The following is a 57,671-nucleotide window of genomic DNA, read 5'->3' as shown; positions in this document are numbered from 1 at the left end:
CTTTGGGTAGGCGGCCTCCAGGCCGTTGCGCTCGCCTTGTGGCAGGTTGAACTCGCCGTGTGGCAGGGGTGACTCGCCGCTTGTGCCTGGGTGCTGACGGACTGTGACCCGTGCGCCCACAGTCCCATCGTCGGGATTGACGGCTACGTCCAGCAGGCTGACTTGCCGCTGGGTCCACAGCTTGCCGTAAAGGCGGGTGCCGGCGTCGCCCACCAACGCGTCCTCAGAGGGGCTCTGCACGGAGGCGAGCCCCAATTCCGTCACTCCGTGGACAAGCTCCAACTCGGCCGACATGGAGGCCACCGAGCAACGCAGGAAGGATAGCCCCAGGCTGTCCGCATCAGGATTCGTGACGGTTTGAAGGGAAGCCGTGCACGGGAGGTCGGCCAGCGAGTCTTCCACCGGTTGGCTGCCACCCGAGATCGTGACGGAGCGTATGTAGGCCGCTGGCAGGACGTCGGGGGAATAGCGGCTGGCCAGAAGCGCTTCGGCCGCTCGCGCTGCGAGGACTAAAACATCCGTGGTTCCCAAATGGGGCGTTTGTGCGGACGTGCCCTTGACGGACCAGGATCCCTGGACCCCGAGACTGGCGGTTGCGGTGAGCGTGGATTCGGGCACCGTGTGCGACACTCTGAGGCCCCTCAGCATCGGGTTGGTGTTCTTGTAACCCTGGCTGAAGAAGCGGTGGCGGCCGTCGCCCAGGATGTCGTCGATGGAGTCGTAGGCCTCGATGGCAGGTCCACTGGCAAGAGACGTGGCCGCAATTGGCATGGCTGTTCCTCGGTTCGTCGTCGGCGGTGATCCTAGGATCCAACGGGTACCCGGGGGCTAAACAGTGTTGCCGGATGGTGGTGCTGGGAGCACCACCCTGGGGCCGCACGGCAGCGACGACGGGCAGCGACGGGCAGCGACGACGCGCAGCGACGGGACAGCGAGGACGGGCAGCGACGGGCAGCGACGGGCAGCGACGACGGGCAGCGACGAATTTTCCACATGTGACCACGCGAGGGTGGCCGTGGCAGCGGGTTAGCGGCGTGGGCTGGGGAGTTAGCGGTTGAGGGCAGCTTCCAGCATTTCCGGCAGGCGCAGGCCTACACCGCCGTCCTTGAGGCTGCTGATTTGATGCACGGCGAAACCATCCCACCAGTAGACATGTGGACTGAACGGAGCCGGATGGTTGTTGTACTGCACGCTGCTGGCGCCTAGGAGGAAGTCCAGGTCACCAGCGGTGGTGCCTTCGCCAATGATGTGGATATTGATGATGCTGGAGGCTGGTGCGGTGAGGAGTGCACCTTGGACCCCCACCGTAAATCCGAGCCGCTCGAACAACTCATCCGGAAAGGCCAACCACGTTGATTGGAACGAGTGGTCCGCTTCCACGCAGAAGAAGGCACCGTTCCTCCCCTCCAGCTGCTCCGGAACGCCGACACCCAGGTTAAAGAAGTTACCGATGGCAGCCGACCACACGGCGTCGTGGCCCAGCCGCTCCATGTCTTGGTCCGTGAGGTACAGGAGGCTGTGGCTGCCGTCCATCACGGCCAGTACCTTCAGTCCGGACTGGTCCAGGCCGTAGCTGAAGTTCCCAGCTGCTTCGCCGAAGGCAGCGGGCTCGCATACCTTGGCGCGAACGTAGCCCAGCACAGTGCTTGGCGGCAGGTCCTGGATGCGCGGTGCACGGAGGGCCAAGTCCACGGCAGCGAAGTGCGCCCGAACCAGCGGTTTCCATTGCCGCTCAGGCGCCAGGGCGACCATCCGTGAGAGGCTTTCGAGCTGGACCTCTTTGCCGTTGCCCACGTTGATGACGGCGTGGTCGGCGGTGGCGCTGTAACCGAGTCGTGATAGCGAAGCGATGGAGAGCTTGCGCAAAGTGGCGGCCTGCCCTGCTGACAATACGGGAAGAAAGGGGTCCGGTTCCTGGGACTCTGCGCTTCGGCGGCTGAAAAGGCGCATCATTGGTGTGCCCCGGATCGCGGCATGGAGCTTGGAGGCATGAGGGCACAAAAGGCCATGAGTCTTCCCTGCTGCTAGAGACCGACAACGTACCCTAGAGTAACGTGAATTGGGTCACACGTCTCCAATCTGGCCGCGACACACCGACACATACCCGTGTGAGACACGCTCTCCCGAGTACCAAAACGCGTAGGACGCTAGGAGATTGGCTGCCAAAACGGGTACCAATTACTCGGGTTTCGGCGCATCTCAGACGCCTACTCTTTCTGCAGCACGCGTGAAGTGCGCGGGCACAAAGTAGGGGTGGGGACAAGGGTGTGCCGAAACCACGGTCATCCGTCCGCGGCTTTCTTTTGGAGGCCAGGCCCGCCGTGACCTCTGGCTTGCCGCGGATCCCTTGCCTACACTGACAGCACAATCGTGCGGAGCTCCCGCAGATGGCGGCCCGCTCCGCCAGAAGCCCAACTCAGGGAGCATCATGCGTCACTCAAGCAACTCTTTTGCCAGCGTTCTGTCGCGTGCGCTCGTCGCCGTCGCGCTGGCCATGTTGGCTGGTCCGATTTCGACGGCGTCTGCCGCCCCGGCTGCCGACTACATCATTCCGCTGCCGGGCGCCGGAGGCGCAGAAGGCATCGCGGCGGGGGATGGCACAACGTTCTACGCTGGCGACCTCAGCAACGGAAACATCTACCGCGGCGACGTCCGGCAAGGAACGGCGTCGGTGTTTATCGAGGCCCCGGCCGGCCGGGTCGCCGTCGGCATGACGGCCGACGTCCGCAATGGACTCTTGTTCGTTGCCGGCGGCCCAACGGGCCAGGCGTATGTGTACAACACGGTCACCGGCGAACCAGTGGCTTCCTTCCAGCTGACCACAGGTCCGGCCTTTATCAACGACGTCACGCTGACCCGCGAAGGCGCCTGGTTCACCAACTCGGCAGTCGGCGAACTCTACCTGGTGCCCGTCGGCCAGCACGGCGAACTGGGCACGGTCCGGACACTCACGCTCCACGGACCCGCGGCGGACACATCGTCGCAGTTCAACCTCAACGGCATCGTATCCACCCCGTCCGGCGCTGGACTGATCGTGGCGCACACGGGTAATGCCGCCCTTTACACCGTTGACACGGTTACCGGGGACAGTGCGGTGATCGCGGGAGTCAACGTTCCCGCCGTCGACGGCATTGTGGTGCAGGGCAACCAGCTCTGGGCGGTGCAGAACATGCTCAACCAGGTCAGTAAGGTGACCCTGAGCGGAGGCCAGGCCTCCGGCTCCTTGACGGGAGTCATCACCAGCGAGCTCTTCAAAACCCCGACGACGGCGGCCCTGTTTGGTGACACCCTCGCCGTTGTGAATGCCAAGTTCTTCCAGCCTGGGTCCACCACGTTTGAAGTGGTGGTGGTCGGAGCCCGTTAGGGAGTCCATGCCCTGGTCACGGCACTGCCGAAATGTCACTCCAGGGGGAGGGTGACGGTAACGGCAGTGCCGTGGCCAGGGCTGGAATCTACAACCACAGTGCCGCCGGCACCCTGGACGGCTACGGCCATAAGACGCAGTCCGTATCCATGGTGTGGTTCCCCGGCGGGGATGGGGTTGGCGTTCGTGGCAAGCGCTTCTTTGTTGAAGCCGTCCCCATTGTCTAGGACAGCCATCCGGATGCCGTGGTACACGGCGGCGAGGCGGACCGTGACGTCCTTTGCGTGTGCATACTTGAAGGCGTTGCTGAGCGCTTCCCTTGCGGCCTCGTACAGGAGCGCCGCGCAGCCGGAGGAGACTTCCAATCCGTGGTGCGGGGTTTCCCAGTGCACCTCGGTCCCCTCCCGCCTCAGCGGAGCCGTCAGGCGGTCGATGCAGCCTGCGAGTCCCAGGGCGTGAAAGTCGACCGGCTTGCGATCCGTGATGACCCCACCGATGGCGGTGACTTCGTCCAACGCTGGTGCTTGGTACATGGCCCTTCCTGCTTCCTTGCAGTCCCTTGTTCTTTCTGTCGCCTAGGGAGGTCTGGGTCCGGCCTGGGTGCTTTTGATTAAGGGTGGACCTGCTCCATCAGGGTCCACTCATCTTTCCCTCAAGTTCCCATCAGTTTTGGCCAAGTTCTTAACGACAAAAGCCGGATTCCCCTGATTCGGGGGATCCGGCTTTTTGGGTATGGGTAGTCCTAGCTCGCTGGCCTGAGCGCTGTCCGCCATACCCCCACAGCCTTGGCTGAGCTGAAGGTCCACGTTGCGGTTCCGCTGGCACCCGCAGTCGCTTGAACTACGTCGGCGAGCTCAGCGATCTGGCCGCCTGTTGACTCCCAACGCTCGGTCCAGCCGCTGGGCGGAGTGGCTCCAGGCGTGGCGGCGTCGAAGCCTAGGCCGCCGATCAGCAGGGCTCCGTTGGTGACTGTGGTGATGCTACCGACTGTGATGCTGGTTGCTGAGTACGTTGTGTTGACCGCAGTCACCACACCTGTGTCCAGGGGCGAGGTGTTGTCGACGCCCCGGTAGGCCGTAATGCCGGCTCCCCATTTGGTATTCAAGCTAAGGGTCCAGCTGTAGCTGGCCGGATCGGCGGCGCCGACTACGTGGTAGTACGAGAAGACCCGTGCGCCGCCGCTTGCGGAGCTGTTGATGGACAGGGCATTCACGATCGGTACCCAATCAACGGGCACCGAGGCCATGCTCGGGTTGAGGTCCGTGGTGATCGAGGCGACCAGCACGTCACCGGCAGCTAATCCAGCGGGTGCCGGCACGGTCACCGTGCCCACGGCCGTGGAGGACGACGTCACGGAGGAAGCTACGACCACCACTTCCTGGTGAGGCGGCGGCGGGTTGACGGTAATCGTGCCTGAGCTTGCGCTGGAACCGCTGCTGTTTGTAGCCGTTAGCGTTACCAGGTAGCTGCCGGCGCTGGCATAGGTGTGGCTCGGGTTCTGGACGGTTGATGTGGCGCCGTCACCGAAGTTCCAAGACCACGACGTCGGTTGGCCGGCTGACGTATCAGCGAAGGTGACGGGCAGTGGCGCTGCGCCGGTATCGGGTGTAGCGGTGAATGAGGCAACAGGCACCGGAACGACCGGCGCGAGGCTGCGGTCGGAGAACCAGTAGCGCTTGGTCACGTGGTCCGTCGCGAGGACAACGACGCCGGTCGCGGCATTCACGGGCTGCTTAGTGGTAGTCACGTTATTGATGTTGGCCGACGAACCGTCCTGGATCACCGGCGTACCCCGTCCAGCATCAAAGACCGGGTTGTCCATGGACGCCGTCTTCTCGTAGATGCTCCCGGCCATGCCGGAGAAGGCGCAGCCGGTGACTGATGTAGAAGGGGCTGTGTGGAAGACACGGACCAGGTTGTTCTGGGTGTCCAGCAGAACCTGGGGCCGCGATACACAATCGCCCGTCGTGGCGATCGTTGACGACGTGAAGGAACCGGTGCCGGGGCGGAATATAAGGAGCAATTCCTGGGGAAGGTCCGGTTGACCGGTCGTTTCGTTCAGGCTGGTCTTAACTGCGGCGTACACCTTGCCGGACGGGTCGGACAAGAGGGTCTTGATATTCAAGTGGTCGTCCGCCTGCTTCTTGCCCTGGATTGCAGGTCGCACGTTCCATGAGGATGCAGCCGTGGGATCGGTGGTGTCCGTGTGCATGGCCCACCACACCGCGCCGGCCGCCTGGTCGCTCCACATGACACCGATCTTGTTGCTGCCAAAGGCTACGATCGCGGAAATATCGTCCGGCGTGGGATTTGGATTAGACACCGGAAGCACGAATGGCGTGGCCCAGTTGCTGCCCCCCGGTGCTGAGTAGTTCACGTAAACCGTAGTGGTGTAGTTCGTGGCTGAGCTTCCCACCTGCGTCCAGGTTGCCCAGATGGCTCCGGTGGAGTCTTCGTCGATCGTCAGGGATTCGGTCGTGTTATTCGAAATCGTGGCCGGAAAACCTGGATCCAATGTGTAGTTCCCGTTCGCGTAGCTATAGCGGAACAGCTTTGCCGGCTGGCCTGAGTACGAAGGAACGGGATTCTCTTTTGACGACGGAGCCACCACGTGCGTAGCGATGTAAAGGTGCGTCCCGTCCCACAAAGTGTCCGCCGAGGTGGTGTTCCGGGTGTCTATCAGCACCCCGGTGTCGATCCAGGCGGCCGATCCACGATCCAGGCGGTAAATGGTCCAGCCTCTTCCCTGGGTCCACATGTCTGCCCACCAGGAACCATCGTTGAACCACAGCTTGCTCTGCGGCTTATCCGCGGTGGGCGGCTGGTTGGGATTGTTTGGCCCTGCGTAACTGATGCTTTGAGTGCCGTAGTTGGGATCGGCGGTAGCCGCGGCGGGCATGCCTATGAGGGCCGCGGCAACAAGAATTCCAGCCTCAATTAAATGCACGGTCCGCCGGAGGGGTTTATTCATATAAATCGCCTGCTATTCGTCAGCCAGAAAGCAACGGCAGCCATTCCGGATGCGCGTGAGCATAGCCTTATTGGGCACTAGCGACAATGGGTTCCGGTAATGCGTGTGACTGGTGTTTTTGGTGTGGCGAAAGACGGGTACACAAGTAGAACCATGGTTCTCGTACCTGAGTACCGGGCGGCGGGAACTATGGAAAAACGCGTATGGGCTACTCGTGACACCCGTTTGCCACGCATCATACGCTCAACTGCAGGGACAGAGTAGAGACAGCAGAATGAGTGTTGCGGACGTGCAGCAGGAATTTGTCTCTCCAACTCTGCCCTTTTATTTATTCAGAGCGAAAAGCGGGTTTTCTGGGTGGGCCCGCAATGTCATGAAGTGGTGAGGCTTGTGACAATTGCCAATCAGGTTCCGCGGTCATTTCCGGAACAGGATGTTTCATCCATGGCTTCTGTGAGCGTGGTTATTCCCACGCTGAACGAAGAAATGAACCTGCCCTGGGTACTCCGCCGCATGCCGTCGTATGTGGATGAAGTAGTCATTGTTGATGGACGGTCAAAAGACCACACGGTAGACGTCGCCCGGCAGGTGCGTGTTGACGTCGTTGTTGTGGCTGAGCCGCGCAAAGGAAAGGGTGTAGCCCTGCGGGCCGGATTTGCCGCCGCCTCAGGCGACATCATCGTGATGCTGGACGCTGACGGAAGCATGGATCCGCGTGAAATCGGCTGGTTTGTTTCGCCCCTCCAGCATGACTATGACTTCGTCAAGGGCTCGCGCTATGTCACCGGCGGCGGATCAGAAGACCTGACTTTCCTGCGCAGTTTCGGCAATCGGGCACTGACCCAATTGGCCAATACCGTCCTGCACAGCAATTACTCCGATCTTTGCTATGGCTACATCGCCTTCCGCAGGGAGTGCCTGGAAGTCCTTGAACTCAAGTCCGATGGCTTTGAGATAGAAACGGAGCTCATTGTGCGGGCCGCCAGGGCCGGCCTTCGCATCGCCGAGGTTCCAAGCATAGAGCTGGGCCGTATTTCCGGCGCATCCAACCTCAGGACATTCCGCGATGGCTGGCGTGTCCTGCGGACCATGGCCCGCGAGTGCACATTCTGGGAAGCTCCAACGGCCGGGGCCAGGCCCGAAGCCCTGCGTCGGGTGAAATACACCTACCCCAACATCAATTTCCCGCGCACCCCCACCGACCCGCTCAGCCTCTTGGCGCAGACTGCACTCGGGCCCCAGCCCAGCCTGGTTCCCCAGCCGAGCTTGCTGCCCCGAGTCGAAGGAAATTAGCATGCACAATCAATCAGCTTATCCCTCGGTCTCCGTGGTCATCTGTTCGTACACGATGGCCCGGTGGGACCTAATGATGAGGGTTATTGAGTCCGTCCAGACGCAGCACTACCGTCCGCAGCAACTCTTGATTGTGGTGGACCATAACCCCGAGCTGTACAAGCGGCTTATCGACGTAGTCCGGGACGCGACCATTGTGGAAAGTGTGGAGCCCAAGGGATTGTCCGGCGCCCGGAACACGGGCGTAGGCCTGGTGACTTCCGAGGTTGTGGCCTTCCTTGACGATGACGCCGAGGCGGCTCCCGATTGGCTCGAGAAACTCGCCGTCCTTTATGACGATCCGGACGTATTGGCCGTGGGCGGGCGTGTTGTTCCGGTGTGGGAGGCCGGACGCCCGGCGTATTTTGGTGATGAGCTGGACTGGATTGTTGGTTGCAGCCACCGTGGAATGCCCAGGATCGCCTCCGAAGTGCGGAATCTCATTGGCGCCAACATGTCCTTCCGGCTTTCCGTCCTGCAACAGGTGGGTGGCTTTAACGTTTCCCTCGGACGCCAAGGCACTATCCCGCTTGGCTGTGAAGAAACTGAGATCTGCATCCGCTCCACGATCGGATCGCCAGGATCACGCGTTGTCTACGAACCAGCCGCCCTTGTTCACCACCATGTACCCGCCAGCAGGGGGACGGTGAAGTACATGATGTCGCGGTCCTGGTCCGAGGGAATCTCAAAGGCCTTGGTGAGCAACATCGTCGGGCAGAAGCGCGCCCTGGGCCCAGAACGACGCTACGTTCGCCGGGTGTTGCCCCGGGCCGTGATGTCCGGGCTGGGTGACTGCCTCCTGCATGGCAGGCCGGCAGGCCTCGGCCGGGCTGCCGCCGTCGTAGCCGTCCTCGCGGCCACTTCGGTTGGCTATGTTCGGGGGCGGCAACTCGCCCACGAACCGGCACCCCGCCAGTCAATCGTCGTCGAACCCGCCCGCTGGAGCGAGGTCTAACGTGGGCGAGCGCGCGGGCGATCTGCCTCCCACACCACGGGAGCGCCCACAGGACGAGGCACTTGTCCTGTACCCGGCCATGGATAGCACCGAACCGGCTGAGTGGCCCGGTGCCCGGTGGATCGGGACGATCGACCTGCGCGCGCTCGCCGGCCACACGCACCTGAGACTGCAGAATTCCGAAGGATATAGGCGTGCATGGCTGCTGGTCCGTGAGGATGGTTCCCTGCGCGGCTTCGTGGATGTCGACGCCGTGGACGGCGTGGTGGACCGACGGACCCTCGAAATCTCGGCAGCGTCGCTTCCGGCAGCGCTTCCGCAGTCCGTGATGCGGGACACCCCGTGGATCACGGTGGTGGTGTGCACACGGGACAGGTCGGACCAGCTTCGCGGTTCCCTCGCGGCCATACTCCGTCTTGACTATCCCGGATTTGATGTCCTTGTGGTGGACAATGCCGCCCGCACCAGCGAAACAAGGGACATGGTCCACCAGGAGTTTCAGGATTCGCGAGTGACCCTGGTGTCGGAACCCGTGCCTGGTCTGGCGCAGGCCCGGAACACGGGACTCAGCCACGCGCGGGGCGACATCGTGGCCTTCACCGACGACGACGTCATCGTGGACCGGGACTGGCTTCGCGAGATTGCTGCGGCCTTTCAGCGCGTACCGGCCGCGGCCTGCGTTACGGGGCTTGTGCCGGCCGGCGAGATGCGCTCGCCCGTCCAGCGCTACTTCGACGACCGCGTCAGCTGGTCCAAGAGCCTGGTTCCGAGGGTTTATTCCCTCGCAGAACCGCCGGAGAACCTGCCGCGTTTTCCTTTCTGCGTGGGTGAATACGGCACGGGGGCCAATTTCGCGCTTGACCGGCGGGCCGCGCTCGCCCTTGGCGGTTTCGATACTGCCCTCGGGGTGGGAACCCGCACAGGTGGCGGTGAAGACATAGACATGTTCACCCGTGTGGTCCTTTCCGGACGTTCACTGGTGATGCAGCCTTCCGCCATTGTGTGGCACCGCCACCGCGGCGATATTGACGAGTTGCGTTTGCAGGCACGCAGCTACGGGACGGGCCTGGGGGCTTGGCTCACCAAGATCCTCCTCAACCCCCGCACAGCGTGGATGGCACTGGCCAGGAGCCCGTACGCCGTCCGGCACTTTGTCAGCAATGCCCGACGCAAGCCGGGCAGGGTTCCCGAAGGTCAGGCCCCAGTGTCTGCCGATTGGGATCGGCAGTTAGCGAAAGTCCTCAGGCTGGAACTGATCTCGGTTGCCAGGGGACCGTTCAACTACCTGCTCCAACGTTCGATGGGGAAGAGCGTGGGCACATGAACGCAGCTCAGGGCCATCGACCCATCCACAGGTCCCGGCGTGCGACGCTCCACAGCTGACCGGAATCAGGAACAACGAGGTCTCACGGATATGGTTCTAACGGTTAGTAAGGAAGGCCCAACGAGGGAGCCACGCTTCCCGAAGCGGCTGCACGCCCTGCCACTGTACAAGAAACGGGAAATGGCGCTTGCCGCGGCCGGTGTTGTGGCTGCGGCCCTCATCTTCCTGGACATCAGCGCTCCAGGCCTGTCGATTTTCAAACTGGTTGTCTGCCTTGTCGTTCCGGGATGGGCAGTTATCCGAATGCTTCCTGAATCCGACCCGGCCGCCCGACTCGTCTGGACGGCTGTTACGAGTGCAGGAATCTACACTGTCCTTGCGCTGGCCATGGCCTGGACCGCTTTTTGGCAGCCGCGGCCGGCTGCGGCCGTCACGGTGCTGGCAGGCTCGGCGTGCACCGTTTTCATCCCGGTTAACCAACGACGCCGGGAGCCAGCCACCGCGGGCGGCTCCGCCATGCGCTTTGGCCCGCGCAACCTTCCCGGCGTGTTGTCCTGGGGGGTCCTGGCCGTTGCCGTTGGGCTGTGGGCTGGCGGGCTTTTCCTGACGGACGCTACCAACCTTGGCGAACTGGGTCTCTTGGAACGGTTCCCCCTTATTTGGTATGTGGGCGTATGCCTGACACTCATCCTGTGCATTTGGGGAGTGGCAGGAAAGAGGGTGGCCAGCAGGCCGCTATTGAGTGCCTCAGTGGGGTCGCTGGTAGTGATGCTCTACGGATCTGCGAGCATTCTGTCAGAGGTTCCCCGGCTGCCCTGGACTTACAAGCACATCGCGGTCACCGACTTCATTGGTGCGGCAGGCCACGTTGATCCATCAATCGACATCTACAACCGCTGGCCCGGGTTCTTCTCCCTGAGCGCCTTCCTTGGCGAAACAAGCGGGTACCGGGATGCCTTGGCCTATGCGCGGTGGGCAGAGATATCTTATGCGCTTGTCGACGTGGTGGTGGTACTGGCCATTGCGCGGGTCCTTTCCAAGAATCCGCGTGTGTATTGGACGGCTGCGCTGGTCTTCGCCCTGACCAACTGGGTGAACCAGAACTATTACTCGCCGCAGGCCTTCTCCTTCACCCTCTACCTCAGCATGTGCCTGATCGCCCTCACGTTCCTCCGCGGCACCCCCGTCAAGTGGGTGGTGGCAATCGAACGGCGGCTGCGAAGGCGCCGTCTGCACGTGGTGGACGACCTCACTGACCATCGTGAGCACAGTGTGCCCAGGATTCCGGCGATCGTTGTGATCCTGCTGCTCCAGGCAGTGGTTGCCACAAGCCACCAGCTGACGCCCTATCTGGCGGTGCTGGGATTGTTCCCGCTCTTTGTGTTGGGTTACTTCCGGCCCAAGTGGCTGGGGCCTGCCCTTTTTGTGATCGCGCTGGCCTATCTGTTGCCGAACTTCGACTACGTTGAATCCAAATATGGGCTCTTTAGCGGCTTCGATGTCCTGTCCAACGCCAGCATCAGCCCGCCGCAATCTTCGCAATTGACACAGGTCGATCTCCTGCAGGCCCGCGGAACCCAGGTGCTCTCCGTGCTTACGGCGCTGTTGGCGATATGTGGCTTTGCGCGCCGCATGGTTCGGGGCGAAATTCGCACCACGCTCCTGGTCGCGTGGATGGCGGTGGCTCCTGTGCTTGGCCTTATCGGTCAGTCCTATGGGGGCGAAGGTCGCTTCCGGGTCTACCTGTTTGCGCTGCCCTGGCTGTCAATCGGCGTCGCCTGGCTGTTCTGGTCGGGGCCGATTCGCAAGTGGAGGGCTGTGGTGGCTGCCAGCGTTTCCCTAGTGCTCATGGGGGCGCTGTTCGTGGCGATCTATTTCCAGCCGGAAGCCGGAAACCGCATTTCCGTAGAGGAGGCCACGGCCGGCGATTGGCTGGACAACCGGGTGAAGCCCGGTGACCTGATATTCGAGACGAATTACTTCTTCCCATTGCTGATTGGACCGAATTACCCGAACTATCTTGAGTTTGAATCAATCACATCATTGTCCGGTTCCCTCAAGAATTCCAACGGCAATCCCACCGTCAATGACGTCCTGCGGTTCGCCAGAAAGATACGCGGCACGGACACCATTTATGTGGTGATGTCGGACAGGCAGGCAAGAAATGCGGCCGAACGTAAATTGTTCCCGCCCGGAACCCTAACGAGCCTTGAAAATTCGTTGGCGGGCGGCAGCAATGTTGCCAAAGTCTTTGACAACAAAGCCGTCCGCATTTACCAGATCTCGACAGCCGGATAGAACAGTCGGAGGCTGAAAATGATCGGCACGGAAATGACCCCAGCATCACACGTGGAACCCGATCCGAAAAAAGAGCCACGGTCACTGGCCATCTTGAGATCCCGGACCGCGGGTATCGTCGCCATTGCCCTTCTCCTGGCGGGTATTGTGTCCTTCGCCGTCACGTCACGGGACTCCTCCTCGATGCCGCTCGGAGACCTTCCTGGTTGGCGCCAGACCGGAGCGGAGGACTTCAGCACCCCCGCCGCAAAAGGCCTGGTGGGCAGGATCTACGGGCGGGATATGCGCGGCTATTCAGACCTGCGAGACAGCAGCAATAAAGGCATCTACTCGCCGGACATGGTTCTTTCTGTTGAGGACGGGAAGCTCGACTATTTCCTGCACACGGAAGACGCTGTTCCCAGGGTGGCCAGCGTGATTCCGTTTGGCTACAGCGGACAGAAATTCGGGCGATATTCCGTCCGGTTCCGGGCCGATTCCATGCCCGGCTATAAAATCGCCTTCATGCTGTGGCCCACCAGCGATAGCTGGGGCGACGGTGAAGTCGACTGGCCCGAGGGTGGGCTGGATGGAAGCGCCTACGCTGCCTCGGCCATCAACGGATCCCTGGAGAACGGCGGGATGAGATTCGATCCGCCCAGCCGTATCTACGCGCCAACCGACATGACGGACTGGCATATTGCCACCACCGAATGGACACCCGGAAGCGTCAAGTTCTTCTGGGATGGACAGTTGGTTAGCCAAACGACGGACCGTACAGGAGTCCCCTTCCGGAAACTCAGGTGGACCCTACAGGCGGAAACCATGGACGGAACGGATCCTTCGCTTCCGGCTCCTGAGGTTTCCGGGCATTTACAAATCGATTGGGCAGTGCAGTATGCCTACGAACCCGTTGGATAATCCCGCGAAGTCGGAAGGCCAAGGATTCGCTATCCATCCCGCCCTCCTCACGGTGTTTGAGGCTCTGGACCGTGGTGGCGTGGAATGGGCCCTCCTGCGAGGTGAGGGCGATCTCCTTCGGCCCTCGGGGGACGTGGATCTTCTGGTGGCCGCGCGGCAGCTCACGGTGCTGGACGGCCTGCTCGACGGTGAAGGGTTTTGCCGAGTCCGGGCTGCTGGCCACGGCAGCCATCGCTTCTACTTCCACTACTCGACGCCTGACGACCTCTGGCTGAAGCTGGACATCGTCACCGAGATCGCCTTTGGTCCCTACCAGCAGTTGCGATCCACGTTGGCGCCCGGATGCCTCGACAGGCGGGTGCGAAGTGGTTCCTTGTGGCTTCCAGCCCTTCCGGACAAGGCCTGGCTGCAGCTCCTCCATCTCGTGCTGGACAAGGGGGAGATCCAGCCTCAACGCGAGGAGATCGCCCGGAGTGCCGCCGCCATGGCATCTGCCGACGATGTGATCGCGAAGGCCCTAGACGTGGCTGTCGGGTGCGAAACGGCGTCACAACTCCTGGACCTGATCCGCACCAGCAGCTTCGAAGCCATTCCCGGAATGGCGGCTCACATGCGGAGCGCGTGGGCCGGGGGACCCTCTAACGGAGCACCTTGGCGTGCCACAACTTCCGCGCTAACGAACAGGGCGCTCCGGCTCCTTGGCGCCCGGCTGGGCAGGGGGACAACGGTTGGCGTGATGGCCCCTGACGGAGCCGGAAAGACCACCCTTCTGCAGGGCCTTGGCGCCGAGTGCCCACTACCCAGCCGCTACGTCTACATGGGCCTGTGGGGCTCGGGTCGCTGGGATCCCGTGTTTGGCCGCCTCCCGGGTTGGCGCCTTGCAAAGAAGGTGTTCCGCATTCTCCGGGGCGGACTGGCTGTCCGCTACCACCGGGCGTTGGGACGCTTGGTCTTCCTGGACCGTGTGGCCTACGATGCACTGTTGCCCAGTGCACGTGGCTCCGGGCTTTCAGGAGCTGTTGCCAGGGCAACCGACGCGCTGGCCCTGGCCGTGGGACCGGCGCCCGATGTCCTGCTTGTCCTCGACGTCCCCGGGGACGTGATGTTCGCCCGGAAAGGCGAGCATTCGCCGGACGTCCTTGAGGGGTGGCGGCGCGGCTACCTCGAGCTCGCCGAACGGCTCCCCGGTGCTGCCGTGCTCGACGGCGACCAGCCCCTGGATGCGGTCCGTCGCCGCGCCATGGACACTGTCTGGCACAGTCTTGCTCGCCATGGCCTTCACACGCTTGAACATGCCCACCGGGAGCAGGTCCACCGGCAGGAGGGCCACCGCCTGGAGGGACCTAGCGCGCAAGGACGCGCCTTGGACACTGTCTGGCACAGTCTTGCTCGCCATGGCCTTCACACGCTTGAACATGCCCACCGGGAGGGCCCCGGCGCGCAACCCGAGTCTGTAGACCCAGACTTACTGCCGCTCCACCTGTGGCGACGCCTCGACTGGCGTTTCCTGTTGCCAACCCTCCAACCTGGTCGGGTGGGCTACGGCGGCATGCTCGGGAACGAGCAGGTATCTGCCCTTCGGCTGCTGGACCCGGATGCGTTCCCGGTTCGGCCGCCCACGTTCAGCGGGCTCCGGGGAGGTGGCAGTCCGGTTCCGCGCGGCGATGCGGTCCTTCGCGCCGATGTCGTTTTTCTTTCCAGCCCCGACCGTCGCGACGTCGACGCTGCCGTTGCAGCGCTACTGCCCGGTGGCTGGGTGTGCGCGCAGGTGCGACGCTCGCTGCTGGCCCGCACCGGACCCAGGACACTCGCAGGCTGGCAGCGCGAGCTCATGGGCAAGGGTTTCCGGGACGTAGCTGTGTACTGGAGTGCACCGAATCTCGAACGCACCGCGCGGCTGGTGCCGGTGACGTCGTCGACCGCTGTAAGGGACACCTTGGCGCTGCACGCGGACGTGCGCTTCGGACTGGCCAAGGCCGTCGCTGTCCGGTTGGTGATGGCTTGGGGGATGCTTGCGCTCGCCGTCCCCGAGGGCATGGTCACTGGCCGCTGGCCGGCGACGCCTGGCGAACCTTCAGGTGAAGGGACAGGCTATGAACTTCGTTGACGACGTCCTTCACGACCGCTACTGGGAGTTGGGCCTCTATCGCTATGACATCGGTGCGGACTGGGAAACCGTCCTGCTGACGCCGCGGTTTGTGACGTCCCGCCACCTCGTCGCCCTGATTTTTCCGCGGGGCTTCCGCGAGCCGCGCCTCGTGGTGAAGGTTCCTCGCCAGCCGGGCGACAATCTCAGCGTGCGGCACGAGGCCGCTGTGATGGCCGGGCTCAAGGCGTTGGGCCTGGGGGCTGAGCAGGGCATCCCCGAAGTGGTGTCGACTGTCGACGTCGGCGATCACACGGTCCTGATCGAAACGGCGGTGAGGGGAATCCCGCTGGACCCACGGCACGTTGCCGCGGACCTGAAACGTGCCGTGAAGGCAGGCAGCAACTTCGTTGACGCTTTGCCCTGCACGGCTGAAGCGGGAGCCAATTCGAACTGGTACCAGCGCACCGTGGTGGGGCCCCTCCGCCGCCTCGTCGAGCTCCTGCCCATGGAACCAGAGGTCGTCGGACTGGTGGAGCGAACGCACCACGCGCTGGAACCGCTGCAGGGCACCAGGCTTCCCGCCGTCGTCGAACACGGCGACCTGAGCCATCCAAACCTCTTCCTCCGTCCCAACGGCACATTGCAGGTGGTGGATTGGGAGCGGTCCCGCACCGACGGCGTCCCGGGCCATGATTTGGTGTTCTATCTCCAGTACTTGAGCGAATCGCACGAACAGGCCTACGAACGAATCCCGCAGTTGGTCGCCTTCGACAAGGCTTTTGGCCGTGGCGGCTGGGCCTTGCAACCCCTGCGCAGCCACTTGGAGCTTCGTGGCGTGGATCCCCAGCTGCTGCCGTTGCTGGTCCTTGCCACGTGGGCGCGTTCAACAGCCACTCTCGCGTATCGCTTGACGGGGGCGGCTACACTGCAGGGCAAGGCGCACACGCGGGATGCTGTGTTGGCCGACCGCGATTACTGGCTGTGGCGGCATGCCATGGACAGCTGGGAGTTGCGCTAACGTACGACGGCGGGCGCCTCGCCTGAGCGGCAGCGTCCCTCCAGCGCCTCGCCTGAGCGGCAGCGTCCCTCAGCGCCTCGCCTGAGCGGCAGCGGTGCTCAGCGCCTCACCGCAGCAACGGTGCGTTCAGCGCCGCCGTACGAGCTGCAGCAGCTCGTCGTGCAGGGCGGGGAAGCCAAGGCGCAGGATGGTGTAGACCACGGTGACGCCCAAGACCACGGTGACGATCGTCGTCGTAAGCATTCCCGGCAGCGGGAGGGCCAGAACGCAAATCCCCGTGGCCGCCACGGCAGCCCCGCACACCAGGGCCGGCCACACTGCCCGCAGCAGTTGGCGGGCCTTGAGCTCAATGACTTTGGCGGCCACTGTCTGCATGCCGAGGGCGAACAACACGGAGACAGCCAACTGTGCAACGGCAACTCCGACGATGCCCCAGCGAACGGCAATGAGCAGTGCAGGTACCAGAATCGCGAGCCGCGCCAGCGAGATTCCGATGGACAGCCCTGGCCGGCCAAGGGCTTTGTAGACGTCATTGGCGCCAGCGCCGAGGGATCGCGCCGCCGCGTACAAGGCCAGGAAGACCAGCGGCAGCACGGCGTCGGACCATTTAGCACCGAAAAGCAACGGCACCAGCGCCGGCGCCACCACCGCGAGGCCCACGCCGGCGGTGACGCCGTACAGGGACTGCAACTGCACACTCTTGACGTAGCCAACGCGGAGCCGCTCCGGCTCGCTGCGCACCTGTGCGTAGAGCGGGAACATCACCGTTGACAGCACAAAGAAGACGTTGATGATCACCATCTCCGGCAAGCGGAAGGCAAGCGTGTAATAGCCAAGGGCCTGGGTACCCAGCCAGAGGCCGATGATGAGGTAGTCGACGTCGAAGATCAGCCGGGCGAGCAGGGAACTGCCGGCCGTTGGCGCACCGAAGCTCAGGTTTGCCCGGAGTGCGTCCTTGCGAACCCGCCAGATCTGCCACGGTGGCGGCCCGGGCAGCAATAGCCAGCACGCGACGGCGTAGGCGACGGAACCGGCCGCGGTTCCGATGGCCAGCGACCAGGCGCCGTACCCGGCAAAGGCCAGGCTGAGAGCGACCGCTCCCGTGACTGCTGCCCGGATGACGGGTGCGGCCGTCAGACGCCGGAATAACAGGTCGCGGCGGAGGATGGCTTCCGGGACGGCTGCCAGGGAGGTGGCAAGTACCGAAATGGCCAGGACCCGCACCAGGGGAGCTACATCGGGCTGGTTGTAGAGGGCAGCGATCCACGGTGCGGCAAGGATTGCGCCCGAGGCCAGGAGCCCGCCAATGACCACAGAGATCAGCAGCGCGGACCGGGCTACCTCTGCGGTGCGCGGCAGGTAGACCAGCGCCTGGGCAACACCGGCGTCGGCCACAGTTTCCGCATAAGCCATAAGGACAATGGCGAGCGCCACCAAGCCGTATTCGTGCGGGGAAAGGAGCCTGGCCAGCACGATGATGGTGAGAAGGACGATCGCCTTCCCTGAGGCGAAGGCGAGGCCTTGCCACATCACGCCCCGGGCACCGGCCCGGGCAAGTTCCCCCGGTGCGTAGGTCATGCCGAGGACGTTCCACGAAGCGCCGGACTTCCGTCGGCGGCGATGGCTAGCTTGAGCTCTTCAACGTATTCCTGCGCGACGTCCTGCCAGGTTCGGACGGCTGTAACGGGTCGGACGGCTGTAACGGGTCGGACGGCTGTAACGGGTCGGACTGCTTCAGCGCCTGTTGGATCGCTTACCTGTCCCTGCAAGGCCGCGCGGCCAGTCAGCTGACCCACAATCAGTTCCACGAGCTTCCCGGTGTCTTCCTCGACGAACAACAGTGGATGCGGTTCCTGCTCCCTGGCGGCCACGGGAGTAGCCACCACTGGAGTGCCCGCGGCCAGCGCTTCGCGGACGGAGTTTCGGATGCCTACTCCGTGCTCGTCCGGGAAGACGGCCACATCGGCATTGTGAAAAATGTCCACCACTGAAGGAACGTTGGCGAGGACTTCCACCAACGGGCCCGCCAGCTCCAGCACTGCCGGCACGGGCTGGCGGCCTGCGATCACGAACTTCGCGTCTGGAACCCTGTCCCAGACGCGTGGCGCGATTTTGCCGATGAGGACATTGACGCTGTCGATGTTCGGCCCGTAGTTCAGGCTCCCAACGAAGCACACCACGGGACTGCCCTGCCTGGGGCCGCGGCGCGCGGCGTGGTGGGCGCCGTTGGGTATGCTCCGGACATCCCGCTTCAAGCGCCGGGACCATTCGACCGCGTCCTGGGCGCCCACCGTGAGCAGCCTGGCCCGTGCTGGGAGGCGTCGCTCGGCCCGTAGCGCCACGAGTTCGCGCAGGCGGTATGCCGGCCGCAGGGGAAGTGGAACCAAGGCACGGTCCATGCCTGCCCTGATGGACCAGGGATCCACGGTTTGCAGGACTAGGGGACCGCGTACCTTTCTCGCCAGGACGAGTGCATGCGGCCCGTGGATCAGGGTGGCGTCATGGCGTTCGGAGAGTTCTGCGGTGGCCGCCATTGCCTCCCGCGTGGCCCGCTGTTGCTTGCCAAGCCCGATCAGGCCGAAAAAGGAGCGGACAAAGGCCAGGTTTCGGGCCCGTGGCGGGAGAATCCGAACGGCTTCGCAGCATTCCCTGACATCGGCGCCGAGCTCTGCCGGTCCTGAGTACGTCAGGAGGGTCACGGCAACGTCTTCCGGCAGGTTGTGCAGGAGCTCAAAGGGAATCATGGAGCTGCCGTCGCCGTGCACCGGATCGCGTGTTGGCATGCTTTCTGTAATATACAGAAGCTTCATTGCATGAGTGTAAGGGCCGGGCTCCCCAAGGGGGAACCCGGTTGTGCCCAGCGTGTGCCCGGTGTGTGCCCGGCGGCGACCGGGACAGCATTCTGGTCAGCGTGGCGACGGTCTGCTGGTTGATCAGCAGGGTTCATGGCGCCCATGGAGCCACGTTGTCCGTAGGGTCGGCAGCCCTGCCTAGGATCCGCTGGGCCATGCTTAGGGGCTGTCTTCGGCACCCTTCCGCTTCTAGGGTGGAACGCAGACCCTAGCTATCAGAGGAGCCATCATGAGGATTGCAGTAACAGGCGGAAGCGGGAAGCTCGGCCGGAGCGTGGTCCGGCGCTTGTCCCAGGACGGGCATCAGGTGTTGAACCTGGACCGCGTTGGGCAGAAAGGCCGCGGTTTTGTCAGCGTGGACCTGCGCAGCTATGGCCAGGTGCTGGACGTGATCCTGGGCCTGGATGACCGCCACACCGGTTTTGATGCGATCGTCCACCTTGCGGCAATCCCTGCGCCGGGCTTGGCTCCGGACGCCGCCATTTTCGAGAACAACATGCTCTCCACTTACAACGTGTTCCAGGCGGCCCGACGCGCCGGCATCAAAAAGGTGGTGTACGCCTCCAGCGAGACGGTGCTGGGACTGCCGTTCGACGTCGACCCTCCCTACATCCCCGTGGACGAAGAGTACGCGGCGCGACCCGAGAGTACCTATTCCCTGGTCAAGCACCTCGAAGAGCAGATGGCCATCCAGTTGACGCGCTGGGACCCTGAGTTGAGCATCACCGCGCTGCGATTCTCCAACGTGATGGACTCGGAGGACTACGACGCCTTCCCTTCCTTCGACGCAGACGCCAGGGCCCGTAAGTGGAACCTGTGGGGCTACATCGACGGCCGGGACGGGGCGCAGGCCGTTGCCCGTGCGCTGGAGTACACCACGCCGGGTTTCGAGACGTTCATTATCGCGGCAGACGACACGGTGATGGGCCGTTCCAGTGCGTCATTGGCCGCCGAGGTCTTCCCCAACGTGAGCGTGGTCAAGGAACTGGGTGAGCACCAAACAATGCTCTCCATCGACAAGGCCAAGCGGCTCCTTGGCTACCAGCCCGAGCACAGCTGGCGGACCTACCACTCCAACCGGACGACGCCCACCGAAGACTAACCTTTGCCCGGAGCCTGGGATCCCTCGCCAGCCCCCTTCAAGGGGTCCCCGCCCGGGATGGTTGGGACCGCAGGCAGTTCCGTTGGCAGGACCGGCGGAACACCGCCGTGCGGGGGATCGGGAAGCTTGGGAAGCCTGTCGTGGCCGGGGACTTTCGTGACTGTCGAGTCAACCCCCGGGACCGGAGCGCTGGGGCTCGGGGTCGAAGACTCAGTCGGATGCCCTGACGGAGTGGACGGCCTGCTGTCGCCGGGATAGGTGTTGCCCGGCTGCTGGATTGGCTGCTCATGCGGTTTCGGAGCAGGCGGTGCAGGCCGGGTATTCGTCAGTGTTCCGACGATTACCGCGATGTTGTCAGCCGTCTTATTCAGGAAATCGCCGTCAGCGGCTGCCGCAGCACCGGCCGCGGCTCCGAGGGAAACCACGACGGCGGCCGCGGTCAGGGCAGCGCGGCCCGGCTTCCAGGCGCGGGCAGTCCTGGACTGATGTGCCAGCCTTCGGGCCGTAAAGTCCCGCGAGGCGAGGTCGACGACGGTCGCATCGTCGCGTGCCGTTCCCTCCATGTCGAGGGCAGCAGTGTCCAGGGCAGCAGTTTCCAGGGCAGCAGTTGGCGCGGGGCTGGAGGCGTGGATGCCCAAAACAGCTGTCGGCTCGCCGGCGGCTGCCTCGGCGTCGGGCAGTCCCGGCCAGGCGCCGTCGGGCAGTTCAAGTAGTGCGGCCAGATCCGGCGACGGGGCAGGAGGTTCTTCTGCGATCAGGCCGCGGAGCTCCAACAGGACGGGGCGGAGAGCGGCGGCATCCTCGTGGTCCAGGTCATTGCCGGCCAACAACGCTTCGATGGCGCGGCTGTCGTCAGCTGCACGGCTGTCGGCAGCAGCGGCTTCGCCAAATGCGTTTCTGGTGGTCATCGTTCTCCCTCGCCTTTCTTTGAGAGGCGGTTGCGCAGCCCGGTCAGTGCCCGGCGCTGCAATTGTTTGACGGCTCCTACGGTCTTGCCCGTGACTGCGGCGGTGTCCTCAAGGGACATGTCGGCCACCACACGCAGGGTGAGGATTTCTCGCTGGTCCTCGCTGAGGGACTCCAGCAGTTCCCGGGCGTAGCCTCCCACGCCACGGGCAATGGCTTGCTCCTCCGCGGATTCGGTGACGCGCGGGTCAGCGGCTGGGTCGTGTTGGACCGTGTTCGGTTGCCTGCCCTGCCTGCGGTGAAAATCGACGGATCGGGCGTGCGCAATGCTGAAGACCAGGGTTCGGAGCCCGGCGGACCCTCCTGTGACGGATGACATCCGAGGGTACAAGGCCATAAAAACATCCTGGGTGACGGCCTCGGGATCATCGACGCCGCGGGCCCGCAGGTAGCCCAAGACGGCAGGGGAGAGCTCGGTGTACGCCTGGGCAAATGCCGAGGATGGGACCGCGGTGTCTACCGCAGCCGTGGTCCGCTCCGTCAATGTCTCCACTCAACCGCCGTTCTTACCGCAGAGCGCTGCTGCGGGTTCTTTGGTAGCCCCCTCCGGCCCTGGCTCATCTTGTGCCTGGCCCGTCTGGTGCCCGGTCCACCTGGGCCGTTCCTTAAGGGCCAGCCGGCGCCCAGCGCGGGAGGGGGGATTCTCGCGCCGGACACCGGCCGGCCCTGTGGGGGCTAAACCCCCATCAAGGGGACTACTGGCGCGGAGCCGTAGTCGGCAGTTCGGACGCGGAGTCCTTGGCCTTGGAGGGGAGTTCGGAGACTGCCGGAACCTTGGGCTGCTCGGGAACCTGGACATCGGAGGGCAGCTTCGGAGCAGCCGGGACGTTGCCCTTCACGGCAGCGTCGACGTTGACATCGGCGTTCACGGAGACGTTGCCTGCAGCCTTATCGGCGGAAACACCCGGCACGCCAACGTTCTGGCAGAAGACGGTGATGTTTGCAGCACCCTTGGCGGCGACAACCAGGGACTTGTAGGAAGTGGAGTCGGCGCCCAGGCCGCCCTTGGCAGCGGCGTTGCACAGACCGACAGCAGCGGGGCCGGTCAGGTCCGGGCCGGTCGGCAGTGCCTTGGTGACGTCGTTGACGGCGCCTTCCACGGAGTCCTTTGCCTCGTTGGCCTTGTCCTGTGCGTCGGCCTTGGCCTGCTCAGCCTTCTCGACAGCCTCGGCTGCTGCCTTCTTGGCTGCGGAAGCGGCGGGGGCAGGAGCACCGATGACGTCGTGGGCGCTCTGCTGCAGGGCCTCGGGAAGGGAACCGGCGTAGGCGGCAGCAGTGGTGCCACCGACTGCGAGCGTGCCGGCGGCCAGTGCTCCGGCAGCTACTTTGCTGGTGACAAGCGCGGTGAAAAAGGACATTCGACCCTCCAGGGAATCGGTCTCTAAGAGCTTTGGACAACTTGGCCGCCGGTGCGGCCTACACTGTCGTAATCGATGCCTTCCCCGGAAAAGTCACGGGTCCGTAAATATTTTCTGAGAAACTTTCCTGGGGCCCGATGTAGTCGCCAACCTCCGGCGGCGCAGTTATGCTGTCGTCAGTCGGTCCTCTCAAGAGGCCTGGGTTGGACTTTGTATAGGCTGCGGGGGTGGGGTCCTGACGTGCGAGATACCTCAGTTTTCCTGCCGTTGGAGCGTTATTTCCAGCGTATTGGGCTGCGCTCCAGCGTAGTCCTGTGCCAACTGCCCCTGACCATCACCATGGTGATCATCGTGGCGGTCACGGAATGGTTCACTCCGGAAACGATGGACGACCCGACGTTCCGCCTCACCCTGGTTCCGCACATCCTGATCTTTGTGGCCACCCTGGCCGTCCCATGGCACAGGCTGCCGGAGGGCAGTTTCCTGGTGATTCCCCTCATGGACTGCCTAGCCCTGGGGGCGACGTACGAGCGCGGCGGTTCTGAACTGGCCGTGGTTGGCCTGCTCATCGTTTTCCCAGTGATCTGGCTCGCCGTGAGCACCAGCAGGGTCCGGGTGCTATTGGCTGTTGTGTCCTCCGTGGTGACTGCGCTTGTTCCACACTTCCTTTTCGAAGGAGGCTCCCTCTCTCCTCGTGAGCAGGTGCACGTCATCGTTTTGCCGACTGTCATCGGTGCAGTGGCACTCACAGCCCACGTCGTGGCGAAGAGCGTGGTCAGGCAGCGCGAGACGCTGGAAAGCAAGGACCGGGATTTGCAGCAGCTGTATCAGCAAAGCTGGGAGCGCCAGCGGCTCCTGGACACCGTCGTCGAGACTGTCAGCGTTGGCGTCTGGGTTGTGGACAGCGACGGCAATGACGTCCTGGTCAACAGGCGCCTGCTCGCTGAGCGGGCGCGAATAGGCGAGCGGGCCGCGGAGGAGGGCGCAGATTCCCAGGGTAAGGGTAGCCAGACAGAGGACAGAGGACGTGCCGGGAATAAGGGCCTGAGCAGCGTACGCACCAGCGCTAATGCAGGGCCCGACGGCGGCAACGCAGCTTCAGTGGTGTTCCTCGCGGACGGCCAAACACCCATTGACGTGCGCACTGACCCTGTCCGCCGGGCAGCCCGGGGCGAAGCCTTCTCGGACGAGTTGTATTGGATCGGGAACGGTCGTGACCGGCGCGCCTTTTCCGGGACGGCGCGGCCCCTCAAGGACGACGACGGCAGCGTCGCCGGATCGGTCATCGCCTTCACAGACGTGACCGCCTTGGTGAACGCCTTGGGCGCCAAGGACAATTTTGTTGCCACGATCTCGCACGAACTCCGAACCCCGCTCACGTCGATCCTGGGTTACCTGGAGTTGGCATTTGACGAGCCCGACCCCGACCAAGCCCGTGCCAGCCTTGAGGTCATCGAACGGAACGCCACACGCTTGCTGAACCTGGTGAACGACCTGCTCTCGGTGGCTTCCGGGGGCGTGGAACTGAACCTCAAAGACACCGACTTTGCGGACATCGTTGCCAGGTCGCTGAGCAGCGCCAAACCCCACGCGGCCGCCAACGGAGTGCACTTCGCCCTGGACGCCGACAGGCCGCTGCCAGCCAAACTCGACCCCAACCGGATAGGCCAGGTGTTGGACAACCTGCTGTCCAACGCGATCAAGTACTCCCCGGACGGCGGACTGGTAAGAGTATCCGCGCACGTTGAAGACGGTTTCCTGGAATGCACTGTGGCCGACTCCGGAATCGGCATGGACGCCCAGGAGCAGGAACAGGCCTTCACCAAGTTCTTCCGTGCCTCCAGGGCCATGGAAACGGCCATCCCCGGAGCGGGCCTGGGCCTTCCCATCAGCAAAACAATCGTCGAAGGCCACGGTGGCACCATCGAGCTGACGAGCACCCCGGGCAAAGGCACAAAGGTAACCTTCACGATTCCCACCGCTCCCGCTAACCAGGAAGTAATGGCCGAATAGCGCAGGGCAGATGGGCTACTCCTCGTAGTGCGTCTTTGCCGGGCCGTGGCCCAGCGCCTCTACGATGGCGGACGCAACGTCCTGCAGCTTGATGTTCCGGGAATTGGAAGCCGACTTGAGGATGGTGAACGCCTCGTCCTGGCTGCACCGGTTCTGCGCCATGATGATGCCTACGGCGACGTCGATGGCCGTCCGGGACTCCAGGGCCGCGCGCAGGTTTGCTGCCGCCTCGTTGTGATGGGCAAAACGAACGGCAAGCTTCAGCGCCGTGGATGTTTGCATAACGAAGTCCTGGGCCAGTTCCCGGGCCTTTTCATCAAAGCGTCCAGGCCTGTGCGAGTAGAAGTTCAGGGCTGCGCGGGTTTCGCCTTCCAAGGCGAATGGAACGGCGAGGATGGAACGCACCCCGTGGTCCAGGATGGTTTTTGCGTATCGGGGCCAGCGGTCGTGTTGCTCCAGGTCCGGGATGTGGACCATAACCTGCTCACGCGACGCCGTCATGCACGGGCCGTCGCCCACCGCGTACTGGATTTCGTCCATGGCCTGCGCCTCCGCGGAACTGCTGGCCACGGTGGCGGCCTTCCGGTGCCTGAGGAGGGTGATGCCGCACAGCACAACGTCATCCGGCTCCGAGAGATTGCGTGAAGACATGCGCGCGAGCTCGTGGAGGAAATCCTCCACATCGGTGCTTTGGAGTACCAGTTCCTGTAGATGATCGTTGTTGGGCGAATCGTTTGCGTGCGTGAGGCTGGCCACGGTTGCTTGCCGTTTCATTTCGGTCTGATCGTGCCGGCAAAAGGAGCCCACGCTGCCGCAGGGACAAGCGAGGAGCCGGAAGGATGAGATGTCCAACGGCCCTCTGCTAAACCGTACCGGAAAATCATATGACACTTGCGGGTATCGAAAAGCCACGGCACCAGAGCATGCTTCCCCGGCGGGTTGCGGGAGCGGCTTGGGCCGAGCCCGCTAGGGCATTCGACGCACGGGTTCGCCAGGGCAGAGTCCGTTGAGGACATCCTGGGCCCGCCCTTGAACCTCCACCAGTAACGGCCTGACTGTAGACACGTAGGGGTCGGGAACAGGGGCCGGCGGGTAGGCGAGCAACACCGTAACTTGGCGTGTTCCGTCTGCGCTGGACATGGAAACTGCGCCGAAGCCCCACACCTCTCCCGATTGGCCGTAGTAATAGCCTCCGGCGCAGGTGTCGCTCCACTGCGTGACGCCGAGTCCAACGTAGGCCGGGTTGCCTGTTTTCAGGTCTTTCAGCGTTTCGGGGCGCAGAAGCCGGCCGCCCAGCAAAGCGGCAAAGAAGTCGTTGACTTCAGTGGCATTGGAGACGGCGCCGGAGGCGCCCGAGCCAATGAGGACAGCTGGGCGGGTCACGTCCAGGAACGTGCCGCCGTCGAGCGCGAAACCGCGGACGTCCCGCGGTCCCTGTGCCGCGGCGGGAGACCCCATGATCGCTGTTCTCCGCAGGCCAAGCGGCTGGAAGATGTCGGCATCCAGGACATCGGAAATCGGCTTGCCCCGGTATTTTTCGACGATGCGGGACAAGACCAAATAGTCGGACGTCGAATAGCGGTAGGTGTGGATGATGGTGGTCCGCCACGGCTCCGAGCCAGCCAGCCGAAGGGCTTCCTCGGTACTGATCCGTTTAGAGAGGGCTTCGCTCAGCGACTTTCCGCGAAGGAGGGGCGTGAGGAACTCCGGGAGTCCGGCAGTGTGCTGGACAAGTTGCCGCACGGTGACAGCTTCCGGAGGGTGGACCAGGTCGTTGAAGTCCGGCAGGTGCCGCGCTACGGGATCGTCGAGGGCAACCGTGCCTTCCTCCACGAGCTTCAGGAGCGAAACCGTCACCATGGTTTCCGTCAGCCGCGCGATGGGGAAGCGGTCCGCTGGCCGCGCAGGGGAGAGGGCCTCCAGATTTTGGTGCCCGTACGCGCCTGCCCAGGTGCGGCCGGAGGCCCGGACTTCGACGGCGACAGCCAGGGTCCCGGTATCAGCCAGCCGGCGGGCGAAACCGTCCAAGGACGAGGTTTCGCGGGCAGTGAGCGGCTGGATTGCCGCCCGGGCACTCGATGCGGAACGTGCAGGATCGTTCCCGGCAACGCAGCCGGAAAGACAGGTAGCCAATACCAGCAAGCCTGTCATTGCCGTCCGAAGGGCAGCAGCGGGGCGTTGTCCCCGTGGCATCCAAGCGACTCCTCCACGAATGCGTCGGGAGGCAGGAACCGGCGGCCTTGCGATGCTGCCAGCCGACACTTTTGATGCTCCCCCTGGTACCGGGGAGCGTCAACGGCCTAGCTGGCGGACAAATCTACCCTGCGAGCCTCAGTCGAGCAGGCCGAGTTCTTTCAGGCGGCGGGCGATCCCGGCGCCGTCCTGGGAATGGATCCACGGAACTGCCGCGTCGCTTTGCTCGGCGCCGTCCGTATGGCCACCGGCAAGTACGGACTCACTGACTGATAGTTGCCTGATGGCGATGGCGGCTACGTGCTTGCCGTGGTCCCGAGCGAACTGGGCGTAGATTTCCTCGTCGTGCTGGCCGTTGTCGCCGATCAGCAGCCACCGGATGTTTGGGAACTCCTGTACCAGGCGCTCCAGGTTCCGATGCTTGTGTTCCCGGCCACTGCGGAACCAGCGGTCGTGCGTGAGGCCCCAATCGGTCAGCAAAAGGGCGCCTGTGGGATACATATTCCGGGTGAGGAAGCGGGCCAGGGTGGGAGCCGCGTTCCATGGGCCCGTGGACAGATAGATGACCGGGGCGTTGGGGTGCTGGCCCACAAGCCGGTCGAGGAGTACCGACATGCCTGGCGTGGCCATGCGCGCCCGCTCGTTGAGGACAAAAGTGTTCCACAACGCCAGGAGGGGCCGCGGCAGGGCAGTCACCATCACGGTGTCGTCAATATCGGACAGGATGCCGAATGTGGTGTCGGGCGCTACCACGAATACCCGTGACTCAGCCGGTTCGGTTCCTACTGCCTGCAACACGGCAGTGTGCCAGCCCGGCGTAAGTTCCACTTCGACGACGGTGTCCACAACGCCACCGCGGTCCGCACGGACCCGCACGCTGGCATCGCCGATCCGAATGTCGACGTCGACGTGCTGTACCGGAACGCTGGTGAAGGCGCGCCAACCGCGGATGTTCTGGGAGTTGGAACGGGCGGCTCGTTCGGCATGGCTGCCGGGAAGGGGCTTGCTTGCCAGCAGCACGCGACCCAGGATCCGAACCCACGTGGTTGAACCGTAGCCCTGGTAAGCGACTGTTTGGGGCACAAAATTCCATCGCGATCCCAGCCGGGTCCGGACCGCGTTGATCGAGTCGGACAGACGGTGGGCCGTGCGCAGGGCGGGGCGCGCCGGCAAGTGCTTTTCCTTCACTGGTGAAGCCATGGATCCACTCTGCCACGCCGATCCGGCCGACGCTGGCCGTGACGGAAACTGTGACGCGCTGAGGCCGCCGATAGCCAGCTAGGCTCGCCGCCATTCGTGGGAGCGTAAATGGGAGCCGGCCTGCGGCCCCATTTGCAGCATGCCGCCGTCCACAGTCCATGAGGCTCCGGTGACATAACTCGACGCCGGTGAGGCCAGGAACGCGATCACAGCCGCTACCTCGCGGGCGTAGCCCGCGCGGCCCAGCGGAACGCCCGGACGTTCACGGGCCTCGGCGAAGTCGTCAGTGTGACCGGTCATCGGCGTCGCGATCTCGCCTGGCGCCACGGAATTGGCGGTGATGCCGTACTCGCCCAACTCGAGCGCCACTGTCTTGATCAGGCCACCGAGCCCGTGCTTAGCGGCGTCGTAGGCAGCGGATCCCACGCGTGGCTGCGTCTCATGGACACTCGTGACGGCGATGATCCTTCCGCCGCGGCCTGCCTTCACCATCGTGCGGGCAGCACTCTGGATGCATTGGAAGGCGCCATTGAGGTTGATGTCCATCGTCCTGCGCCATATCGTCGCGTCAAGGTCCAGGAACATGGTTCCGTCCCCGGCCCCCGCGTTGTTCACAAAAACATCCAGGCCGCCGAGTTCCTCCGCAAGGCCGTCGATGACTGCGCCGCAGCCTGGGATTTCCGTGGTGTCCAGCCGCCTGACGAACGCCTTTCGACCGAAATGCCGCACTTCGTCCGCGGTCTTCTCAGCGCCTGCGTGGTCCGTGTGCCACGTCACGCCGATGTCCATTCCGGCTTTGGCGAGGGCAACGGCGGTGGCCCGGCCGATCCCGGAGTCGGAGCCTGTGACGATCGCCTTGGACGGCACGAATTGGTTCACGGGGCGGTTTCCATGCCCGGACTCCCGGCTTCACCCGGCTCGGCCCAGCTGACGCGGACGGATACGGAGCCGTCGTCTCCGCGGACCACCTCGGTGAGGACCGCTTCTTTCGGGGCACCCATCTCCATGATTTTCAACTCGTACAGCGACACGAGGTCCTGGAGGCTTTCCTCTGTCCACTCGCCGGGCCGCATGCGGGTGGAAATTTCAACGGGGTCGGGCTGGTACAGCGACATGGGTGGTTTCCTTTTGCTCGAGGAGGTGCTCGATGCGCACGGACCCTTTCACGCTAGGAGCGCCCGGGGCCCGACGCAATAGCTTCGGCGTACAGGCGCTAGATCTTGAGGTGCTTCTTTTTGAGGCCCTTCCAGAACTTCCGGAACTCTCGGTCGGATTCGCGTGCGGTGGCTTCTTCGCGGGCGTGCAGGCGACCGTAGATGAAGGCGCTTTCCCCGCTTCGCAGACTGTTCATTCCTACGTCTTTCAGGAGCGAACCCACCACCACGGCATCCTGATGGACCCCGAGCATCTTCTGGATGTTGTGGGCTCGGCGCTCCACACGTTTTGCGGGCTTGCCCACGTGCGGTATCGCGGCCTCAGCAACATACCTCAGTCGCTTGGCCGCCTTTCGGACTTCGTGAAGTCCCCTGTCCCGGTCGTCCCGTGCGTTCCGTGTGGAATTTTGTCCTGCGGAATTCGTCCCCGCGGAGTTCTCCCGTGCGGAGTTCTGCGGCGCGGAATTATCCGGCGCGGAATTATTCGGCTCGGAATTATCCCGGGAGGAATTGTCAGGATCGGACCGCCCGGCCGGGCCGTTCGACGTCGGAACAGCCTTGACCGTCTTCCTCACCCGAGCGGCTTCCCTGGCGGCTAGCTTGGCGAAGCCCTTCTTGACTGGCTTCGCCGCCTTGGCCAGTTTCTTCGCGGCACGTTTGTCATCCGCCGCAACAGCATCGCTCGGCGCTGGCGGCGCAGCGGCGAAGGAGTCGAGGGACGCCAGGAGGTCCCGGAAACGCTGGCTGCCCAAAGCCTTCGCGGCCGCGGAATGGGCTGCGGAATATTTCCGCTTGTACCAGGCTTCGGTGCGCTCGGCAATTGCGTCCTTGTCGGCGCCAGGTGGTTCGTTGGAGATCGCGTCCACCAAACGTTCATGGATGACCTGGCTGTCCCTCGCTTCGCCAAGCACGCCTCCCAGCCACTTGAGCTCGTCACGCAGATTGGACACCTCGTTGCGGTCGAAAAGTTTGCGTGCGGAGGCCAGGGCGGAGCGGAGCCGTCGCGTGGCCAGCCTTAGATCATGGACGGACTCAGCATCATTGTTGATGACGCCGGGCGAGTTCGTCCGCAGCGCCTGCGTTTGGTCCTTCACATAGAGGAGCATTGCTTCACCGGTGGTTGTCACAGGGATCCCCTTTCAGCGTGTGGCTGCTGCCGACCCCTTAAGCGCACGGGCCGTTATTGTTCGCCGCACTATCCACTCAAGCTACTCATAAGTATACTTATTATTGGATCAGTTCCTTGGGGGAACTGAGCTTTATTGCCCCAAGAAAAACTGGGTTGCCCAAGTAACTGTGTGTGAGGCGAGGAGGAAATGCAATGGCTGGAATCTTTGAACTCGTAGACGCCCCCGAGGGCGGCTACCGGGTGAGGTTGCTGGACGGAGCCGGCGCACTCGTGGCCGTATCGGTCACTTTCCCCACCAAAAAAGCTGCGGCAATGGGCGTAGCTCAGACTCGTGAAATCGCAGGCACGGGCCTGATCCGGGACCTGAGCCATGACCGTCGCGAGGACCCACTGCGTCAAAGTTCCATTCCGATTTCCAGGACACACGCCAAGAACGGTGTGGCCAGGCAGCACAGGCATCTGCACCTGCAATCCGCTGCTCCATCGGAGTAGCCGCAACAGCGTGCAGACATGACGGCGTGCGTTTGCGAACGGCGTGCGCCGCGAATGGCGGTCCGGATTTCCGGGCCGCCATCGCATTTCCCGGTCACCTGTCTAAGCGAGATGCCAATTGATGGCGATGTCGTTGAAGAACATTGCCACTATTTGTCATCTCGCGGAGGTGCTGACTGGCGAGATGCCAATTGATGGCGATGTCGTTGAAGAACATTGCCGCTATTTGTCATCTCGCGGAGGTGCTGACTCTCGCCGCGCCATGTGGGATATTGGGTGCTCAGCTGACACCTTTCTGACGAGGGCGGAGGGCACCATGGTTGAAAGCTGCTGCGACGGACCACGGCCTTGACGCGGCTGATAATCATCGGTCCCCCGGGATCAGGCAAAGGAACGCAGGCTGAGCACATCGCCGCACACTTCAACGTCCCCGCCATCTCCACGGGGGACATCTTCCGCTCCAACGTCCGGGAGCAAACGCAGCTGGGAGACGAAGCCACCCGATTCCTGGACCGCGGCGAGTTCGTTCCGGATGACGTGACCAACGCCATGGTGCGTGAACGGCTGGCTGATGCTGATGCCAATGGAGGCTTCCTGCTGGACGGATACCCGCGAAATACCTCGCAGGTGGAGGCCCTAGATGCCATGTTGGCGGAGAGCGGCAACCACATCGATGGAGTGGTGCTGCTGCTTGTGGACGATGACGAGCTCACGGCCCGCATGCTCAACCGAGCCCGGGAGCAGGGCCGGAGCGATGACACCGCAGAGGTGATCCGCCGTCGCCTGGAGCTTTACCGCACGGAGACAGCCCCCGTCGTCGACCTTTACTCGGAACGGGGGATCGTTGCCGACGTCGACGGTTCCGGCACTCCGGCTGAGGTGACTGACCGGGCGGTGGCCGCCGTCGAACGCCTTTTGGAACGCTGACTAATCCGGCAACGCTGACAAAACGGGAGATGTTATGGGAAGACTGGTCGTGCAGGAGTTTGTCACCGCAGACGGTTTCGCCGCCGACGTCGACGGGGAGTTCAGGTTTTATGAGGAGCTTGAGGGCGGGACGGCGGAGTTCGACCGCAGCCAGCTGGCCTGGCTCGACTCGGTGGAGGCGATGGTCCTCGGCGCCAGGACGTACCGGATGTTCGTGGAGTACTGGCCGACGCCCGCGTCCGACGGTGAGATCATCGCCCCCGCCCTGAATGGTCTTAAGAGGCACATCTTCACTCGCACCCTCACCGCAGCGCCGTGGGGAGACATCGGAACTTCGACCGTTGAATCCGGGGACGCAGTGGAAGCAATTCAGCGGATCAAGGCGCAGACTCAAGGTTCTGTTGTCCTCTGGGGCAGCCTCAGCCTGGCCGGCACATTCTTCGCGGCCAACGAGGTGGACGAAGTGCGGCTTATTGTGCTTCCGGTTGCCCTCGGCGCCGGGGTGGGGGTGTTCCCCTCGGATCCCGGCGCGGAACTGCTGCACCTGGAAAGCGCCCAAACATACGACGCCGGCCTGGTGGAACTGGTGTACAGCGTGGTCCACTAGCCCCAAACGGGCGAGGTCGCCGGAAACGCGTGAAGTGGCCGGGAACGCGGGAAGTCGCCGGGAACGCGCGAAGTCGCCGGAACCGACCAGCGAACTGGCACGTTTCCGGCGACTTCGGCGCAAAGCCTAGGTGAGTCGAATCTGCCGGTTGACGTCCTTGTACAGCAGGTAGCGGAACTTCCCCGGTCCACCGGCGTAGCAGGCCTGTGGGCAGAAGGCACGCAGCCACATGAAGTCGCCGGCCTCCACCTCTACCCAATCGTCGTTGAGGCGGTACACGGCCTTGCCTTCCAAGACAAACAGGCCGTGCTCCATAACGTGCGTCTCCGCGAACGGGATGGACGCGCCCGGCTCGAATGTCACGATGTTTACGTGCATGTCGTGCGCCAGGTCGTCCGGGTCCACGAAGCGCGTGGTGGCCCAGGCACCGTTGGTCCCGGGCATCGGACGCGGTTCAACGTCCTGGTCGCGGGTGACGAAGGACTTCGCTTCGTACCCTTCCAGCGGCTCGTAGGCCTTGCGGATCCACTGGAAGCTCGCGATACCGCTGGAGTCGTTCTTGACCGACCACGCAGCGCCGGCAGCCAGGTAGGCGTAGCCGCCCTCTTCGAGGTGGTGCAGCTCGCCGTCAAGGGTCAGGTCCAGTTGGCCCTTGGTCAGGAAGATGACGCCCTCGACGCCCGCCTCCGGCTCTGGCTTCCGGGAACCTCCGCCGGGCCCCACCTCAACGATGAGCTGGGAGAACGTGGTGGCGAAGCCCGCGATCGGGCGGGCAATGATCCAGGACCTCGTGTTGTCCCAGCCGGGGAGGTTGGACGTGACGATGTCGCGCAGCACGCCCTTGGGAATGACCGTGTAGGCCTCCTTGACGATGGCGCGGTCGGTCAGGAGCTGCGTCTGCGGCGGCAGGCCGCCTTCGGGGTAGAAATAGTTGCTCAACGTTGGGCTCCTTTTCAGTTGTGGGACATCAATTGCGGGATGCTGACTGGGGCGCGTGCGGGTGGGACTGTGCCAGACCCGTGGATTGCGCCAGCCGCGGATGCGCCAGGAGGGTCAGCTGGGCGAGGTCGACGCCGGCAAGCGCCGCGACTTCCTCCGCACCGACGGCTCCGCACTGGACACCCCGCAGCACAAAGTTTGCCAAGGCCCTTGCCGTGGCCGGCTCGTCCATTACGGCACCTTCGGTGCGCTCCACGTAGTTGTGCAGCCGGAGCGCCGCCGCGGGCAGGCCCTGCCGATAGAACGCGTAGGTAGCGGTGAAGCGGCTCGGCAGCTGGGCCGGATGAAGATCCCAGCCCTGGTAGTAGCCGCGTTCCAGCGAACGGCGGACCAAGCGTCCATGCAGCTTCCACGCATCCTCCACACCATCGCCTACCGGGACGATGTTGGTGGAGCCGTCGGAGAGCCGGATGCCGGTTCCCGCAACGGCCAGTTGCATCACTTCCTTGGCGAAGTCCGCCACCGGGTGCTCCATGGACTGATACTCAGCTGAGATCTGCAAGGAAGCACTGTAGTCGTAGGTGCCGTAGTGCAGGGCGCTGATCCGGCCGGGCACTACGTGCGGCAGTTGCGCCACTGGCGACGTACCGTCCGGCCCAAGGATCAGCTGCGGTGTTTCCACCTGCACTTCGAAACGCAGCCGGCCAGCGGGCAAGCCGTGGACTTCCTCAAGGCGGGACACCGCGAAGTCCATGGCCTTGACCTGTGCCGTGGTGGTGACCTTGGGCAACGTCAGGACGAGCCCCGCCGGAAGCTCCCCTGCGGACGCCAGGGTGGACACGAACAGGTCCAGGGTGCGGAGGCTACGTGCCCGCGTCGGTGCCTCGAAGCACTTGAAGCGGATGCCGATGAACGGCGGTGCCGAGCCTTCCGAAACCGCTGCGGCCACGGCGGTGGCGGCAGCAACGGCGTCGGCGTCTTCCACCTCATCGCCGCGGTTGCCGTAGCCGTCTTCGAAGTCCAGGCGGAGATCCTCGATCGGCTCTGCGCTTAGCTTCTCGGCCACTCGGGGCGCGACGGCGGCGGCCAGTTCCGGCTCGAGTCCCAGCAATGAGCCGAGCCGCTCCAGCCCGCCGTGGGCGTCCGCCGTCGCGGCCGCCTGGGCGCCCCACTCGGACGCGAGCGACGGCGTAAAGCGGTCCGCGGGCACGTACACCGTGTGGATGGGCTGGCGGGAGCCGTCGTCGCCGGGGTAGTTCGCGTCCAGGAGGCGATCCGTATCGGCGAGCTGGGCGTCGATTGCCGCCAGGTCGTCGTTGGAAAAGGATGCAGCCACCACGGCTCAGCCCACCAGTTCGTAGGCCGGGGTGGTGAGGAAGTCCGTGTAGTCCTGGGACAGGCAGATATCGCCAATGAGCTTGCTGGCCGGGGCGTAGTACTTAGCGAAGGCCTCGTCGCCCACCTCGGTGCGCAGACGCTCGGTTTCCTCGCCCAGGATGCGCTCCACGAGTTCCGGCGTGACGGTGTTGCCTGTGTCCGCCAGGACCACCTTGTTGCGGATCTGCTGCCAGACCTGCGAGCGGGAGATCTCCGCCGTCGCGGCATCCTCCATGAGGTTGTGGATGGCCACGGCGCCGTTTCCGGAAAGCCACACGGCCGTGTAGGCGACAGCGACGTACAGGTTCAGGCGGAGGCCACCTTCGGTGACCTGGCCATCGGCGGAGGCGACGTCGATCAGCTGCTCGGCCGTGACGTTCACTTCGGGGCGCTGCTTGTCCAGCTGGTTGGGCTTGTCGCCGAGCACCGAATCGAAGACTTCGCGGCAGGTGGAGACGAGGTCCGGGTGTGCGACCCAGGAACCGTCAAAGCCGTCGTTCGCTTCGCGGGTCTTGTCCGCGCGGACCTTCTCGAACGCAGCCTCCGTGACCTCGGGGTGGCGACGGTTCGGAATCACTGCGGCCATGCCACCCATCGCGAACGCGCCGCGCTTGTGGCAGGTCTTGACCAGGAGCTCGGTGTAAGCACGCATAAACGGAGCCGTCATGGACACGGAAGCACGGTCCGGGAGTACAAACTCCTCGCCGGCGTCGCGGAAGTACTTGATGATGCTGAACAAGTAGTCCCAGCGGCCGGCATTGAGGCCGGAAGCGTGGTCGCGCAGCTCGTAGAGGAACTCGTCCATCTGGAAGGCGGCCGGGATGGTTTCAATCAGCATCGTGGCGCGGATCGTGCCCTGCCGAATGCCGAGGTAGTCCTGGGCGAACACGAACACGTCGTTCCAGAGGCGTGCCTCGAGGTAGCTCTCCATCTTGGGCAGGTAGTAGTAGGGGCCCTGGCCGTTGAGGATGAGCTGCTTGGCGATGTGGAAGAAGTGCAGGCCGAAGTCCACCAGCGCACCGACGGTGGGTTCGTCGTCGAGCAGGAGGTGCCGCTCAACCATGTGCCAGCCGCGCGGGCGGGCGACCACAACGGCGAGGGGAGCGTCCGTGCGGAGCCGGTACTCCTTGCCCTCGGGGGAGGTGTAGGCGAGGGTGCCCTGGGCAGCGTCGCGGAGGTTGAGGATGGCGTCGATGACGTTGTGCCACGTGGGGGTGCTGGCGTCTTCGAGGTCGGCCAGCCACACCTTGGCGCCCGAGTTCAGGGCGTTGATGGCCATCTTGGCCGGGCTGGCGGGACCGGTCATCTCCACCCGGCGGTCGCGCAGGGCTGCCGGCGCCTCAGCGACCTTCCAGTCGCCCTCGCGAATCTCCTGGGTCTCCGGCAGGAAATCCAGTTTTCCGGTTCGAGCCACTTCCTGGCGCTTGGCGACACGGGCCTGAAGGAGTTCGTTACGGGTGCCGGCAAAGCGGCGGTGAAGCTCCTCGATAAACGCCAAGGCCTTAGGAGTGAGGATCTCCTCTGCGCGTTCAACGGGTCGGGGATCGGTGACTGTGATAGCCAATGGGTGTCCTTCCTAGCGGTTGCCGGCGGCGGGGGCCGCGGTGCTGGTGGTCGACTGGGCTGCTGCGTTGGCGTGGGCCGCTGCGGCCACCGCCGCGGCAACATCGCCCGCAACGTGGGGGTCGAAGACGCTCGGGATGATGTAGCTCGCATTCAGTTCATCATCCCCAACGCGCTTGGCGATAGCCTCTGCGGCCGCCACCAGCATTTCCGGCGTGATGTCCGAGGCTCCGGCGTCCAGGAGGCCACGGAAGAAGCCGGGGAAGGCCAGCACGTTGTTGATCTGGTTGGGGAAGTCACTGCGGCCGGTGGCTACGACGGCGGCGTGCTTGGACGCGATGGTCGGGTCCACCTCGGGAGTCGGGTTCGCCATGGCGAACACGATCGCGTCCTCCGCCATGGAAGCTACTTGCTCCTCGCCCAGGATGTTCGGAGCGCTGACGCCGATGAAGACGTCCGCACCCTTGAGGGCTTCGTGGAGCGTTCCGGAGAACCCTTCCTCGTTGGTGTTGGCGGCAATCCAGGTGCGGTGTTCGTCGTCGTACTTCTCACCCGAGTGGATCGCGCCGGAGCGGCCGGCCGCGACGATGTGCTGCGCGCCCTGGGCCTTGAGGAGCTGGATGATGGCCGAGCCCGCGGCGCCGACGCCGGAGACCACGATCTTGACCTCGGAGAGCTTCTTGTCCACAACGCGAAGGGCATTGACCAGTGCGGCGAGCGTCACGATGGCGGTGCCGTGCTGGTCGTCGTGGAAGACCGGGATGTCCAGTTCCTTGCGCAGGCGGTTTTCGATTTCGAAGCAGCGGGGGGCGGCGATGTCCTCGAGGTTGACGCCGCCGTAGACGGGGGCCAGGGCTTTGACGATCTTGATGATTTCCTCGGTGTCCTGGGTGTCCAGGCAGACGGGCCAGGCATCGACGTTGGCGAACTGCTTGAACAGGGCGGCCTTGCCTTCCATCACCGGCAGCGCCGCGGCCGGGCCGATGTTGCCGAGGCCCAGCACGGCGGAGCCATCGGTGACGACGGCGATAGTGTTGCGCTTGACGGTCAGGTTGCGGGCCGCGGCGGGGTCCTCCGCGATGGCAAGGCAGACGCGGGCGACGCCGGGAGTGTAGGCGCGGGAGAGATCGTCACGATTGCGCAGGGCTACTTTGGGGACGACTTCGAGCTTGCCGCCCAGGTGCATCAGGAAGGTGCGGTCGGAAACGTGCTGAACCGTGACACCGTCCAGCGCGTTCAAGGCATCCTTGACTCGGTTGGCGTGCTCCTCGTCCGTGGTGTTGCAGGTGACGTCCACAACAAGGGTGTCATGGTGGGATTCGCTGATGTCCAGCGCGGTGACAGCCGCCCCGGCGGCGGCGACGGCGGCAGCGAGTTCGCTGGTGGCGGTGAAGCTCGACGGCGCGCTGACGCGCAGGGTGATCGAGTTTCCGGGGCTGGGATTCGCCATTGAAAGTCCTCCTGGTCGTGCTGGTCTGTCAGATGTTTTCGTATTATGGATATTATTATCTGCAAGATGGAAATTCAAGCCCTTGGACTTGTGTACGTGGTTTGCTTGGCGACTCATCGCTTAGTGGCCTGACGTGCGGTATCTTGGGGGTCTAAGCACTCTTTTTCACGATGCGGATAAGAGTTGTCAGATTCCGAGCCATAGGAGACAACGGAATGGCAGAAAAAGCCTCGGGCGGCGTGCAATCCGTGGAGCGCGTCTTCGAGTTGCTGGAACTCATCACCGACGCCGGTGGGGACGTGACCCTGAGCGAGCTGTCGTCGTCCACCGACCTGCCGCTGCCAACTATCCACCGACTGCTGCGCACCCTGGTGACCCTGGGCTACATCCGCCAGCTGCCCAACCGCCGCTACGCCCTTGGCCCTCGGCTCATCCGACTTGGCGAAGGCGCCAACCAGCAACTCGGTGCCCTGGCCCGACCACAGCTGAAGAGCCTGGTGGATCGGCTGGGCGAAACTGCCAACATGGCTGTACTGGACTCGGACATGGTGATCTACGTGGCACAGGTTCCCTCGCTGCACTCCATGCGGATGTTCACGGAGGTGGGCCGGCGCGCCCACACGCATGCAACCGGCGTCGGCAAGGCGATCCTCGCGCAGTTGGATGACGACACCGTTCGCGGCATCGTCAACCGTGTGGGCATGCCGACGCCTACGGTCAAGAGCATCGGCGATGTGGAGGCACTGCTGGCAGACCTCAAGCTGATCCGTGACCGTGGCTACTCGATCGATGAAGAGGAGCAGGAGATCGGCGTGCGCTGCTTCGCCATGGCTGTGCCCAACGCTCCGACGCCTACCGCGATCTCCGTCTCCGGTCCGGTCTCCCGCGTGGACGAGCACTTCGCGGACAAAGCAGTGCCAGTGTTGCGTGAGGCAGCCCTGGCAATTTCCCAGGAACTCAACCGGACGTAGCTTTCTTTCCGCGCCACTCATACTTTGCGTGCGCGCGCCCTGCGTGCGCATGCCCTGTGTGCGCATGCCCTGCGTGCGCGCGAGATGGCAAAAGATGGCAATGTTCGGCGCGAACATTGCCATCTTTTGCACTTTCGGTAACGTGCAGGGGCTTTAGAGGGTGCCGTCGCTCATTACGCCCTCCCTGAGCGGGTCACTTGGTTCGAGGCTGATCATCGGGGAGCGGACCTCGAGGTACTTGAACGTCACAAGCCCCAGGCCACAGCCGATGAACCAGCTGTAGTTGCCCAGCCAGGTGAGGTCCGCGGATGTGGCGCCCGTGTCCAGGAGGAGCTTGGGCAGAATCACCGAGGCGATGGACACGGCACCGCTGATGACGACGGCGGCAACCGCGTTGGGGTTGTAGCCATTCTTGAACCAGTACCTGCCGGACGGGCTCATCGTGTACATGTCATCCACCCAAACTTTCTGGCGGCTCACCAAGTAGTAGCCGGCGATCAGCACGCCGAACAGCGGCCCGATCAGCGCGCCGAGCACGCCGAGCGTGTAGTGGATGGCGGTGGCGTTGCTGTACCAGTTCCAGGGAAGCAGGATGACGGATCCGACGGCGGCAATCATGCCTCCTGCCCTCCAGCTCACCTTGTGCGGCGCGACGTTGGAGAAATCGAAGGCAGGGGAGATGAAGTTGGCCACAATGTTGATGCCCACCGTTGCCGTCACAAAGGTCAGGCCGCCCAGCAGGATAGCGAAGGGGGTGTCGATCCGTTCCACTGTGTGGATGGGATCCGTGATGAGTTCGCCGAACACAGGAACTGTGGCCGAGGCCGTAATCACTGTCAGCAGCGAAAAGAACAGGAAATTGATGGGCAGGCCCAGGAAGTTGCCCTTTTTCACGGCTTCGAAGGATTTTCCATAACGTGCGAAGTCGCCGAAATTGAGCACAGGTCCGGAGAAGTAGGAGACCACGATGGCGATGGCGGTCAGCATGACAGGGATCGACGCCCAGAAATCCAATGGTTCACCAGCGGACAGATCCAGGCTGATGTTCTCCCAGCCGGCCTGCGACACGAGGTAAATGGCCAAAATGATCATGACGACATAGACGGCGGGACCGGCGAAGTCGATGAACTTGCGGATTGTTTCCATGCCGTTCCAGAACAGCGCAGCCTGGGCCACCCAAAGGATCGCGTAGGAAATCCAACCGAGCGCGGACAGGCCAAGGAAAGAAATGTCGGTGGCGAGTGCCTGGGAGCCGGGGATGAATTTCAGGAAGATGATGTTCAGGGACTCAGCCGCCAGGAATGTTTGGACCCCGTACCAGGCAATTGCGATGAGGCCGCGAATGATTGCCGGAATATTGGCGCCCTTGATACCGAAGATGGCGCGGTTGATGACGGGGTAGGGAACGCCCGTCTTTTGGCTCGGCTTTGCCACGAGGTTGGTGAAAACCTGGACAATGACGATCCCGATGATCAGGGAGAGCAGCACCTGCCAGCTGGCGATGCCCAGCGCGAACAAGCTGCCCGCAGTGATGTAGCCGCCGACGCTGTGAACGTCTGACATCCAGAACGCAAAAATGTTGTAGGAGCCCCAGGTTTGCTTCTTCAGCGGGGCAAGGTCCTCGTTGGCGAGGCGGGGGTCATATTCGGGATCGAGAGCGGCTGCCTTGGCGCTCGCCGTCGTCGTGGTGTCTTCCATGGTGTTCCTCTAAGTCGATGAATTCCACGGCAGAATCCGCCGTTTCATACAAACAATTAGATGGAACAGATGTTTCAGCGCCGTTTCCGGGCGGCTACATTCCCTTTACTCTCCCGAGTTTGCGTACACATCAGGCCCTTCAGAACGAATAAGGGCACTATGTGTACACAAGAATCCGTGCGAGGCGGCTTAGCTGAGTCGTTCGATCTCTCCGATGGCGTCGTAAAGTCCTGTGACTTCACTGATCCGTTTGCTTCCGGGTCTGCCCCGGGCGGCCAGTACGCCATTGGCCAGCGCGCTCATGAGGCTCATCGCCGCGGCGTAGCTGTCAAAGGCGCCCCCGCTTTCCACCGGGCACTCGATCCAAACTGTGGCGTTGCCTGCCAGTCGTCGGGCACTTGCGTCGCCGATGAGTATGGTGGCCGCTTCGGTTCCAGCTGCAGCTTTGAGGACCTTGGCGAACCCCTCGGGACGACGGCGGAAGCCGAGGATCAACACGGCGTCGCCCGGGCCCAACCCGGCGAGCTCTTCCCCGACGCTCTGGCCTGGTTGGGGGGCAAGGCCGACGCCGCCGCGGCATTGCAGAAGCTGTTGCCTGAGGTGCAGGGCAAGCGGGAAACTGTTGCGGAACCCGACCAGAAGAATCCTGCCCGCGCCAGCCAGCAGCCGGGCCGCTTCGGCGAGCCGATCGTCGTCGAACGTTCCGAAGAGCCGTTGCAGGTTTTGCTGTTCCAGCGCAGCATGGGCGGCCAGGCCGCCGTCGGACTCTCCCGTGGCGAGCGGCACGCCGCTGGACCGCAGCGCGCGGGTGTGTTCCTTGACCTCGCTAAAATCCGTGAAACCAAGGCGGCGGAAAAGCCGGCTCACGGTGGCTTTGGAGACCCCGCTAAGCCGGGCCAGTTCCGCCGCGTTGTAAACGGCCAGGTCACCAAGCCTGTCAAGGATCGTATCGGCGGCTTTCCGCTCCTGCGGGCCGAGCTCCGGGTAGTGCTTCTCGATTCGCTCATCGATCCTCATGAAACAACCGTCTCACACGCTTACCAGCGCGAAATGACAGTTAATGGCAGTGTTTTGCGAAAACACTGCCATTAACTGGAATCTCGCCGGGCGCTCGGGGGGCGCTAGTGCTGGTCGGCAGCTTTGCTTGGCTGGATCGCCACTTCCTGACCGTCTGCGTCGATCAATTTGCCGTTCTCGAACCGATCGCCGTTTGCGAGGCACGCCAAGTCTTCCTCGCGAACAATACGGCCCGTTCCCGCCACAAAGACGGACTGGTTCTCTGAATTGCCCGCTTTGAGGTGGTTGAAGAGCAGGTTGAGCAGGATCGCCATCACCGCCGCGGAGCTAATTCCCGAGTGGAAGATGGTCCCAAACCACGAGGGGAACTGGTCATAGAACTTGGGTGCGGCAATCGGGATCATGCCAAAGCCAATAGAGGCCGCCACAACAATCAGGTTCATGTTGTTCCGGTACTCCACCTTGGCCAGCGTGCGGATCCCGCTTGCGGCCACCGTCCCAAAAAGTACGACGCCGGCACCGCCCAGGACGGGCGTCGGCACCGCTGCGACCACTCGCCCAAGAACCGGCAGCAGGCCCAAAACCACAAGGATCAGCCCGCCCGCGCTCACCACGAAACGACTCTTGACACCCGTGATGGCTACCAGGCCAACGTTCTGTGCGAAGGCGCTTTGGGTAAACGAATTGAACAGCGGCGAGATGGCACTGGAAAGCATGTCGGCACGCAGGCCATCGCCGATGCGTCGGGCGTCAACCTTGGTGTCGACAATTTCGCCAACCGCAATGATGTCCGCCGACGTCTCGGTCAGGGTCACCAAGATCACGATGAGCATGGAAATGATGGCCGCCGGGTGGAAAGTCGGTGGCCCGAACGCGAACGGCGTGGGGAATGCCAGGATGTCCCCTTGACCCACTGTGGAAAAATCCGCCATTCCGGTAGCAACGGCAATGAGCGTGCCAATGACCATGGCCAGCAGGATGGAGAGCCTTGAGATTGCGGCACTGCCTACCTTGCTTAGCAGAAGGACAATCGCGGTGGTGGCCGCCGCAAGGCCGATGTTTGCCACGCTGCCGTAGTTGGGCGCTTTGTTGTTGCCGCCCATGGCCCAATTCGCAGCAACTGGCATCAGCGTCAGGCCAATCGTGGTGATGACGGTTCCAGTGACTACGGGAGGGAAGAACTTGATGATCCTGGAGAAGATCGGCGTGATAGCCAGGCCGATAAGCGACGCGACAATGACCGCTCCAAAGACGGATTGGATCCCGCCTCCTCCGTTGACGATTGCCACCATGGTGGCGACGCCGGCGAACGATACGCCCTGGACGAGTGGAAGCTGGGAACCGAAGAACCGAATGCCAACGGTCTGGAGGATGGTTGCGAGGCCGCCGACAAACAAGCAGGCCGCAATCAGGACACCGATGTCCTGGGATGACATGCCGGCTGCCGCGCCGATGATCAGGGGTGGGGCAATAATGCCGCCGTACATGGTGAGGACGTGCTGGAATCCATAGGCGAATGTGCTGCCGACGGAGAGGCGCTGGTCTTCGGGGCGGCCTGCTTTAAGGGGCTGGCCGGCATGGTCTGTGGGCGCGCCCTGGCCCGCGGGGTTGGTTTTTCTCTTCACTGCAGACTTCTTCCTTGCATGGCTCACCCGCAGCTGGGCAGCGGGGCCGACGTTGTTATGGCTGGGTCTGAATGGTGGGTCCGCAGCGTCGGTGGTGCATCGGTCCGGACGCGGGCGCGCCCGGACCGATGCCTTCCGTCACTCCGGGGAAAATATTGCTCAGCGAATGCTCAGCAGAATCCGGCGATGCCGCTCCAGGCCACAGGTGCGGCTGCGGTGTTGTCGCGCTGAACGGTGGCTTCAATCAGGCCATACGGGCGATCGGCAGCGTAGAAAACCTCTCCGGGGTTGTCCAGGCCGAACGGGCTGAGGTCCACCAGGAAGTGGTGCTTGTTAGGCATGGAGAACTTGATCTCGTCGATTTCCGCGTGTGCTTCCAGGACCTTCTTGCCCATGTCGAACAGCGTCTGCTGGAGGGCATGCGAATACTTCTCCGTGAAGCCTTCCAGGAGCAGGCCCTTGATATCTTCGTAGCTCTTGTTGAAGTCGATCGCGGCAAAGTCCAGGCCGGTCTTGTAGCGCCAGCGCGTGGAGACATCGGTGGCCAGGATCCGGTCCGTGGTCTCCGGGAGGGTGGTGTACTTGTCCTTCGGGTATCCAACAAACCCGGACTGGGTGGTCTTGAGGACGGTCAGGTCCTTGAGGCCGGACACCACGTGCGTGGTGGCACCATCGCGGACTACGACGGCGGTACGGACTTCCTGCCCATTGCGGACAAAGCTGTGGTCGTGTGGCGCGCCGTGGGCCTGGATACGGTCCCAGGCGAAGAGTTCGGCTTCCCAGCGGCCGCCGGTGACCCAGTCGAACTCAGACGTGAAGTGTCCACTCAGCCGCAGGAGGAACGCCTCGGGAGAGCCGATGCCATCGCGGGCGAAGGCGAAAATGGTGTTTTTCTGAGTGTCGGTTGCAACAACGTGGGCGTTGTCACCCGCCAGATGGGCCGCTTCGAAATCACCGCGCAGCTGCGACGTGACATTCAGGTCCTCGATCTGGTGGCGGTCAGTGTCGCGGGTGACTTTGACGACGCGGACTTCGGCCTTGCCGTACTGGTTATCCCCAAGAACGATGTGGTTGCTCATGGTCATCTCCCAACTTCCGTGATGTGGAACCTACGTTCCATCATTGAAATTAAGCGCGCATTGCAAGCGCGTTTCCGGTGGAGCCGACCCAATAAAAAAGAGCCGGCATCCGTTGATGCCAGCTCATTACGACCCTGCCTGCTGCTCCCAGGTTACGTGACCTGCGCCACGAATTGGAAAGAGCGTAGCTCATGGAGTGCCGTGGTGTACATCACTTCTTCGGAATCGTTATCTGCCTGCCGAATGTGACCGGATGCCGGCGATTGCTGGATGCGACCCATTGACGGGGCGTTTGGTATCCCACTATGCTTTCCATATAACAAAATTGATTTTCCGAATAGCGGAAATATCCCAATTGCGGAAAACATCTACCCATCAACTGTGGAGGAACGAGGAGGAACAGATGGACTCGAAGGACACGAACACCGTCGCGGATTTCCCGGCACCCGGCCAGGAGCTGTACCTGCCGTTCGGTGCCACGGATCCGGACTTCTACATTCCGGCCGACTGTGACCGCAAAACCGGCGGATTCTCCCGCTGGTTGCGCGCGCTCCCGGTATTCGGCCGGCAGCGCCCCTGATATTCCTGCATCGAACGAGGGGCGTAGGACTCTGCGCAACGGAGCCCACGGCGGGCGGCACCTGAGGAGGTGCCGCCCGCCTCTTCTTGCATCGGTTGTTCCCGCGGCGGTCTCTTGTTCGGGACGCCGTGCCGCCTCATCAGGGCTCTTCGCAGCAAGCTGGCTCAGGAACCAGGGCGCCCCGGCCACACCTTGCCCGCCCACGGGTCGTAGTGGGCGATGAGTTCCTCCTGAGGCGGACGCTCAGCTTCGGGGACGTGCTGCAAGTTCACTCGCACCCTGTACCAGAGCGAGCTCGATCCGCGCATTCCGTCCACCAGCACATCGGCGGGATGCAAAGAGGGGACAACGTCTGAATGCCGTGACTTCCACTCATCGAGCGCCGCCAGCGCCTCGGGCTTGGTCTTAGTACGGGCCACCTCGATCAGCGGCATCACCGATTGCCTGCGACCTGAGCCGTCGCCACCCTGACCGTTCCCGCCCCGCGGCGGCTTCTCAGCGGGGCCGAGCTCCGCAGCCAGTGCGAGGAGCCCATCGAGGGCGCCCACGGCGTCATCGATGCCTGCGTGGGGGTCGCCCACGTCGGCGAAGCGCCCAGGCACTGTTTGGACCGTGAATTGTTCCGGCCGTGCGGAGCGGACTTCGTCCCAGGCGAGCGGCGTCGAGACCCGGGCATCCGGCAGGGGTCGGATCGAGTATGCGGATGCCACGGTTCGGTCCTTTGCGTTCTGGTTGAAGTCGACAAAGACGCTCTCGCCGCGTTCCTCCTTCCACCACCGTGCCGTGGCCAAGCCGGGAGCGCGGTTCTCCACCTCCCGGGCCAAGGTTTCCGCGGCGAGGCGCACGTCGCGGTACGACCACTGCGGCGCGATGCGCACCAGGATATGGAGTCCGCGCGACCCGCTGGTTTTCGGCCACCCCACGAGTCCCACGTCGTCGAGCACCTCCTGCGCAACATAGGCGACGTCCACGATTTGCGACCAGTCGACCCCCGGCATCGGGTCAAGGTCCACCCGGAGTTCGTCGGGGTGCTCCAGATCCTCAGCGCGAACCGGATGCGGGTTGAGGTCGAGGCAGCCAAGATTCACAACCCACGCCAGGCCTGCGGCATCCCGTATGACGGCTTCCTCCGCCGACGTCCCGGAAGCGTAGCGCAGCGTTGCGGTGTCGATGAAGACCGGATGGTTTTCAGGGACGCGCTTCTGGAAGAACGCCTCCGCATCGATGCCCTTCGGGAAACGCTTGAGAACCATGGGTCGGCCGCCGGCACCGCGCAGTGCGCCATCCGCCACGGCGAGGTAGTAGCGCACCAGGTTCAGCTTCGTGAGCCCTGGCTCAGGGAACACCACCTTGTCAGGGTTCGAAATGCGAACCTCGACGCCGTCGATGTCGAGTATTTCGGCCGGGGTCTTCGACGGGCTCATGCGGCCACGCTAGCAACGATTCGCCGTCATTTCGATGGTTCCCCGGAGCGCGGATGTTGAGCAACATGATCAGGCCGGGGATCTTCCAATCGGGCGAGCCATAGCGGGCTAGCCTTGAACCAGCTTTCGTGCCGCTTCGGAGTGCTCGGCAACCAACCGCGCAACGTCCAGGCCTGGAATGGTGCCATCCACAACCCGCCATTCCCCGCCCACCATGACGCGGTCGGCGCGATCGGCACCGCATAACAGGAGCGCCGCAACGGGGTCGTGGCTTCCGGAGAACTTCAGCTCGTCCAGGCGGAACAGCGCCAGGTCGGCCTGCATCCCGGGAGCCAACTGCCCGACGTCGGACCTTCCCAAAGCGGCGGCCGAGCCGCGCGTCGCCCAGGTGAGCGCCCGCTCCACCGCGACGCCGGCGCCGTAGCGGAGCCGTTGAAGATAGAGGGCCTGGCGCGCTTCGAGGATCATGTTGGATGCGTCGTTGGAAGCCGAGCCGTCCACGCCGACTCCTACGGGAACGCCAGCCGCTTCCAGTTCCAGCACGCGCGCGGTGCCGGAGGCCAGCCGCATGTTCGACGTCGGACAATGGGCGACGGCGGTGCCCGCGGCTCCCAGCCGCGGGATTTCCGTGTTGTTGAAATGGATTCCGTGGCCGAGCCACGTCCGGTTGCCCAGCCATCCGACGCTTTCCAAGTAATCCACGGTACGAAGGCCGAACATCTCCCGGCAGAAATCTTCCTCGTCCTTGGTTTCCGCAAGATGGGTGTGCAGGCGAACATCGCGGCGCTCAGCCAACGCGGCAGTCTCCGCCATGGTTTCCTTTGTCACGGAGAACGGTGAGCAGGGCGCCAACGCGATCTGGATGAAGGCCCCCTCGCCGCGCTCGTGGTAAGCGTCGATGAGCCGCTCGCTGTCGGCCAGGATCGCGTCCGCATCCTGGACCGTTTCCCGGGGCGGCAGGCCGCCGTCGTCTTCTCCGAGTGTCATGGAGCCGCGGGTGAGCGTGGCCCTAATGCCCATTTCCCGTACCACCGCAACCTCCAGATCTATTGCGTTCCCAAGGCCGGAGGGGAAGAGGTAGTGATGGTCAGCAGTGGTTGTACAACCTGACAGCAGCAATTCAGCGACGGCCACTTTCACTGCGATGGCCAGGGCGTCGGGGGTCAGCCGCGCCCACACAGGATAGAGGTTCTGCAGCCAGGGGAACAGGGGAGCATTGGCCACCGGAGCCCAGGCCCGGGTGAGTGTTTGGTAGAAGTGGTGGTGCGCATTGATGAGCCCCGGCGTCACCACGTGGGTTCCAGCATCAAAAACGCTGTCCCAGGGTTCCATCGGATATCCGCCGGCGGGTACCAGTTCCGCGATCCGGCCGTCGCTTACCACCAGGCCGCCGCGGGCATCCAGTTCGTTGGCCGTGAAAATACCCAGGGGATTCTTGATCCAAAGCCTGCGGTGCGGGGTTGAAAGGGCCATGTGCGTCCTTGTCTGGTAGTCGGTGTTCGCTATCCAGCTCAGTGAGGCCCTGTCTGCTGATCCAGGTCCCGGCGCCAGCCGGTGGCCCCAGCGTAGGAGGCCGGCGATTCCGCGTCAATGTGACTGAGGTTCGACGCGTTGCCCCAAACGGCCGTTTTGCCGCCCTGAAAAACGGCCGTTTGCGGCAATCGGGCACCCACAACTAGCCCCGCGTACCCCGGAAATGCGGCACAGGCAATTAGTAATCTCGCATGATGAAATATTTTTTTCAGAAAACTATGGCGCGGCTCACATCCACAGTGCTACTGTCATATCTGCCAAAGGCGGGCCCCCGGATCTCGGGAAGCTATCTACCAGGCGCAACTTAACCTTCACCACATATGCTGAAGCCTGGTAGCGAAGCACTGGAACATTCCCGTCAGCATCAAACTGTTGTTTGCTTTGGTTCACCCGGCTTCCCAGCACTAAAGGGAGTCGCATCATGAGTACCACCGTCACGGCCGAGCAATTCCTGGCCACGTCAATTGGCCTTGCAACAGCCAATGTCCTCAGCAGCGGCGGACCATTTGGTGCCGTCGTCGTCACGGCCGATGGCCAGGCGTTCGAGGGCGTCAACCGCGTTACAGCCAACAATGACCCCACGGCCCACGCCGAGGTCACGGCCATCCGCAACGCCTGCACCCAGCTGGATACATTCGACCTCAGCGGGGCAACCCTTTACACCAGCTGCGAGCCATGCCCCATGTGCCTGGCCTCAGCACTCTGGGCCCGCATCGACCGGGTCTTCTACGCCGCGGACCGCCACGACGCAGCCTCTGTGGGCTTCGACGACGCCATGTTCTACGAGTACTTCGAGAACAACAACCGTGAACTAATGCCCGTCTCCAAATTGGAGATCGCAGATCCAGACGCACCGGCCATCCTGGAGCCGTTCAACACCTGGAACACCCTCGAATCCAGGATCGACTACTAGAGGCCACGGTGTCTGAAATGACCATCCTGGACAACCACTCCGACAAGCCGGCAGTTGCAGAGCGGGAAGCCGCGCAACGAACCACCGGATTCCAAAAGCCTGGATTCCAAAAACCCGGACCCCAAAAGCCAAGCTCCGTCCTGGACAGCTTCTTCCAGGTCACTAAGCGCGGCTCCACCATAGCCCGCGAATTCCGCGGCGGTCTGGTCACCTTCTTCACGATGGCCTACATCGTGATCCTCAACCCGCTCATCCTGGGCGGCTTCTCTCCGGAAAACGCCCCCACCGACGTCGCTGGCGGCTGGCTCTCCGCAGCCCAGGTAGGTGCCGTGACAGGCCTGACGGCGGGTGTCATGACCATCCTGTTCGGCCTCATAGCCAACCTGCCGTTCGGCCTCGCAGCAGGCCTGGGCATCAACTCGTTCCTAGCCGTGGCGGTGATCCACGAGGTGACCTGGCCCGAGGCCATGGGCCTGGTGGTCATCAACGGCATCCTGATTGTGCTGTTCGGCGTCACCGGCGCGCGGACCGCCATCTTCAAAGCCGTGCCCAAGGAACTCAAGGCCGCCATCACGGTGGGCATCGGCCTGTTCATTGCCTTCATCGGCTTTGTGGACTCCGGCTTTGTGCGCCGCACCCAGGGCGGACCCCCGGTCCAGCTCGGCGAAGGCGGATCCATCACGTCCATTCCCACGCTCGTCTTCATCGCGGGCCTGCTGGTGATGGGGATCCTGGTGGCCCGCAAGATTCAGGGCGGCCTCCTGATCGGAATCGTCGCCACCACGGCGTTGGCCGCCATCGTCGAGGCCGTGATGCACATCGGCCCATCCAGCGCGGACAACCCGGGCGGCTGGCACCTCAACACCCCGGTTCTGTCCGGCCAACTGGTGTCCGTGCCTGACCTGGGCCTCGTGGGACAGTTCGACCTGTTCGGCTCCTTCGGCAGGATCGGCGGCCTGGCTGCGACGATGCTGGTCTTCACCCTGGTGTTCACCAACTTCTTCGACGCCATGGGCACCATGACTGGCCTGGCCAAGAGCGCCGGGGTTTCCTACAAGGACGGCACCTTCCCCCGGCTGAAATCCGCGTTCATCGTTGAAGGCCTCGGCGCTGTTGCCGGCGGTGCGACCTCGGGCTCCTCCAACACTGTGTACATCGACTCGGCTGCCGGTATCGGCGAAGGGGCACGCACAGGCTTGGCGTCCGTGGTCACCGGTGCACTATTCCTGGGCTCGATGTTCCTGACCCCGTTGACGTCGGTGGTACCGCTCGAAGTGGCTGCGGCTGCGTTGGTGGTGGTGGGTGCCATGATGATGGCGCAGATCCGCGAGATCAATTTCAGCAAGTTCTCAGTGGCCCTCCCTGCGTTCCTGACCATTGTCACCATGCCGCTGAGCTACTCGATCGCCAACGGCATCGGCGTCGGGTTCGTTTCCTGGGCTGTGATCAGTGCGGCTTCGGGACGATTCCGCAAGGTCCATCCCTTGATGTGGGCAGTCACGCTGGGCTTCGTGGTGTACTTCGCCCGCGGACCGATTAACGCCCTCCTGGGAGTCTGACCGGGCCGGCACAAACGTCCCCTTCGTGGGGCGAACTCCGGTGGTCCAAAGCTGTAGCCGCATTGAATAGGCACTTGTTGTCGGCCGGATGGGCCTCTCCACTCCGCGGAGAGGCTCACCGAAAACTACGACGACGGGTGGCGGCGCCGCTCCTCCCGCCCGAAAAGCCTGGTGTCCGGGAGCCTGGATTCGACCGGGAGCCTGGTATCGACCGGGTGCCTGGTGTCGACCGGGTGCCTGGTGTCGACCGGGTGCCTGGTGTCGACCGGGTGCCTGGTGTCGACCGGGCGGCCTGGTATCGACCGGGCAGTCGGGACTGGCGAAAGGGCGGGAGGAGTGGCAGCGGACGGACCGCCATTGGGCCGGGGCAGAGGAGGAACTGCCCCGGCCCTCCAAAATGTGGCCCCGCCAAATGCCCCGCCAAATGCCCCGCCAAATATGGGTCCCACCAAATGTGGGGTTCCGCCACATGTTTTCCTCCACAGACTTTTCTAGCGCCCTGGCCCTTAACACAAAGCCGAGAACAAATCCCGCGTCGGATTGCCACTCAGGTGAGAATATGGGGCTTAGGTCGCGCTGCTGCTCTGGCCGGACCCTGCTGACGTCGATCACGGCGCGGGGAAGGGCCCGAATCTCACGGGTAAAGGAAGTGTTGCCATGCTGGATCTGATGCAGTCACTGCGCAGCTGGCCTCCGGCTGTGTCCGGCGAACGTTGCGCGGTGGCCACTATCGTCGCCGCGGCGGGCTCGGTACCGCGGCCGCTGGGGACATCGATGATCGTTTCCGAGCACGGTGAGATCCTCGGCAGCCTGTCCGGGGGTTGCGTGGAAGGGGCCGTCGTCGAATCCGCGCTGGAAGCCATGCGCTGCGGAAGCAGCAGGCTGGAGTCGTTCGGCTACAGCGCAGAAGACGCGTTCGCGGCCGGTCTGAGCTGCGGGGGCGAGCTGGACATCCACATCCAACCGTTTCCTGTCGGCGGGCTGCATGAGCTGGGCTTCGTGGGCAAGCAGGGGTCCCAGGTCACAGTCCATCCAGCCGGCACTCGGCCAGAAGTCGGCTCTCGTGCGGACTCACCGTCCACAACTCCCGCGGCACTGATCCGCCGCCTCGACGCGCCGCGTTCCGCCGTCGTCGTCTATGATCCCGTGGCGTTCAGCGTCACGGAGTCATCGGCGCTGGCCACCCTCCTGGACGACGACGCCGGGCTGGTGCGGGCCGCTGCCGCCCAGCTTGGGCCGCTGCTCAGGGGAGGCAGGGCCGGGCTGGTGAGGCTGTCGCCGTCGGACGGCTGCGGCGTTGCCGGTTCCATTGGTCGAGCCGATGGCGCCTCGCCACTCCCGGAGCCGGTCACCCTGTTCGTGGAGTCGAGGTTGCCGCCGGCCCGCATGCTGATCTTCGGGGCGAACGACTTTGGGGCAGCCCTGCTCCCGGCCGCGAGGCTCCTCGGGTACCACGTCACCTTGTGCGACGCCCGCGTCGCTTTCGCCAGCCAGGACCGCTTCCGCGACGCCGACGAAGTCGCTACCGAATGGCCGCACCTCTACCTGCAAAAAGAGGCCGAGCAGGGCGGGATCGATGCTCGTACCGTGATCTGCGTCCTGACGCACGACCCCAAGTTCGACATCCCGTTACTGGAAACCGCCCTGCGACTGCCCGTTGCCTACGTAGGCGCGATGGGGTCAAGGCGAAGCCACCGGCACCGTATCGAAGCCCTTTTGGACGCTGGTACTTCCGCGGAGGCCCTGTCCAGGCTGCATTCGCCGATCGGCCTTGACCTGGGTGCCGTGACGCCCGCAGAAGTGGCGGTGTCTATCACCGCGGAAATCGTCGCGGCGCGGGGCCGGGGAAGCCTGGCGCCACTCAAGGACGGCACAGGCCCGATCCATTCAGCGGAGCCGCTATTCGACGCCGCACCACAAAGCATCCACCCAAACCGCCAGGAGGAGTCATGGACCTGAACACAATCGAGGCCGTGGTGCCAACCACCGACCCTTCCGATTGGCGTGAAGGCGACGCCTGGCTCGCCGGCGGCACGGTGCTCTTTTCCTACGGAAGCACAGTCCTGAAGCGGCTCCTCGACCTAGGCAACGCAGGCTGGCCTGCCGTGACGGTGCGGGACGACGGCATCGAACTTGCAGCCACGTGCACCGTCGCGGAGCTCTACGAGCTGCCCGAGCGGATTGCGGGCTCGCCGAACGGAACGCCCTGGCCGGCGCTGGAACTGATTAGGCCCTGCTGCGACGCCTTTGTGGCCTCTTTCAAGGTGTGGAATATGTCCACAGTGGGCGGAAACATCTGCACCTCGCTTCCTGCCGGGCCCATGATCTCCCTGTGTGCAGGCCTGGATGCCACAGCAACAATCCTTGGCCCGGGCGGCACGCAGCGCACGGTTCCTGTTGCGGACTTCGTGTTGGGGGATGGCCGCAACGTCCTGGAAACGGGGGAGCTGCTACGCAGCATCCACTTGCCAGCCAATACCTTGGTCTCGCGGCCTGCGTTCAGGCGGCTTTCGCTGAGCAATCTGGGCCGCTCCGGCGCGTTGCTGATTGGCCGGGGAGATCCCGACGGCGGCTTCGTCCTGACTATCACAGCCTCAACCAAGCGTCCGGTCCAGTTGAGATTCGATGGTTCGGCGCTGCCGGACGCGGCAGGGTTGGCACAAGCCCTCGACGCCGCGATTCCCGCCGAGCTTTACCACGACGACATCCACGGGCTTCCCGAATGGCGTCGCGACATGAGCTACCGGCTGGCAGAGGAGATCCGGGCAGAACTCTTCGAGCCCGGTCCGGCACGAGTTACCGGCGACTTCTGGGGAATAGGACCGGATGCTCCGGGGAGACCAGTTCCGCAAAGAGGTCGCGCCCACACGCTGTCCCCGCAAGCTTCCACCCAGCCGACCACCCCGAAGAAGGAGGCCTGAGCATGACTATCGAGATCAACGGCGCCGCCATGGAAGCCACACCACGCCCGGGCCAGTGCTTGCGCACCTTCCTCCGCGAGCAGGGAAACTTCGGTGTCAGGAAGGGTTGCGACGGTGGCGACTGCGGCGCGTGCACAGTCCACGTCGACGGCGTCCCGGTGCATAGCTGCATCTACCCTGCTGTCCGCGCCGAAGGCCGCTCGGTCACCACCATCGAAGGGCTCTCGGACGGCGACCTATTGCACCCCGTCCAGCAACAGTTCCTGGACAATCAAGGCTTCCAGTGTGGTTTCTGCACGGCGGGCATGATCATGACCGCGGCCACGTTCTCCGACGAGCAGCGAGACAACCTGCCCCGCAACCTCAAGGGCAACCTTTGCCGCTGCACCGGGTACCGTTCCATCGCGGACTCCGTCTGCGGTGTTCCCACCGCTGCCGCAACCACCACAGCAGCCGATTCAGCCGCCAACGACGACGGCGGGCAGCGACGCCTGGAGGCGCGCCCAGATTCCGGCCGCCTTGGCGAGAATGCACCCGCTCCGGCGGGACGGGTCGTCGTCACCGGTGCCGCCCGCTACACGCTGGACGTTCCCTCAGAGGAACTGCCCGGTCTGTTGCACCTCAAGCTGCTGCGCTCGCCGCACGCCCACGCGCGCATTGTGTCCATCGATGCCAGTGACGCCCTGAAAATCCCCGGCGTAGTGGCAGTTTTCACTCACGAGGATTCGCCAACCCAGCTATTCTCCACCGCGCAGCACGAGCTCTACACGGACGATCCGGACGACACCCGCGTCCTGGACAACGTGGTGCGCTTCATCGGCCAGCGCGTCGCGGCAGTCGTGGCCGAAACGGTTGCGGCGGCAGAGGCCGGGACCCGGGCCATCGCCGTCGAATATGAGGTCCTGGACGCCGTCCACAGCCCGGAGGAAGCAATGCAGCCCGGCGCGCCGGCGATCCACGGCGACAAGGACTCCGAAGAGTCCCGAATCTCCCGGCCCGCAAACAATGTCGCAGCCGAACTGCACTCGGAACTCGGCGACGTGGAAGCCGGCTTCAGGGCCGCCGACATCATCCATGAACGCACGTACAAGACCCATCGCGTGCAGCACGTCGCCCTGGAAACCCACTCATCCATCGCCTGGATGGACGACGAGGACCGGCTGGTGGTCCGTTCGTCCAGCCAGGTTCCCTTCCTGGTCAAGCGTACGCTCAGCCGTCTGTTCGAGCTGCCCGAAGATCGTGTCCGCGTGGTCGCGGGCAGGGTAGGCGGTGGTTTTGGCAGCAAGCAGGAGGTGCTCACCGAGGACCTTGTGGCGCTCGCGGCCCTGAGGCTGCGCCGGCCCGTCCAGGTGGAATTCACCCGCACTGAACAATTTACGTCCACCACCACACGCCACCCCTTCACTATCCACCTCAAGGCGGGCGCCAGTCGGGACGGCCATTTGACCGCGATACAGCTCGAGGTCCTCAGCGACACCGGGGCGTACGGAAACCATGCACCGGGCGTGATGTTCCACGGCTGTGGGGAGTCCCTGGCCGTCTACAAGTGCGCCAACAAGAAGGTGGACGCCCATGCCGTTTACACCAACACGGTGCCGTCCGGAGCGTTCCGTGGCTACGGCCTGAGCCAAATGATCTTCGCCATCGAATCCGGAATCGACGAACTGGCGGCAGGCATCGGCATGGATCCGTTGGAATTCAGGCTGCTGAACATGGTCCGCGACGGTGACGACATGCTGTCCACCAGCCCGGAGCCGGAAGAAGACGTGCACTACGGCAGCTACGGCCTGGATCAGTGCGTCGCCTTGGTGCGGGACGCCCTGGACCGTGGGCGGGATCGGTACGTCGCAGCCGGACTCGACGATCTGGGGCCCGAGTGGGTTACCGGAACCGGGGCTGCGCTGTCCATGATCGACACCGTTCCCCCGCGTGGCCACTACGCCCACACGCGGTTGGCCCTCCTTCCGGACGGAACGTACGGCGCCGCCGTCGGAACCGCCGAGTTCGGCAACGGCACCACCACGGTCCACGCCCAATTGGCGGCGACGGCGCTTGGTACCTCGGCGGCAGACGTCGCCGTCCGGCAGTCCGACACTGACCTGGTAACGCACGACACGGGAGCCTTTGGCTCTACCGGTACCGTGGTGGCTGGGAAGGCGACACTGGCCGCAGCGGAGGAGCTGTCCACTAAGATCCGTGGATTTGCAGCTGGCCTCCTGGGCTTGAAACAAGCGGATTGCCACTTGAATGGACGAACGGTTGACTGCGCAGGACACGTTGTTCCGCTGGCGGAGCTCTACCACAAAGCCCGGAAGCAGGGCATTGATCTGACCGCGGAGGGACACTGGGGCGGGACGCCTCGCTCGGTTGCCTTTAATGTCCATGGCTTCCGCGTGGCTGTTAACACTGGCACCGGTGAATTGCGGATCCTGCAAAGCGTGCAGGCAGCGGACGCGGGCGTCGTGGTCAATCCGAGGCAATGCCGCGGCCAGATCGAAGGAGGCATCGCCCAAGCACTCGGCGCTGCGCTCTACGAAGAGGTCCGAGTGGACGAGCAAGGCAGTGTGACCACCGACATCCTCCGGCAGTATCACATCCCCAGCTTCGCGGACGTTCCCAGGAGCGAGATCTACTTCGCCAAGACCAACGACGCCCTGGGTCCGCTCGGTGCCAAGTCGATGAGCGAAAGCCCGTTCAACCCTGTGGCGCCGGCCCTGGCGAATGCCATCCGCAACGCGACCGGGATCCGCTTCTCCGAGCTGCCCATTGCCCGGGACCGGATCTACCTGGCCCTGCGGGAACAGGCAGCCATGGCCTCAGCGGCGGCCGAGGCCGCCGCCTAAGTCGCCGCTCAGGCTGCAGGCGTGAAGCCGCGACTAAGGGGCACCGGGCGGCAGGCCGGCGTCGAACCCGTCCAGCAAATGAAGCTGGGCGGGAGTGTCGACGTCGGCACCGCCTTCCGGTCCGGCAACTTCCGTGCAGTCGACGACGTCGACGAGTTCAGGGTGCGCGGCCAGGAAAGCACGGGCACCTGCGTCGCCGATAGCAGAGTTCGCGGCTTCCTTTACGAGTTCGGCGTCGAACAGGATGGGGTGGCCGCGACGAAGGGTGCCGTCGGGAGCCCTGAAACCGGCAGCGGTGACCCTCCCGGGCTGGTGTTGATTGATGAGTAGCGAAACGACGGCGGGTGTGAGGCCGGGCTGGTCCACCAACGCCACCAGGACATTGTGCCCTTGGGCGGGTTCCTGGGCTGCAGCCATGGCCAGGCGGAAAGAACCGCCCATCCCATCGACCCAATTTTCGTTCACCAGCACGCGGTGCCGGCCAAGGTCCGTTTTCGCCTGGACGTTGGACGCGTCTGCGCCGAGCACAACAAGAACCTCGCGGCAACCGCCGCCGAGCAGGGTGTCCGCGAGGACTTCAACCAATGTCCTACCGCGGAAGGGGAGTAGCGCCTTGGGGCCGCGCCCCAGCCGTGTGCCTGCTCCAGCCGCTAGCAGGACGCCGATGGGCGGAGTTCCCTCACGTTCACCGCCGCCTGAAAGGCTACGTTTCGAAGCGCTTTCCGCAGGGTTTTCCTGGGGTGTTCTGGGGGTCATGGATCCACCTTAGATCCGCGCGGAAGAGTGAGGACGGGATACATTCCCAGCCAGTACTATGCAACAGCGGGAATACATGCTAAATCATGTTTCCTGTAGGTGAATTTAATGGGCTACCGGCCGGTAGGTCTTTCGGAGGCCGAAAGTCATAGCTATCCTCTAATGAGACTCCGGGTCTCACAACGCAGCGAGTCCTTTTCAAAAGACCGGTGGGGCGCAATGAAGCATCCGCACTGAGAAAGTAGGGTCAATTGTCGGGCACTTTTGAGATTTCCATGGCGGGAGAAGGCACGTTTAGGTTCCGGCTCAAGGCAGACGATGGAACTGTGGTTGCCATTTCCCCCAGGTTCCCGGACATCAAGTCAGTGGTGGCTGGAATTACGGCCGTCCGGGAAAACGCAGCCACCGGCTTTGTTGTTGACAGGCGCGCAGTAGGCGCCAGCTAGGTACTTCAGTCACTTCAGCCCGCCCCGGGTTTGCGTCCAGACGATCGGCTCGCCACATCATGTTGGGGGGATCATCTGGACACAAACCCGCGGGCTGTGTTTTGAACAGACCGCTAGGAATCGCCGCCAGTGTTGCCGGTGGTTCCAGCATTAACATCCAGGAGCTTGTAGCGATCCATCGCATACGCCGGCGCTCCGGCGTCCACTTCGCCCCGTGCAGCAAGGAGCTGGAGGGCCTTCACCACAATTGAATGGGTGTCGATCTTGAAGTGGCGCCGGGCGGCCGCGCGGGTGTCCGCGAAGCCGAACTCGTCCGCGCCGAGGGTTGCGAAGTCGTTGGGCACGAATTGGCGGATCTGGTCCGGGACTGCCTTCATGTAGTCACTGACCGCAACAACCGGGCCATTGTGGTCCTTCAGCTTTTCAGCAATAAACGGCGTGTGCGGTTCTTCGCCCGGGTTGAGGAAGGCATGTTCCTCAGCGGCGAGTCCGTCGCGCCGCAGTTCGTTCCAGCTGGTCACTGAGAAGACATCCGCGCTGACTCCCCAATCCTGCTTGAGCAGGGCTTGCGCTTCCAGCGCCCACGGCACCGCAACACCCGAGGCAAGGATGTGCGTCCGAGGACTGTTTCCGGCGTCCTCCTCCACGGCTGGCGACAGTTTGTAGATGCCTTTGAGGAGGCCTTCTGTGTCGAGGTTTTCGGGTTCGGCGGGTTGGGTGATGGGTTCGTTGT

47 protein-coding genes and 1 pseudogene (1 of these 48 running past the window's edge) are annotated in these 57,671 nt (G+C 63.7%); 21 read left to right on the top strand and 27 right to left on the bottom strand.

Features of this window, described 5'->3' with window-relative positions:
• Both LD110_RS19755 and LD110_RS19750 read right to left on the bottom strand, forming a co-directional pair.
• Positions 1-771 carry the 5' portion of an AvrD family protein gene (locus LD110_RS19755; protein WP_225501408.1) on the bottom strand. 339 nt of this gene lie to the left of the window's left edge, so the window shows 771 of its 1,110 coding nt (coding positions 1-771); the start codon lies at positions 769-771; its stop codon lies off the left edge, out of view.
• A gap of 276 nt (positions 772-1,047) precedes the next feature.
• The gene (locus LD110_RS19750; RefSeq protein ID WP_225501406.1) at positions 1,048-1,890 is read right to left on the bottom strand and encodes a hypothetical protein; all 843 of its coding nucleotides are present in this window, start codon (positions 1,888-1,890) and stop codon (positions 1,048-1,050) included.
• Positions 1,891-2,428: 538 nt separating this feature from the next.
• Here LD110_RS19750 and LD110_RS19745 point away from each other — a divergent pair.
• A complete protein-coding gene (locus tag LD110_RS19745; protein WP_225501405.1) occupies positions 2,429-3,364 on the top strand; it encodes a hypothetical protein in 936 nt (311 codons plus the stop codon).
• A 35-nt stretch (positions 3,365-3,399) separates the two neighbouring features.
• Here LD110_RS19745 and LD110_RS19740 read toward each other — a convergent pair whose 3' ends face one another.
• Together LD110_RS19740 and LD110_RS19735 are read right to left on the bottom strand one after the other, a co-directional pair.
• Positions 3,400-3,897 carry a sensor histidine kinase gene (locus tag LD110_RS19740; protein WP_225501403.1) on the bottom strand — a complete coding sequence of 166 codons (498 nt, stop codon included), beginning with the start codon at positions 3,895-3,897 and terminating at the stop codon, positions 3,400-3,402.
• 209 nt (positions 3,898-4,106) lie between these two features.
• The gene (locus tag LD110_RS19735; protein WP_225501400.1) at positions 4,107-6,335 is read right to left on the bottom strand and encodes a PKD domain-containing protein; all 2,229 of its coding nucleotides are present in this window, start codon (positions 6,333-6,335) and stop codon (positions 4,107-4,109) included.
• A 444-nt stretch (positions 6,336-6,779) separates the two neighbouring features.
• Here LD110_RS19735 and LD110_RS19730 point away from each other — a divergent pair, with 444 nt between their 5' ends.
• The 7 genes from LD110_RS19730 to LD110_RS19700 all read left to right on the top strand — a co-directional run bounded on the left by LD110_RS19730 (position 6,780) and on the right by LD110_RS19700 (position 16,251).
• A complete protein-coding gene (locus tag LD110_RS19730; protein ID WP_225501397.1) occupies positions 6,780-7,628 on the top strand; it encodes a glycosyltransferase family 2 protein in 849 nt (282 codons plus the stop codon).
• A gap of 1 nt (position 7,629) precedes the next feature.
• Complete coding sequence (locus LD110_RS19725) at positions 7,630-8,622, top strand: glycosyltransferase family 2 protein (RefSeq protein ID WP_225501395.1); 993 nt, start codon at positions 7,630-7,632, stop codon at positions 8,620-8,622.
• A gap of 1 nt (position 8,623) precedes the next feature.
• Positions 8,624-9,946 carry a glycosyltransferase family 2 protein gene (locus LD110_RS19720; protein ID WP_225501393.1) on the top strand — a complete coding sequence of 441 codons (1,323 nt, stop codon included), beginning with the start codon at positions 8,624-8,626 and terminating at the stop codon, positions 9,944-9,946.
• 180 nt (positions 9,947-10,126) lie between these two features.
• Complete coding sequence (locus tag LD110_RS19715; protein WP_225501390.1) at positions 10,127-12,244, top strand: hypothetical protein; 2,118 nt, start codon at positions 10,127-10,129, stop codon at positions 12,242-12,244.
• Between the two features lie 33 nt (positions 12,245-12,277).
• Positions 12,278-13,144 (top strand): glycoside hydrolase family 16 protein, encoded by an 867-nt coding sequence (locus tag LD110_RS19710; RefSeq protein ID WP_225501388.1) that lies wholly within the window; start codon positions 12,278-12,280, stop codon positions 13,142-13,144.
• On the top strand, positions 13,122-15,251 hold the full coding sequence (locus tag LD110_RS19705) for a hypothetical protein (RefSeq protein ID WP_225501386.1): 2,130 nt from the start codon (positions 13,122-13,124) through the stop codon (positions 15,249-15,251). The genes LD110_RS19710 and LD110_RS19705 overlap by 23 nt, the downstream gene beginning before the upstream one ends.
• Positions 15,238-16,251 (top strand): phosphotransferase, encoded by a 1,014-nt coding sequence (locus tag LD110_RS19700; protein ID WP_225501383.1) that lies wholly within the window; start codon positions 15,238-15,240, stop codon positions 16,249-16,251. Before LD110_RS19705 ends, LD110_RS19700 begins: the two co-directional genes overlap by 14 nt.
• A gap of 126 nt (positions 16,252-16,377) precedes the next feature.
• Here LD110_RS19700 and LD110_RS19695 read toward each other — a convergent pair whose 3' ends face one another.
• A complete protein-coding gene (locus tag LD110_RS19695; RefSeq protein WP_225501381.1) occupies positions 16,378-17,829 on the bottom strand; it encodes a lipopolysaccharide biosynthesis protein in 1,452 nt (483 codons plus the stop codon).
• On the bottom strand, positions 17,826-19,061 hold the full coding sequence (locus LD110_RS19690) for a glycosyltransferase (RefSeq protein ID WP_225501379.1): 1,236 nt from the start codon (positions 19,059-19,061) through the stop codon (positions 17,826-17,828). Before LD110_RS19690 ends, LD110_RS19695 begins: the two co-directional genes overlap by 4 nt.
• A 271-nt stretch (positions 19,062-19,332) precedes the next feature.
• Between LD110_RS19690 and LD110_RS19685 the strand changes: the two genes are divergently transcribed.
• Positions 19,333-20,205, top strand: a complete 873-nt coding sequence (locus LD110_RS19685) for an NAD(P)-dependent oxidoreductase (RefSeq protein ID WP_225501378.1) — start codon at positions 19,333-19,335, stop codon at positions 20,203-20,205.
• On the opposite strand, the gene LD110_RS19680 is transcribed toward LD110_RS19685, so the two are convergent.
• The 3 genes from LD110_RS19680 to LD110_RS19670 form a co-directional block, all read right to left on the bottom strand.
• On the bottom strand, positions 20,202-21,113 hold the full coding sequence (locus LD110_RS19680; RefSeq protein ID WP_225501376.1) for a hypothetical protein: 912 nt from the start codon (positions 21,111-21,113) through the stop codon (positions 20,202-20,204). The two genes, LD110_RS19685 and LD110_RS19680, sit on opposite strands and share 4 nt — an antisense overlap.
• Positions 21,110-21,664, bottom strand: a complete 555-nt coding sequence (locus LD110_RS19675; protein ID WP_225501373.1) for an RNA polymerase sigma factor — start codon at positions 21,662-21,664, stop codon at positions 21,110-21,112. The genes LD110_RS19680 and LD110_RS19675 overlap by 4 nt, the downstream gene beginning before the upstream one ends.
• 202 nt (positions 21,665-21,866) lie before the next feature.
• Complete coding sequence (locus LD110_RS19670; protein ID WP_225501371.1) at positions 21,867-22,529, bottom strand: protein tyrosine phosphatase; 663 nt, start codon at positions 22,527-22,529, stop codon at positions 21,867-21,869.
• A 240-nt stretch (positions 22,530-22,769) separates the two neighbouring features.
• On the opposite strand from LD110_RS19670, the gene LD110_RS19665 reads away from it, so the two are divergent.
• A complete protein-coding gene (locus LD110_RS19665) occupies positions 22,770-24,542 on the top strand; it encodes a HAMP domain-containing sensor histidine kinase (RefSeq protein WP_225501369.1) in 1,773 nt (590 codons plus the stop codon).
• A gap of 15 nt (positions 24,543-24,557) precedes the next feature.
• On the opposite strand, the gene LD110_RS19660 is transcribed toward LD110_RS19665, so the two are convergent.
• The 6 genes from LD110_RS19660 to LD110_RS19635 form a co-directional block, all read right to left on the bottom strand.
• Positions 24,558-25,316 carry a GAF and ANTAR domain-containing protein gene (locus LD110_RS19660; RefSeq protein WP_225501367.1) on the bottom strand — a complete coding sequence of 253 codons (759 nt, stop codon included), beginning with the start codon at positions 25,314-25,316 and terminating at the stop codon, positions 24,558-24,560.
• Positions 25,317-25,508: 192 nt separating this feature from the next.
• Entirely contained in the window at positions 25,509-26,735 is a 1,227-nt protein-coding gene (locus LD110_RS19655; RefSeq protein WP_225501365.1) for a serine hydrolase, read from the bottom strand.
• 138 nt (positions 26,736-26,873) lie between these two features.
• Complete coding sequence (locus LD110_RS19650; RefSeq protein ID WP_225501363.1) at positions 26,874-27,935, bottom strand: App1 family protein; 1,062 nt, start codon at positions 27,933-27,935, stop codon at positions 26,874-26,876.
• Between the two features lie 78 nt (positions 27,936-28,013).
• Positions 28,014-28,814: an SDR family oxidoreductase gene (locus LD110_RS19645; protein ID WP_225501362.1), complete on the bottom strand. Its 801-nt coding sequence runs from the start codon at positions 28,812-28,814 to the stop codon at positions 28,014-28,016.
• A complete protein-coding gene (locus LD110_RS19640) occupies positions 28,811-29,050 on the bottom strand; it encodes a hypothetical protein (RefSeq protein ID WP_225501360.1) in 240 nt (79 codons plus the stop codon). The genes LD110_RS19645 and LD110_RS19640 overlap by 4 nt, the downstream gene beginning before the upstream one ends.
• A 98-nt stretch (positions 29,051-29,148) precedes the next feature.
• Positions 29,149-30,216, bottom strand: coding sequence for a CHAD domain-containing protein (locus LD110_RS19635; protein WP_225501358.1), 1,068 nt, complete (start codon positions 30,214-30,216; stop codon positions 29,149-29,151).
• Positions 30,217-30,410: 194 nt separating this feature from the next.
• Between LD110_RS19635 and LD110_RS19630 the strand changes: the two genes are divergently transcribed.
• From LD110_RS19630 to LD110_RS19620, 3 genes are all read left to right on the top strand, one after another.
• Positions 30,411-30,710 (top strand): hypothetical protein, encoded by a 300-nt coding sequence (locus LD110_RS19630; protein WP_225501356.1) that lies wholly within the window; start codon positions 30,411-30,413, stop codon positions 30,708-30,710.
• A gap of 348 nt (positions 30,711-31,058) precedes the next feature.
• Entirely contained in the window at positions 31,059-31,637 is a 579-nt protein-coding gene (locus tag LD110_RS19625) for an adenylate kinase (protein ID WP_225501354.1), read from the top strand.
• 34 nt (positions 31,638-31,671) lie between these two features.
• Complete coding sequence (locus LD110_RS19620) at positions 31,672-32,244, top strand: dihydrofolate reductase family protein (RefSeq protein ID WP_225501353.1); 573 nt, start codon at positions 31,672-31,674, stop codon at positions 32,242-32,244.
• 126 nt (positions 32,245-32,370) lie between these two features.
• Here the strand turns inward: LD110_RS19620 and LD110_RS19615 are convergent, their stop codons facing one another.
• Genes LD110_RS19615 through LD110_RS19600 form a run of 4 tightly spaced genes read right to left on the bottom strand, consistent with a single transcriptional unit; the run spans position 32,371 to position 37,573 of the window.
• Entirely contained in the window at positions 32,371-33,183 is an 813-nt protein-coding gene (locus LD110_RS19615) for a bifunctional allantoicase/(S)-ureidoglycine aminohydrolase (RefSeq protein WP_225501351.1), read from the bottom strand.
• Positions 33,184-33,211: 28 nt separating this feature from the next.
• Complete coding sequence (locus LD110_RS19610) at positions 33,212-34,519, bottom strand: aldolase (RefSeq protein WP_225501349.1); 1,308 nt, start codon at positions 34,517-34,519, stop codon at positions 33,212-33,214.
• Positions 34,520-34,525: 6 nt separating this feature from the next.
• The gene (aceB, locus tag LD110_RS19605; RefSeq protein WP_225501348.1) at positions 34,526-36,124 is read right to left on the bottom strand and encodes a malate synthase A; all 1,599 of its coding nucleotides are present in this window, start codon (positions 36,122-36,124) and stop codon (positions 34,526-34,528) included.
• Between the two features lie 12 nt (positions 36,125-36,136).
• Positions 36,137-37,573, bottom strand: a complete 1,437-nt coding sequence (locus tag LD110_RS19600; protein WP_225501347.1) for an NAD-dependent malic enzyme — start codon at positions 37,571-37,573, stop codon at positions 36,137-36,139.
• A 215-nt stretch (positions 37,574-37,788) separates the two neighbouring features.
• On the opposite strand from LD110_RS19600, the gene LD110_RS19595 reads away from it, so the two are divergent.
• On the top strand, positions 37,789-38,544 hold the full coding sequence (locus tag LD110_RS19595; RefSeq protein WP_225501345.1) for an IclR family transcriptional regulator: 756 nt from the start codon (positions 37,789-37,791) through the stop codon (positions 38,542-38,544).
• Between the two features lie 153 nt (positions 38,545-38,697).
• Here LD110_RS19595 and LD110_RS19590 read toward each other — a convergent pair whose 3' ends face one another.
• From LD110_RS19590 to pucL, 4 genes are all read right to left on the bottom strand, one after another.
• Entirely contained in the window at positions 38,698-40,242 is a 1,545-nt protein-coding gene (locus LD110_RS19590) for an NCS1 family nucleobase:cation symporter-1 (protein ID WP_225501343.1), read from the bottom strand.
• Between the two features lie 189 nt (positions 40,243-40,431).
• The gene (locus tag LD110_RS19585) at positions 40,432-41,259 is read right to left on the bottom strand and encodes a MurR/RpiR family transcriptional regulator (protein ID WP_225501341.1); all 828 of its coding nucleotides are present in this window, start codon (positions 41,257-41,259) and stop codon (positions 40,432-40,434) included.
• A 104-nt stretch (positions 41,260-41,363) separates the two neighbouring features.
• Entirely contained in the window at positions 41,364-42,884 is a 1,521-nt protein-coding gene (locus LD110_RS19580; protein WP_225501339.1) for a nucleobase:cation symporter-2 family protein, read from the bottom strand.
• Between the two features lie 170 nt (positions 42,885-43,054).
• Positions 43,055-43,969, bottom strand: a complete 915-nt coding sequence (gene pucL, locus LD110_RS19575) for a factor-independent urate hydroxylase (RefSeq protein WP_225501337.1) — start codon at positions 43,967-43,969, stop codon at positions 43,055-43,057.
• Positions 43,970-44,366: 397 nt separating this feature from the next.
• On the opposite strand from pucL, the gene LD110_RS19570 reads away from it, so the two are divergent.
• Positions 44,367-44,543: a hypothetical protein gene (locus LD110_RS19570; RefSeq protein ID WP_225501335.1), complete on the top strand. Its 177-nt coding sequence runs from the start codon at positions 44,367-44,369 to the stop codon at positions 44,541-44,543.
• Between the two features lie 164 nt (positions 44,544-44,707).
• Here LD110_RS19570 and ligD read toward each other — a convergent pair whose 3' ends face one another.
• On the bottom strand, positions 44,708-45,967 hold the full coding sequence (gene ligD, locus LD110_RS19565) for a non-homologous end-joining DNA ligase (protein ID WP_225501333.1): 1,260 nt from the start codon (positions 45,965-45,967) through the stop codon (positions 44,708-44,710).
• 108 nt (positions 45,968-46,075) lie between these two features.
• On the bottom strand, positions 46,076-47,440 hold the full coding sequence (locus tag LD110_RS19560) for an 8-oxoguanine deaminase (RefSeq protein ID WP_225501331.1): 1,365 nt from the start codon (positions 47,438-47,440) through the stop codon (positions 46,076-46,078).
• 481 nt (positions 47,441-47,921) lie between these two features.
• On the opposite strand from LD110_RS19560, the gene LD110_RS19555 reads away from it, so the two are divergent.
• The 5 genes from LD110_RS19555 (at position 47,922) to LD110_RS19535 (ending at position 55,736) form a co-directional block, all read left to right on the top strand.
• Positions 47,922-48,413 (top strand): nucleoside deaminase, encoded by a 492-nt coding sequence (locus LD110_RS19555; RefSeq protein ID WP_225501329.1) that lies wholly within the window; start codon positions 47,922-47,924, stop codon positions 48,411-48,413.
• 17 nt (positions 48,414-48,430) lie between these two features.
• A complete protein-coding gene (locus LD110_RS19550) occupies positions 48,431-49,972 on the top strand; it encodes an NCS2 family permease (protein ID WP_225501327.1) in 1,542 nt (513 codons plus the stop codon).
• Positions 49,973-50,629: 657 nt separating this feature from the next.
• Positions 50,630-51,931 carry an XdhC family protein gene (locus LD110_RS19545; protein WP_225501325.1) on the top strand — a complete coding sequence of 434 codons (1,302 nt, stop codon included), beginning with the start codon at positions 50,630-50,632 and terminating at the stop codon, positions 51,929-51,931.
• Positions 51,922-52,893 (top strand): xanthine dehydrogenase family protein subunit M, encoded by a 972-nt coding sequence (locus tag LD110_RS19540; RefSeq protein WP_225501324.1) that lies wholly within the window; start codon positions 51,922-51,924, stop codon positions 52,891-52,893. Before LD110_RS19545 ends, LD110_RS19540 begins: the two co-directional genes overlap by 10 nt.
• Before the next feature lie 2 nt (positions 52,894-52,895).
• Complete coding sequence (locus tag LD110_RS19535) at positions 52,896-55,736, top strand: molybdopterin cofactor-binding domain-containing protein (protein ID WP_225501321.1); 2,841 nt, start codon at positions 52,896-52,898, stop codon at positions 55,734-55,736.
• Positions 55,737-55,769: 33 nt separating this feature from the next.
• Here LD110_RS19535 and nboR read toward each other — a convergent pair whose 3' ends face one another.
• Positions 55,770-56,492, bottom strand: a complete 723-nt coding sequence (nboR, locus tag LD110_RS19530; protein ID WP_225501320.1) for a nicotine blue oxidoreductase — start codon at positions 56,490-56,492, stop codon at positions 55,770-55,772.
• Positions 56,493-56,743: 251 nt separating this feature from the next.
• Between nboR and LD110_RS19525 the strand changes: the two genes are divergently transcribed.
• Complete coding sequence (locus LD110_RS19525; RefSeq protein WP_225501318.1) at positions 56,744-56,938, top strand: DUF1508 domain-containing protein; 195 nt, start codon at positions 56,744-56,746, stop codon at positions 56,936-56,938.
• A gap of 113 nt (positions 56,939-57,051) precedes the next feature.
• Here LD110_RS19525 and LD110_RS19520 read toward each other — a convergent pair.
• Positions 57,052-57,671 (bottom strand): annotated as a pseudogene (locus LD110_RS19520) (pyruvate dehydrogenase (acetyl-transferring), homodimeric type); the annotation flags it as partial.

The sequence above is a fragment of the Arthrobacter sp. M4 genome (genome assembly GCF_020251205.1).
GTDB lineage: Bacteria > Actinomycetota > Actinomycetes > Actinomycetales > Micrococcaceae > Arthrobacter.
Note: the sequence above shows the minus strand (reverse complement) of the source record. Positions and strands in the feature narration are given on the sequence as shown.

Bases quoted from the DNA above. Each gene is read 5' to 3' on its own strand.
- LD110_RS19745 (WP_225501405.1), top strand. From the start codon at position 2,429: ATGCGTCACTCAAGCAACTCTTTTGCCAGCGTTCTGTCGCGTGCGCTC.
- LD110_RS19740 (WP_225501403.1), bottom strand. From the start codon at position 3,897: ATGTACCAAGCACCAGCGTTGGACGAAGTCACCGCCATCGGTGGGGTC.
- LD110_RS19735 (WP_225501400.1), bottom strand. From the start codon at position 6,335: ATGAATAAACCCCTCCGGCGGACCGTGCATTTAATTGAGGCTGGAATT.
- LD110_RS19730 (WP_225501397.1), top strand. From the start codon at position 6,780: ATGGCTTCTGTGAGCGTGGTTATTCCCACGCTGAACGAAGAAATGAAC.
- LD110_RS19725 (WP_225501395.1), top strand. From the start codon at position 7,630: ATGCACAATCAATCAGCTTATCCCTCGGTCTCCGTGGTCATCTGTTCG.
- LD110_RS19715 (WP_225501390.1), top strand. From the start codon at position 10,127: ATGGCGCTTGCCGCGGCCGGTGTTGTGGCTGCGGCCCTCATCTTCCTG.
- LD110_RS19710 (WP_225501388.1), top strand. From the start codon at position 12,278: ATGACCCCAGCATCACACGTGGAACCCGATCCGAAAAAAGAGCCACGG.
- LD110_RS19705 (WP_225501386.1), top strand. From the start codon at position 13,122: ATGCCTACGAACCCGTTGGATAATCCCGCGAAGTCGGAAGGCCAAGGA.
- LD110_RS19700 (WP_225501383.1), top strand. From the start codon at position 15,238: ATGAACTTCGTTGACGACGTCCTTCACGACCGCTACTGGGAGTTGGGC.
- LD110_RS19695 (WP_225501381.1), bottom strand. From the start codon at position 17,829: ATGACCTACGCACCGGGGGAACTTGCCCGGGCCGGTGCCCGGGGCGTG.
- LD110_RS19690 (WP_225501379.1), bottom strand. From the start codon at position 19,061: ATGAAGCTTCTGTATATTACAGAAAGCATGCCAACACGCGATCCGGTG.
- LD110_RS19685 (WP_225501378.1), top strand. From the start codon at position 19,333: ATGAGGATTGCAGTAACAGGCGGAAGCGGGAAGCTCGGCCGGAGCGTG.
- LD110_RS19680 (WP_225501376.1), bottom strand. From the start codon at position 21,113: ATGACCACCAGAAACGCATTTGGCGAAGCCGCTGCTGCCGACAGCCGT.
- LD110_RS19670 (WP_225501371.1), bottom strand. From the start codon at position 22,529: ATGTCCTTTTTCACCGCGCTTGTCACCAGCAAAGTAGCTGCCGGAGCA.
- LD110_RS19660 (WP_225501367.1), bottom strand. From the start codon at position 25,316: ATGAAACGGCAAGCAACCGTGGCCAGCCTCACGCACGCAAACGATTCG.
- LD110_RS19655 (WP_225501365.1), bottom strand. From the start codon at position 26,735: ATGCCACGGGGACAACGCCCCGCTGCTGCCCTTCGGACGGCAATGACA.
- LD110_RS19650 (WP_225501363.1), bottom strand. From the start codon at position 27,935: ATGGCTTCACCAGTGAAGGAAAAGCACTTGCCGGCGCGCCCCGCCCTG.
- LD110_RS19640 (WP_225501360.1), bottom strand. From the start codon at position 29,050: ATGTCGCTGTACCAGCCCGACCCCGTTGAAATTTCCACCCGCATGCGG.
- LD110_RS19630 (WP_225501356.1), top strand. From the start codon at position 30,411: ATGGCTGGAATCTTTGAACTCGTAGACGCCCCCGAGGGCGGCTACCGG.
- LD110_RS19620 (WP_225501353.1), top strand. From the start codon at position 31,672: ATGGGAAGACTGGTCGTGCAGGAGTTTGTCACCGCAGACGGTTTCGCC.
- LD110_RS19600 (WP_225501347.1), bottom strand. From the start codon at position 37,573: ATGGCGAATCCCAGCCCCGGAAACTCGATCACCCTGCGCGTCAGCGCG.
- LD110_RS19595 (WP_225501345.1), top strand. From the start codon at position 37,789: ATGGCAGAAAAAGCCTCGGGCGGCGTGCAATCCGTGGAGCGCGTCTTC.
- LD110_RS19590 (WP_225501343.1), bottom strand. From the start codon at position 40,242: ATGGAAGACACCACGACGACGGCGAGCGCCAAGGCAGCCGCTCTCGAT.
- LD110_RS19585 (WP_225501341.1), bottom strand. From the start codon at position 41,259: ATGAGGATCGATGAGCGAATCGAGAAGCACTACCCGGAGCTCGGCCCG.
- pucL (WP_225501337.1), bottom strand. From the start codon at position 43,969: ATGACCATGAGCAACCACATCGTTCTTGGGGATAACCAGTACGGCAAG.
- LD110_RS19570 (WP_225501335.1), top strand. From the start codon at position 44,367: ATGGACTCGAAGGACACGAACACCGTCGCGGATTTCCCGGCACCCGGC.
- ligD (WP_225501333.1), bottom strand. From the start codon at position 45,967: ATGAGCCCGTCGAAGACCCCGGCCGAAATACTCGACATCGACGGCGTC.
- LD110_RS19560 (WP_225501331.1), bottom strand. From the start codon at position 47,440: ATGGCCCTTTCAACCCCGCACCGCAGGCTTTGGATCAAGAATCCCCTG.
- LD110_RS19555 (WP_225501329.1), top strand. From the start codon at position 47,922: ATGAGTACCACCGTCACGGCCGAGCAATTCCTGGCCACGTCAATTGGC.
- LD110_RS19550 (WP_225501327.1), top strand. From the start codon at position 48,431: ATGACCATCCTGGACAACCACTCCGACAAGCCGGCAGTTGCAGAGCGG.
- LD110_RS19545 (WP_225501325.1), top strand. From the start codon at position 50,630: ATGCTGGATCTGATGCAGTCACTGCGCAGCTGGCCTCCGGCTGTGTCC.
- LD110_RS19540 (WP_225501324.1), top strand. From the start codon at position 51,922: ATGGACCTGAACACAATCGAGGCCGTGGTGCCAACCACCGACCCTTCC.
- LD110_RS19535 (WP_225501321.1), top strand. From the start codon at position 52,896: ATGACTATCGAGATCAACGGCGCCGCCATGGAAGCCACACCACGCCCG.
- nboR (WP_225501320.1), bottom strand. From the start codon at position 56,492: ATGACCCCCAGAACACCCCAGGAAAACCCTGCGGAAAGCGCTTCGAAA.